Origin of the sequence: Ferruginibacter lapsinanis (genome assembly GCF_020783315.1) — a bacterium.
GTDB classification, from domain to species: domain Bacteria; phylum Bacteroidota; class Bacteroidia; order Chitinophagales; family Chitinophagaceae; genus Ferruginibacter; species Ferruginibacter lapsinanis.
In genome coordinates this window covers 57,672-115,342 of the sequence record NZ_CP086063.1, presented here as the reverse complement: position 1 = coordinate 115,342, position 57,671 = coordinate 57,672, and the positions used below count along the sequence as shown (strand labels likewise).

Annotated in this window: 30 protein-coding genes and 1 tRNA gene (1 of these 31 only partly in view); 15 read left to right on the top strand and 16 right to left on the bottom strand. The window is 39.2% G+C overall.

The window, feature by feature from the left end; all coding sequences use genetic code 11:
• Positions 1 to 29: 29 nt before the first annotated feature.
• The 3 genes from plsX to LK994_RS00355 form a co-directional block, all read right to left on the bottom strand.
• On the bottom strand, positions 30 to 977 hold the full coding sequence (gene plsX, locus LK994_RS00365; RefSeq protein WP_229760890.1) for a phosphate acyltransferase PlsX: 948 nt from the start codon (positions 975 to 977) through the stop codon (positions 30 to 32).
• 136 nt (positions 978 to 1,113) lie between these two features.
• On the bottom strand, positions 1,114 to 1,308 hold the full coding sequence (rpmF, locus tag LK994_RS00360; protein WP_229760889.1) for a 50S ribosomal protein L32: 195 nt from the start codon (positions 1,306 to 1,308) through the stop codon (positions 1,114 to 1,116).
• Between the two features lie 23 nt (positions 1,309 to 1,331).
• Positions 1,332 to 1,889 carry a YceD family protein gene (locus LK994_RS00355; RefSeq protein ID WP_229760888.1) on the bottom strand — a complete coding sequence of 186 codons (558 nt, stop codon included), beginning with the start codon at positions 1,887 to 1,889 and terminating at the stop codon, positions 1,332 to 1,334.
• Positions 1,890 to 2,005: 116 nt separating this feature from the next.
• Between LK994_RS00355 and LK994_RS00350 the strand changes: the two genes are divergently transcribed.
• Positions 2,006 to 3,085 carry a DUF3810 domain-containing protein gene (locus LK994_RS00350; RefSeq protein ID WP_229760887.1) on the top strand — a complete coding sequence of 360 codons (1,080 nt, stop codon included), beginning with the start codon at positions 2,006 to 2,008 and terminating at the stop codon, positions 3,083 to 3,085.
• Between the two features lie 70 nt (positions 3,086 to 3,155).
• Here the strand turns inward: LK994_RS00350 and dcd are convergent, their stop codons facing one another.
• Entirely contained in the window at positions 3,156 to 3,692 is a 537-nt protein-coding gene (dcd, locus tag LK994_RS00345) for a dCTP deaminase (RefSeq protein ID WP_229760886.1), read from the bottom strand.
• Between the two features lie 82 nt (positions 3,693 to 3,774).
• Here dcd and LK994_RS00340 point away from each other — a divergent pair, with 82 nt between their 5' ends.
• Together LK994_RS00340 and LK994_RS00335 are read left to right on the top strand one after the other, a co-directional pair.
• Positions 3,775 to 4,416 (top strand): 4'-phosphopantetheinyl transferase family protein, encoded by a 642-nt coding sequence (locus tag LK994_RS00340; RefSeq protein WP_229760885.1) that lies wholly within the window; start codon positions 3,775 to 3,777, stop codon positions 4,414 to 4,416.
• Between the two features lie 13 nt (positions 4,417 to 4,429).
• Complete coding sequence (locus LK994_RS00335) at positions 4,430 to 5,806, top strand: APC family permease (RefSeq protein WP_229760884.1); 1,377 nt, start codon at positions 4,430 to 4,432, stop codon at positions 5,804 to 5,806.
• Between the two features lie 49 nt (positions 5,807 to 5,855).
• Here LK994_RS00335 and LK994_RS00330 read toward each other — a convergent pair whose 3' ends face one another.
• A complete protein-coding gene (locus LK994_RS00330; RefSeq protein ID WP_229760883.1) occupies positions 5,856 to 7,355 on the bottom strand; it encodes an outer membrane beta-barrel protein in 1,500 nt (499 codons plus the stop codon).
• Positions 7,352 to 7,933 carry an RNA polymerase sigma factor gene (locus tag LK994_RS00325; protein WP_229760882.1) on the bottom strand — a complete coding sequence of 194 codons (582 nt, stop codon included), beginning with the start codon at positions 7,931 to 7,933 and terminating at the stop codon, positions 7,352 to 7,354. The genes LK994_RS00330 and LK994_RS00325 overlap by 4 nt, the downstream gene beginning before the upstream one ends.
• 139 nt (positions 7,934 to 8,072) lie before the next feature.
• On the opposite strand from LK994_RS00325, the gene LK994_RS00320 reads away from it, so the two are divergent.
• From LK994_RS00320 to LK994_RS00300, 5 genes are all read left to right on the top strand, one after another.
• Positions 8,073 to 8,975: a DUF4382 domain-containing protein gene (locus tag LK994_RS00320; RefSeq protein WP_229760881.1), complete on the top strand. Its 903-nt coding sequence runs from the start codon at positions 8,073 to 8,075 to the stop codon at positions 8,973 to 8,975.
• Positions 8,976 to 9,063: 88 nt separating this feature from the next.
• Positions 9,064 to 9,507 carry a thioredoxin family protein gene (locus LK994_RS00315; RefSeq protein ID WP_229760880.1) on the top strand — a complete coding sequence of 148 codons (444 nt, stop codon included), beginning with the start codon at positions 9,064 to 9,066 and terminating at the stop codon, positions 9,505 to 9,507.
• Positions 9,494 to 10,435 (top strand): FAD:protein FMN transferase, encoded by a 942-nt coding sequence (locus LK994_RS00310; RefSeq protein WP_229760879.1) that lies wholly within the window; start codon positions 9,494 to 9,496, stop codon positions 10,433 to 10,435. The genes LK994_RS00315 and LK994_RS00310 overlap by 14 nt, the downstream gene beginning before the upstream one ends.
• A gap of 5 nt (positions 10,436 to 10,440) precedes the next feature.
• Positions 10,441 to 10,656, top strand: a complete 216-nt coding sequence (locus LK994_RS00305; RefSeq protein ID WP_229760878.1) for a DUF4266 domain-containing protein — start codon at positions 10,441 to 10,443, stop codon at positions 10,654 to 10,656.
• A gap of 25 nt (positions 10,657 to 10,681) precedes the next feature.
• Positions 10,682 to 11,896 (top strand): DUF3570 domain-containing protein, encoded by a 1,215-nt coding sequence (locus LK994_RS00300; RefSeq protein ID WP_229760877.1) that lies wholly within the window; start codon positions 10,682 to 10,684, stop codon positions 11,894 to 11,896.
• A 60-nt stretch (positions 11,897 to 11,956) separates the two neighbouring features.
• Here LK994_RS00300 and LK994_RS00295 read toward each other — a convergent pair whose 3' ends face one another.
• On the bottom strand, positions 11,957 to 13,213 hold the full coding sequence (locus LK994_RS00295) for an aminotransferase class I/II-fold pyridoxal phosphate-dependent enzyme (RefSeq protein WP_229760876.1): 1,257 nt from the start codon (positions 13,211 to 13,213) through the stop codon (positions 11,957 to 11,959).
• Between the two features lie 225 nt (positions 13,214 to 13,438).
• On the opposite strand from LK994_RS00295, the gene pafA reads away from it, so the two are divergent.
• The gene (gene pafA / locus LK994_RS00290; protein ID WP_229760875.1) at positions 13,439 to 15,088 is read left to right on the top strand and encodes an alkaline phosphatase PafA; all 1,650 of its coding nucleotides are present in this window, start codon (positions 13,439 to 13,441) and stop codon (positions 15,086 to 15,088) included.
• 167 nt (positions 15,089 to 15,255) lie between these two features.
• Here pafA and LK994_RS00285 read toward each other — a convergent pair whose 3' ends face one another.
• The 4 genes from LK994_RS00285 to LK994_RS00270 all read right to left on the bottom strand — a co-directional run bounded on the left by LK994_RS00285 (position 15,256) and on the right by LK994_RS00270 (position 21,976).
• Entirely contained in the window at positions 15,256 to 16,959 is a 1,704-nt protein-coding gene (locus LK994_RS00285; RefSeq protein ID WP_229760874.1) for a T9SS type A sorting domain-containing protein, read from the bottom strand.
• Positions 16,960 to 17,142: 183 nt separating this feature from the next.
• Positions 17,143 to 17,880 carry a glycosyltransferase family 2 protein gene (locus LK994_RS00280; RefSeq protein ID WP_229760873.1) on the bottom strand — a complete coding sequence of 246 codons (738 nt, stop codon included), beginning with the start codon at positions 17,878 to 17,880 and terminating at the stop codon, positions 17,143 to 17,145.
• A 30-nt stretch (positions 17,881 to 17,910) separates the two neighbouring features.
• On the bottom strand, positions 17,911 to 19,926 hold the full coding sequence (locus LK994_RS00275) for a tetratricopeptide repeat protein (protein WP_229760872.1): 2,016 nt from the start codon (positions 19,924 to 19,926) through the stop codon (positions 17,911 to 17,913).
• A gap of 22 nt (positions 19,927 to 19,948) precedes the next feature.
• Positions 19,949 to 21,976, bottom strand: coding sequence for a tetratricopeptide repeat protein (locus tag LK994_RS00270; protein ID WP_229760871.1), 2,028 nt, complete (start codon positions 21,974 to 21,976; stop codon positions 19,949 to 19,951).
• A gap of 647 nt (positions 21,977 to 22,623) precedes the next feature.
• Between LK994_RS00270 and LK994_RS00265 the strand changes: the two genes are divergently transcribed.
• From LK994_RS00265 to LK994_RS00240, 6 genes are all read left to right on the top strand, one after another.
• On the top strand, positions 22,624 to 32,952 hold the full coding sequence (locus LK994_RS00265) for a fibronectin type III domain-containing protein (protein WP_229760870.1): 10,329 nt from the start codon (positions 22,624 to 22,626) through the stop codon (positions 32,950 to 32,952).
• A gap of 68 nt (positions 32,953 to 33,020) precedes the next feature.
• Complete coding sequence (locus LK994_RS00260) at positions 33,021 to 33,299, top strand: hypothetical protein (RefSeq protein ID WP_229760869.1); 279 nt, start codon at positions 33,021 to 33,023, stop codon at positions 33,297 to 33,299.
• A 358-nt stretch (positions 33,300 to 33,657) separates the two neighbouring features.
• Complete coding sequence (locus LK994_RS00255) at positions 33,658 to 44,334, top strand: beta strand repeat-containing protein (RefSeq protein WP_229760868.1); 10,677 nt, start codon at positions 33,658 to 33,660, stop codon at positions 44,332 to 44,334.
• 131 nt (positions 44,335 to 44,465) lie between these two features.
• Positions 44,466 to 44,681 carry a hypothetical protein gene (locus LK994_RS00250; protein ID WP_229760867.1) on the top strand — a complete coding sequence of 72 codons (216 nt, stop codon included), beginning with the start codon at positions 44,466 to 44,468 and terminating at the stop codon, positions 44,679 to 44,681.
• 75 nt (positions 44,682 to 44,756) lie between these two features.
• Positions 44,757 to 45,329 (top strand): exosortase/archaeosortase family protein, encoded by a 573-nt coding sequence (locus LK994_RS00245; RefSeq protein ID WP_229760866.1) that lies wholly within the window; start codon positions 44,757 to 44,759, stop codon positions 45,327 to 45,329.
• Positions 45,330 to 45,354: 25 nt separating this feature from the next.
• Positions 45,355 to 45,726 carry a hypothetical protein gene (locus tag LK994_RS00240; RefSeq protein ID WP_229760865.1) on the top strand — a complete coding sequence of 124 codons (372 nt, stop codon included), beginning with the start codon at positions 45,355 to 45,357 and terminating at the stop codon, positions 45,724 to 45,726.
• A gap of 21 nt (positions 45,727 to 45,747) precedes the next feature.
• On the opposite strand, the gene LK994_RS00235 is transcribed toward LK994_RS00240, so the two are convergent.
• The 5 genes from LK994_RS00235 to LK994_RS00215 all read right to left on the bottom strand — a co-directional run.
• Positions 45,748 to 45,818, bottom strand: a tRNA-Gln gene (locus LK994_RS00235).
• A gap of 292 nt (positions 45,819 to 46,110) precedes the next feature.
• The gene (locus LK994_RS00230) at positions 46,111 to 49,473 is read right to left on the bottom strand and encodes a T9SS type A sorting domain-containing protein (protein ID WP_229760864.1); all 3,363 of its coding nucleotides are present in this window, start codon (positions 49,471 to 49,473) and stop codon (positions 46,111 to 46,113) included.
• A gap of 299 nt (positions 49,474 to 49,772) precedes the next feature.
• Positions 49,773 to 55,649 (bottom strand): PKD domain-containing protein, encoded by a 5,877-nt coding sequence (locus LK994_RS00225; protein ID WP_229760863.1) that lies wholly within the window; start codon positions 55,647 to 55,649, stop codon positions 49,773 to 49,775.
• Positions 55,650 to 55,907: 258 nt separating this feature from the next.
• Entirely contained in the window at positions 55,908 to 56,807 is a 900-nt protein-coding gene (locus tag LK994_RS00220; RefSeq protein WP_229760862.1) for a PorP/SprF family type IX secretion system membrane protein, read from the bottom strand.
• 52 nt (positions 56,808 to 56,859) lie between these two features.
• On the bottom strand, positions 56,860 to 57,671 hold the 3' portion of the coding sequence (locus tag LK994_RS00215) for a T9SS type B sorting domain-containing protein (RefSeq protein ID WP_229760861.1). The gene runs 4,141 nt beyond the window's last position; only the last 812 of its 4,953 coding nucleotides appear in the window; its start codon lies beyond the right edge, outside the window; the stop codon is at positions 56,860 to 56,862.

The window sequence follows — 57,671 nt, the reverse complement described above, 5'->3', positions numbered from 1 at the left end:
GGAGTTTTTATTATTTTGTATGTAGATAATTAAGTTGTTGTATTAAATACAGCCTTCATCTTTTGCATCAATTCTTTTTCGAGCATACGCTGTGCCGTTATGATCATGTTTTTGAACGCTATTGCATGAGAAACACCATGGCCGATGATCACAGGTTTGTTTACGCCTAATACCGGAACACCTCCATACATTTCAAAATTAAAGCGCTCAAAATGTTCGTCGTGTATACCTCTGCGTTGTATGATATCATAAACACTTTCTGCCATTTTCAATAATACATTACCTGTGAATCCCTCGCAAACCATTATATCAGCTTTGTCTAACAGGATATCTCTTCCTTCTATATTTCCAACAAAATTGATCTGAGTATTTTCTTTTAACAGTGGGAAAGTAGCCTGAGCTAATATATTTCCTTTGCCTTCTTCCTCGCCTATATTCACTAGCCCTACTTTTGGTGTATCGATTCCTAAAATATGTTCAGCAAACAGAGAGCCTAAAATTGCAAATTGAACGAGATTCTCGGGTTTGCAATCAGCATTGATTCCTGCATCTAATAATAAGCCCAGCTTGCCATTTTCTCTCGGCATATATGCTCCGATCGTTGGACGTAGCACTCCTTCAATTGCTTTAATACTGAATAATGCACCCACCATCATGGCGCCGGTATTACCTGCACTGATGAAGGCGTCGATCTTATCAGATGCCAGCAAATGAAAGCCTATTGCAATAGATGATTGTTGTTTTTCTTTTAATGCTTTGGTAGGATGTTCATGCATTTCAATGACCTGGTCTGCATGAATAACGGTAATATTATCGGATGTAATATGGTGTGATTGAAGCAGGTCCTTCACTTTACTTTCATCGCCGATCAAGGTAAGCTGAATAGCTGGATTGCTGTCTGCTAAAAACAATGCAATGCCTTTTACAGCCTCAAGAGGAGCAAAGTCGCCACCCATCATGTCAATGCCTATATTCATTTTGTAAAATTACAGATTAGAGATTGCAAAATACAGATTATCAATCAAAATGTCGGCATATTAAAAATTCCAAACTCCAAGATAGTAGACTATCTCGAAGTTTGGAATTCGTAATGTACAATTACTAATTTATTTATTAGGCTTTAAGTGGAGCTTTTTCAGCTACAACTTGTCCTTTGTAGTATAGCTTGCCTTCGCTAACGTGAGCACGGTGACGTACATGCGTTTCGCCGGTTGTCTTATCTACAGTTAAAGTAGTTTCAGTTGCTTTATAATGCGTCCTTCTCTTTGCGCTGCGTTGTTGCGAATGACGTCGTTTCGGATTTGGCATAACCTGTTATTTTTAATTTTATATTAATTATTGTCTTCTTCTTTGTTCTTGAAATTTTCTAATCCCTTCCAGATGGCGTTGGCATTATTCTCTACTTCTTTCACCTCCATAGCCTTCAATTTTTCCAACACCTCTTTATTGCATTTATCTCCTCCAAACTCTTCTTCGGTGCACATTTTCTGGTTGGGTACACTTAAACTTACAAATTCAAAAATCCAGTCGTTCAAATGCAAATGACTTTCTGTTTTTGAAATGTAAAATACATCCGGGTCTTCTTCCAGTTGATTCATCTCTTCCGGATTATCAACCATCTTTACCAGTATATTAAATTCGTCCCAAAGATCTTTATTGAGGGTGTTTCCGCATCTGTCACAAACAACATCTGCTTTTCCTCCAATTTCAAACTTGAGCATTAAAAAATTGCTCTTCTTATCTAACTGAACTTTGACAACTGCGATGCAATTCTCAAATTCCCTGTTCTCGATTTCCGCAAAGAAATCGTCATTCACTTCGTATGTAAACTCGTGAATACCAGGCTTTAAACCTACAAATGCTATCTCGAATGCCTTTCTTTTTCCCATTACCGCTGGTTTAAAGGACGGCAAAGGTACAAAAAAAGTTTGAGGTTTAGAGTGGAAATGAGAAGTTTTTTATGCAAAATCGGCCAGAATCGTGATTTTGACTATTTTTAAGGTGTATGATCTCAAAAAAACAATGGTTTTCTGTACTCTTTCTGTTGATGGTAGCTATATCCATTCGTTTTTTTTCTGCTAATCCTTTTTGGGCGGAGAAATACTACGCTGCCGGATTTTACCCTGTAATCAGCCGATTTTTGAGAATGGGCTTTGGTTGGCTACCATTCAGTATTGGAGATCTGATATATGGGATTATTGTTATCTGGCTTTTTTATAAGATTGTTTACGGGATAAAATTGCTCTGCAAACGCAGTATTACTTTTCAAAGTTTTAAAAGTGGTATTGTAAAATGGAGTACTGTTTTACTGTTTTTGTACATACTATTCAACTTGATCTGGGGAATTAATTATGATAGAAAAGGAATTGCCTATCAACTTGGATTATCCGTTCAGAAATATACAATTAAAGAATTGCAGGAGATGGATTCGTTGCTGTTGCAAAAAGTGAATGAAAGTAAAAAAGCAATACTGAAAAAGAACATTGCTCAAAAAACAAAGAGAGAAATATTTGATGGAGCTGTAAATGCTTATACTGAAGTAGAAAGGAAGTATTTGTTTCTACACTACACTGCAATATCTGTCAAACCATCCATGTGGGGCTGGGTGGGGGATTATCTTGGGTTTACCGGATATTATAATCCATTTACCGGAGAAGCTCAGATCAACAGAGGAGTGCCGGTTTTTTTGCAACCATATACAACCTGTCATGAAATAGCACACCAACTTGGGTATGCCAAGGAGGACGAAGCCAACTTCGTTGGATACCTGGCTGCTTCTGCATCGAAAGATACAGTGTTTAATTATTCAACTTATCTAGATCTGTTTATGTATGCTAACAGAAGTTTGGCACATGTCGATTCATCTGCAGCAAAGAATTTTTTTCATCAGTTGTTGCCGGAAGTAAAAACTGATATAAAGGAATGGAAAACATTTCTTATCGATCATAAGAACCCGATTGAACCGGGGATCAGATGGATGTATGGAAAGTTTTTAGAAAGTAACAATCAGCCCTCGGGGATGCTTAGTTATGATGAGGTAACGGGATTGTTGATTGCGTATTACAAAAAATATGGGAAGGTTTAAAACGTTCGGAAAGTCTATAGATGGTAAGTGTTACGCTTTAGATCTTAAACGTTTTAAACCTTTCAAGCCTTTAAAACTTATTCTTCCACATCATGCTCTCAACGGGCTTGTTATGCTGCCCGCTGTATTTAGCATTCTTCTTCTGATTGTATTTTACTTCTATCTCACCATCAGCAGGGAAATAGATTAGCTGCCCGATCGGCATTCCTTTATACACTCTCACCGGTTTTTTTACAGAGATCTCCAGTGTCCAATTACCACAAAAACCAACATCACCTTTGCCGGCGGTAGCATGTATATCAATACCTAATCGACCCGTAGAAGATTTGCCTTCTAAAAAAGGTACGTGAGCATGTGTTTCTGTATACTCTTCAGTTACACCCAAATAAAACTCTTGTGGCATTAGTACAAATCCTTCGTCAGGGATTTCAAAATGTTCTATTGTATTATGCGCTTTTGCATCCAGTTCTTTATTGGTATAGGTAGCTAAATGTTTTCCCAAATGCACATCATAACTATTGCTTCCCAGACATTCCCTGTCGTAGGGTACAATTTTAATGGTCCCTTTTTCAATTTCCTCTAAAATACGTGTATCACTTAATATCATTGTAATGATTGGTTTAACAGTTTATTCGTTTATTTGTAAAAGTAAATAATCGTAAATCTTAAATCGTCATTCGGAATTAAAAATGCCTTTGGTTTATCAACAAAATATCAACGAAGCCACAAAAATAGGCATTTGGCATATTGCTGAGGCTGAAGAATACTTTTTACGGGAGGTGCCTGTGCAAAGAGAAATAACTCATCCTCATAAAAGATTACAGCATCTGGCAGGTAGAGTGATACTCAAAGAATTATATCCCGATTTTCCTTATTCTCTGATTAGGATTGCGGATACCAGAAAACCTTTTTTAGAAGATGAAGCGTATCATTTTTCAATTTCTCATTGCGGAGATTATGCGGCAGCAATAGTGAGTAACAAAAACAGGGTAGGGGTAGATATAGAATTGGTTACAAAGAAGACTGAAAAAGTAAAGCATAAGTTTTTAAGTAACACCGAACAGGAGTATTTATCGGCGATATTCAATCATCAACATTCGAAGGAAAATGATCAATCTTTAACTGCTGCATGGAGCATAAAGGAAACATTGTTTAAATGGCAAGGAGTAGGAGAAGTAGATTTTATAAAACATTTACAAATAGGGGATATCACCAGGTTATCAGAAGAAAATTATAAGGCAGCTTGCCTCTTGAAAGTATCATCCGAAATTAAGCTGGATGTTTTTTTTAAATTTTTTAATGACGCAGTTTTATCCTGGTGTGTAAAATAATCAATCATATTTAATGTCGACAGAACAACCAAAATTACAACGCAGTTTATCACTTTTTCAAGGCACGGTGCTAAATATGATAGACATGGTAGGGATCGGTCCTTTTGTGACTTTACCAATTGTGATCGGCTTAATGGGGGGAATGTTTTTGTATGCATGGATAGCGGGGGCAATTCTTTCTCTGGTAGATGCAATGATCTGGAGTGAGTTGGGAGCGGCCTATCCTTTGGCAGGAGGCAGCTATAATTTTTTGAAAGAAGCGTATGGGAAGAATGGGATGGGTAAAATGATGAGCTTTTTATATGTATGGCAAACTGTTATACAAGCTCCGCTGGTGGCGGCTTCTGCGGCGATTGGTTTTTCTCAGTATCTCGGTTATTTGATTCATTTGGATGAGTGGCAGGCCAAAGCGGTATCGGGAGTGGTGATAATTTTTATCACCTTATTATTATACAGAAAGATAGATAGTATTGGTAAGATCGGTGTGCTATTGTGGATGGGTGTATTGCTTACAATTGGCTGGATAATTTTTGGAGGTATAGCCAATGGTAATTTTTTACAACCCTTGCATCAGATCAGCACAGACTTTAGTTGGGGGCAATTGGCATCTTTTGCATTTGGACAAGCATGTGTAAAAACTATCTATAGTTATTTGGGGTATTATAATGTTTGTCATTTAGGAGGGGAGATAAAAGATCCCGGTAAAAATATTCCCCGTAGCATGTTTATTTCTGCGATAGGAATAGGGATATTATACATGGCAATGAATATGAGTGTAAGCAGTGTTATCTCATGGCAGGAAATAAAGCATTGGCAGGATACAGGGCAGAATAATTTTGTAGTGAGTACTTTTATAGAACGATTGTATGGCACGGGTGCAGCAAAATTAGCTACCGTTATGATATTATGGGTGGCATTAGCTTCTTTGTTTGCTGTAATGCTTGGCTATTCACGTGTGCCTTACGCTGCAGCAGTGGATGGCGCATTTTTTAAAGTGTTTGCCAAACTGCATCCTACTAAAAATTTTCCCTATGTTTCTTTATTGGTGTTAGCAGGATTTGCTTTTGTGTTTAGCTTATTGTTTAAGATGAAACATATCATCGATGGTATTTTAGCTATGCGTATTATGATACAGTTCATCGGGCAGGCAGTTGGTATAACGTTATTGCGTAAACGAAACGGAACAACAGGGCTGCCGTATAAAATGCCACTCTATCCTTTGCCGGTTATAATGGCAGTATTGATGTGGTTATTTGTTTTCTATGCAACCGGGCTGACAAGTATTGTTTCTTTTTTACTTGTTTTTGGAAGTGGTTTGGTGGTGTATTTAATTTCTTCTGGTATAAATAACTATTGGCCATTTAATTCTGGAAATAAAACTGAAAAATGAGCACACCCATTGTTATAATAGGCAGATTGTTTTTATGTTGTTAATAATATTAGAATTTAAAACGAACGCCAGTAGTTAGTCCAATTGAATTCGAATAAGATCTAATGCCAATATTTTTATTGATAGGAGTTAGCGCAAAACGAGCTGATGGCGAAAATATGATCCCCCATTTACTTGTCAGATTATAGGTGATACCGATTCCAGCAACTCCCGAAAAATATACATTTCTTAATCCTTCTATTTGATATTGTTTGTGGTGTTCATCTTCATCTCTGTCTTTTAGGGCTGCTTCTAATTTACTTTTAATTAAAAAATTAGCGGATACTCCTGCCAATAAATTAAATTCAAATTTTTTGTAAGGGATACTATATTTGATGGCTAAAGGAACACTAAGGTATTGCAGAGTATGTCTTGATGAAGAGGCATTTATACTATCTCCAACTGCGGGTAAATTTCCTTCCGGAGTTTTAATGAAGGCATAGCCGGAAGAAGACCAATAGCAATATTTGATATTACCATTGTTATCTGCTTTTGCATAAATTTTTTTAGGAGCTCCTCCAATGGTAGTTTTTGAAAAAGTAAAGCCGGTTTGTATGGCCCAATGCTTATTAAAAGTGTAATCAAATAATAAGCCTGTGGTAAAAGCGTTTTGATGGTCTTCATTCTGTTCAATTTCATCCTTGTTTTCCCCATCAAGTTGATTATTATTATCTCCATTTAGCAAGTTATAGGAAGCAAAATCAGGAGAGAAAAATGCAGATAGTGCTAAGCCTGGTTCAGATTTAGTTTTTCTCTTTATTGTGGTTTTTATTCCATTTTCTGTTACTGTTTTCTTTTTTGCTATGATAGCGGTAGTTTTACTGCTGTCAACTTTCATTATCGCAGTAGCAGGAACTTCTGAATTACTATTTTCAATAGCATTATTTTTTTCAGGGACACTGGTAGAGTGATATTCTGTAGTTATTACATCATCGGTTGAGGCATTAGTGATTTTTACAGATATTTTTTTCTCAGTATTTTTTTTATTTTTTTTCTGTTGCTGTCTAAGAGTAGTGGTGCTTAGATTTTTATCATTCACCGGGACAGGGAATTTTTCAAATGTTTTATTTCTGTTCGAATAATTATTATTTGTATGCTTTATTGAAACAATTTTTTTTATTTTATCATCATTGATGTCGATTTCTTTATTTGTTGTTTGATTGTTGTTTCGATTGGTCAGATAGTCCTTGTGAGTGGTATTTTGGTGATCTAAGACGCTATTGTGATCCTCATTAATCGTTTCTCTATCGGGAATAACCTGAGTGAACTGTAAATCTTTATGCGAATTGTTTTTTGGTTTCGTAAATAGATAAATACTAACGCCAGTGAGTAAAAGGAATAATAGAACAGATAATCGTTTAAGCCAGTAATTTTTTTTGCGGTAATTGTCGACATCTTTTTTATTTAGATTGTTTTCAATAGCATTCCAAACCTCATCTGAGGGAGATTCCTGATGTTGATTGATAGCCGATTGAAATAATTTATCTATATCGTGTAGATTTTCTTTCATATAGAATTAATATTTTGTTTTGCTGTAAGCAAGCTATTGTTTACGGCTTTTTGTAAAAGAGTTCTTGCGTCAGACAAATTCGATTTTGAGGTTCCTTCCGCTATGCCTAGTTTCAGGGCTATTTCTCTGTGCTTCATTCCCTCAAAAACGTATAAGTTAAAAACCATTCTATAGGCAGGAGGAAGCTGTTGAATCATTTTTAATAATTCTTTAACACCGAGTTTTGATAGTATATCTTCATCCCCGATATGCTCAACTATGTTGTTGTTTATGTCAATAACTGCATGCAATTGAGGTTTATTTCTGTACCGCTGCAAGGCGCAGTTTACAATTATTTTTCTGATCCATCCTTCAAAAGAACCTTCAGATTTAAACTGATGAATAAATGAAAAAACCTTTGTAAAGCCATCCTGCATTATATCTTCGGCCTCTTCCCTGTTTTTTGAATATCGCAAACAAACGATAAACATCTTGGGTGCATATAAGGCATAGAGCTGACTTTGGCTATACCTGTCACCTCTTATACATCCTTGTATGAGTTTATCGGTTGAATCCACTAAATATTCGTCGTTTGCCACAATAGATGCTGGATTTATCGAAATGGTTGGGTTGTGGTATGTTTATTGTTAAATATTAAACATACCCAACCTTTTTGATTGAGATATACATCTACCTATTACAAGTAATTTTTTTCATCAATCACTAAATTCATTTTATATGAAAAACACAAAAGTAACCATTATTGGTTTTGCCCTATCACTGTTTCTAGTTACATTATTTTTTTCTGCCTGTAAAAAGGAAAATAGCAGCGGTTCAGGTTCTCAGAAATTGTCTTTGTATCTGACCGATGACCCTGCACTTTTTGATTCTGTATTAATTGATATACAAAAAGTAGAGGTAAAGATCGATACAAGTGAAGAGCATCAACATAATGACCATTTTGGCGATATTGATAATGACAATGATGATGATCATCAGGATAGTGATGCTTTTGGGCAGTGGATTGATTTAGCCATGACACCAGGTGTGTATACTGTATCTAACTTAAGAAATGGTATAGATATGTTACTGGCTTCAGGAACTATTACAGGTAAAATCAGAAAGGTGAGGATCACTTTAGGAACAAATAATACTGTTTACGTTGGTGGAGTAGCACATGCATTAACACTTTCTGGCTCGGATAATCTGGTTTATGTAAAGATACATGGCGAAGATGAACAGGGAGAGCATGAAAGCGGCGATGATAACAATGAGCAACATGATTCGCCAATTGGTGTTTGGTTAGATTTTGATCTTGGACGTTCTATTACGTTAATCGGAGGGCAGTATTATCTTAATCCGATAGTAACCCCATTCTGCGATGCAAAATCTGGTAAAGTGGAAGGAAAAGTTCGTCCTGAAGCTGCTCATGCAGTGGTAACAATTTTTAATACCACCGATACTGCTATGGCGATACCTGAACATGATGAAGATGGAGAGTATAAGATCAGAGGTTTAAAGGCGGGTACATATAGTATTCATTTCAAAGGTTTTAACGGATATAGCGATACAACTATCAATAATATCGTAGTTGTAATAAATGACGATACACATGTACCAACTGTAACGTTACATAACTAAGCATTAACAAGTTTTTTTGCCACAGCAAAGTATCTTTAGTTTACTTTGTTGTGGCCTTTTTAATGAAAAATATAAATTCAATAACTCCATGAAAATTTTTGCTACCATGTTGCTTGCGACTATGATGTTTACAGGCACTACTAATTGGCTCACAAATTTTACCGACGCTCAAAAAATAGCCAAAGAAAAAAAACAATTTATTGTATTGAATTTTTCTGGTTCTGATTGGTGTGGGCCTTGTATAAGAATGAAAAGAGAAATTTTCGGCAGTGATGAATTCAATGCTTTTGCAGTTGATAATTTAGTTCTGGTAAATGCAGATTTCCCCAGGAATAAAAAAAATAAATTGGCTAAAGCGCAGGTAAAATTAAATGAAGCTTTGGCAGACAAATATAATCCTGAAGGAAAATTCCCATTCACATTGTTGCTGGATGCGGAGGGTAAAGTTGTAAAAAAATGGGATGGTTTTCCAAATGTAAAACCTGAAGATTTTGTTGCATCAATAAAGGCTGTTATTAATGCAGACAAATAATATTTCTTCCATACATAAGGCGGTTGTTCGTTTGATGGGAAATCGTTTTGAGATCAGCGTTGTGTCTGAAGATGCATTATGGGCTGACGAAAGAATTGAAGAAGCAATCGAAGAGATCATGCGAATTGAAAAGTTATTGACTACTTACAGCGAAGACAGTCAAACCAATCAGATCAATATCAATGCAGGTATTGCTGCTGTTAAAGTTGATAAAGAAGTTTTTGATCTGATACAACGATCGATAAAAATATCTGACATTACACAGGGAGCGTTTGATATTACTTATGGTTCTATTGATAAGTCATTGTGGAACTTCGATAAAAATATGACAAGTTTGCCGGATGCTACTACGGCAAAAAAATTAGTACGACTGATCAATTACAGAAATGTGATCTTAAATGATGTAGATTGTACAGTGTTTCTTAAAGAGAAAGGAATGCGAATTGGTTTTGGCGGTATAGGTAAAGGCTATGCTGCAGAACGAGCAAAGTTTATTTTAAAACAAAGTGGTGTGGAAAGTGGTATCGTAAATGCGGCAGGAGACCTCACTGCATGGGGCAATCAACCCGATGGCAATCCCTGGACAATAGGTATTGCCAATCCCGATGCACCACAACATGCATTTTCTTATCTTGATATTACTAATATGGCAATCGCCACATCGGGTAATTACGAAAAATTTATTCTGATCGACGGTAAAAAATATTCTCATACAATTGACCCAAAAACGGGACTACCTGTTACAGGAATAAAAAGCGTGACCATTATCAGTCCTAATGCTGAAGTGGCCGATGCGATGGCAACACCGGTGATGATAATGGGTATCAAAGTAGGATTGGATATGATCAACCAGATACATGGGTTGGCCTGTATCATTATTGATGATCAGGATAAAATATATACATCTGCAAACATTAATATAAAATAGTGTGTATGAAAATAAATAAAACAGGATTGATTGTGCTATTAGTGGTCGCTGTATCATCTTGTACTTCGGTGAAAGAATACCAAAAGAGCAGGCTGAATGATGCCGAGATGCAATTGGGGACTCGTAAGATACAAAAAACAGAAATGAGTTTTGAAGCCTACAGGGAAGGAGCATCAGGTGCTAACGGTGGTAAGACCGGTGGTGGATGTGGTTGTAACTAACGAATTAAAATTTTAAAATATTTCCATGAAGAAAATTTGCCTGGTAGTTGTGGGATTGTACCTGAATTTACTAAATGTATTTTCACAGTCAGTCAGTAAACCGGATACAGCCGAATATCAAACCAGAAAATTAAAATTAGAAGAAGTAAATCTGATCAGTAGTTACTATCACCAGGATGGTAACAATTCTTCTGTAACCGGTGGGATCGGTACAGAAAAGCTTACAGACTTTGCCAATATCATCGATGTTAAGTTTACTAAATATGATACTAAGAACAGACTACATACTTTTACGGGAGAGTTAGGAGTAGATACCTATTCATCTGCTTCTTCCGATAAGATCGATCTAAAGGCGAATTCTTCTGCATCATCATCTGATATAAGAATCTATCCATCTGTATCCTGGTCGATGGAAAATAAACAAAGAGGAACAACGATCGGATTAAATGCATCATCATCTACAGAGTTTGATTATCAGTCTTTTGGTCTTGGTGCAAGTTTTTCAAAAAAGTCAAAAGATAATAACAGAGAGGTTGGAATAAAAGCGCAGGCTTATTTGGATCAGGTAAAATTAATTTACCCAATAGAACTAAGAACTACCACAAGTGGAGGAGGTAGAGAGCGTGATGATAATGACTATGCATCAACAGCACGAAATTCATTTACAGGATCTCTTACTTATTCGCAGATCGTTAATCAACGATTGCAATTAATGTTTTTATTAGATCTGGCTTATCAACAAGGGTTTTTAGCTCTGCCTTTTCATAGAGTTATCTTGAATGATAATACACATAAGTCAGAATTGTTACCATCTTCCCGATTTAAAATTCCTGTGGGTATCAGAGCAAATTATTTTGCAGGAGATAAAGTGATCATTCGAACCTTCTATCGCTTTTATCATGATGATTGGGGTTTAACAGCTAATACTGCTGATATAGAAACTTCCATTAAAGTAACACCATTCTTTTCTGTAACACCTTTTTATCGGTATTACAATCAGAGTGCGATCAAATATTTTGCTCCATACATGGAGCATACAGCAAATGATGCATTTTACACAAGTAATTATGATCTGTCAAAATTTGACAGTCATTTCTTAGGGGCCGGAATACGATTGGCTCCGCCAAAAGGTGTCTTTGGCATTCAGCATTTTTCAGCATTAGAGATACGGTATGGACATTACAACAGAAGTAACGGACTGAATTCAAACATTGTGAGTTTGAATATAAAATATAAATAAGCATAAAAAAATAAGCCAGCCTCAATATAAGGCTGGCTTATTTTTACAGTATTTTTTCTCTTACATTTTCTCTGCCATATCAGGAATATCCACGGCTTTGTACGCACCTTCGTCTAATTTTTTCTTAGTTTCTTCAAATGCTTTTAAGGTGATATCAATATCTTCATCGCTGTGCGATGCTGTTGGTATTAACCTGTAAATGATATCTCCTTTAGGTATTACAGGATACACTACAATAGAGCAGAATATACCATAATTTTCTCTCAGGTCCATCACCATTTGTGTTGCTTCGGGAACATCACCTTTCATGTAGATCGGTGTAACGGGAGAGTTGGTATCACCAATATCAAAACCTCTTTCTTTTAAACCATTTTGCAAACGATTTACATTGTGCCAAAGTTTTTCTCTTAGTTCAGGCATGGTCTTGATCATCTCCATGCGTTTCAACATCCCTTCTACAACTAACAATGGAACACTCTTTGCAAATATCTGCGAACGTGTATTATAACGTAAGAATTTGATCACAGCTTTTGGTCCGCAAATAAATCCGCCCAGGCTTCCTAAGCTTTTAACCATCGAAGAAAAGTACAGATCAATTCCATCTTGGCACTCTTGAGCTTCGTCAGCACCGGCACCTGTTTTACCCATGTACCCAAATCCGTGAGCATCATCAATTAAGATCCTGAACTCATATTTTTTCTTTAAAGCAACGATCTCTTTTAATATTCCCTGCTCACCATCCATACCAAAAACACCTTCAGTGATCACCAGAATACCACCACCTTGTTTGTTCGCTAATTCAGTTGCTCTTTGTAATTGTTTTTCGCAATCTTCTGCATCATTGTGTTTAAATGCATACCTGTGTCCCATGTGTAATCTTACACCGTCAACAATACATGCATGAGATTCTGCATCATATACGATAACGTCTCTTCTGTTGACCATCGCATCAATACAACTCATTATACCCTGGTACCCAAAATTTAAAAGCATTGTATCTTCTCTGCCTACAAATTCACTGATCACTCTTTCCAACTCTTCATGTTTGGTGGTATTTCCACTCATCATCCTGGCACCCATCGGGTTGCCCATACCATATTTTGCTGCAGCTTCTGCATCTATCTTTCTTATTTCAGGATGGTTTACTAATCCTAAATAGTTATTCAAACTCCACACCAACACATCTTTACCTCTGAATTTCATGTGTGGCCCCAGTTCTCCTTCTAATTTCGGGAAAGCAAAATAACCATGTGCTCTGTCCATATGCTGACCGATCGGGCCACCATCTTTCACTAATTTTTCAAAAATGTCTGCCATGCGTAATTACGATTTTTTATTTACGATTTACGAATATTTGCCTGTACAATATTTAAAGGGGTATTTGATTAGCAGAATGTAATTCTGTAATGCCATAATCCTGTAAATCCTGATTTTGACGATGTGCAAAATTACGGAAATGACATCAAAACACATAACATTGAGTTAACAAGCAGTATTTATCAGCCAACTATATTAATTTTATATTTACTTAAACAACAAAACATGATGCTTCGCAGATATTATCTCTCTGTTTTTTGCCTGATCTTTATTGCCTGTTCTACATTCGGCCAAACTACCAAAATTGCTCCGACAATTGCAAAACCAAAGCTGGTAATTGGTTTGGTAATAGACCAGATGCGCTGGGATTATCTGTATCGCTATAATGAATTATATAGCAACAATGGATTTAAAAGATTGTTACGTGAAGGATTTGCCGCTGAAAATACAATGATTCCCTATGTGCCTACCTATACAGCTGTGGGACATACCTGTATCTATACAGGCAGTATACCTGCTATAACCGGAATTGTTGGGAATAACTGGTATGATAAAAGCCTGGGTAAAAATGTTTATTGTACAGATGACTCAACTGTCAGGGGTGTTGGTAGTGATAACTGGGCAGGTAAAATGAGTCCTGAAAATTTATGGGCAACAACGATCACAGACGAACTTCGATTGAGTAATAATTTTAAAAGCAAAACGATCGGTATTGCGTTGAAGGACAGAGGCGCTATTTTGCCTGCCGGACATAGTGCCAATGCTGCTTATTGGTATGATGATACTCAAGGGAAATGGATATCCAGCACCTACTACATGAAAATATTACCTACATGGGTGGATAGTTTTAATAAACAGGAGTTGGCGGCGAAATACATGAGCAAAGATTGGAATACCTTGTTGCCGATCGATAGATATGATCTCAGCAGTGATGATAATGAGCCTTATGAAGACCGGATAGAAGGGTTGACGTCATCCATATTTCCGCATAAACTTTCTACATTAACAAACACTAAATATCAGGCACTCAAAAGAACACCTTTTGGAAACACATTTACTTTTGATTTTGCTAAAGCTACCATTAACAACGAATTAATGGGTGCTACTCCGGATATCACAGATTTTTTAACTGTAAGTATCTCTTCTACAGATTATATTGGTCATGCGTTTGGTCCAAACTCTGTAGAGATAGAAGATACTTATTTAAGATTGGATAAGGATATTGCGGATTTCTTGTTGTACCTGGATACTAAGATAGGCAAGGGGAATTATTTGTTGTTTTTGTCGGCAGATCATGGCGTAGCGCATGTGCCGGGGTTTTTAGCACAACATCAAATTCCGGGAGGGCAGTTTAATGATGATGATCTGCGAAATGAATTAAACCCGATTTTGGAAAATGCATTTGGGATAAAAAATATCATTGTGAACCTGCAAAACTATCAGGTGTATTTAAATACGAATGAAATTGAAAAGCAAGGAAAGGATATTGAATTGGTAAAGAAAGCTGTTATTAAAGCACTGAAACAAAAAGTATTTTTTCTGGATGCGTTTGAGACAGATAAACTTGCTATTGCTACTTTGCCGCAACCGCAGAAGGAAATGATGATGAATGGATACAATCCCAAACGAAGCGGCGATATCCAATTCACATTAAAGCCCGGCTATTTTGATGGATGGGGAAAAGGAACTACCCATGGTCTTTGGAATCCGTATGATGCTCATATACCTTGTGTATTTTTTGGATGGGGTGTTAAGCCCGGAAAAACTAACAGAGAGACATACATGACAGATATTGCTCCTACCATTGCAGCGATGTTGAAAATTCAAATGCCTAGCGGATGCGTGGGCAAACCAATTGTTGAGGTGATAAAATAATTTGTTGAGCAATTGCTATGCATGATTTTATTTCACAAAGTTCATTTCGCAATCACATTGTTGCACAGAGAATATATTTGTTTTTAAGAGAGAGGCTGTGATCAGAAATATCTCTTAGTGCATCTTTATGAAAAAGACAAACTGCAGCATATTATTTGTAAAAGACCTTATTGCTTTATAAACTTAGCCTCTGTAATTTTTTCATCCGGTTTACTGATGACAATAAAATAAGTTCCTCTGCGTAATGAGGATACATCAACAGTTATTTTATTTTCTCCGGAAACTAAAGAGCCGGCAATATTTTTCACTTCTCTGCCTTCGGCAGAATAAATTTTACAAATAATATTCTCTTGATCTGCTGCGTTGCAAATGATATTAAGTTGATTGATGACCGGGTTAGGGTTGATCTTTGTTATTTCTACAGTTGGTTTACTGATAGTTATTGCTGTAATGGAAGAATAAACAACATTGCCGGTAACAGCTGTTTGTTTTAAACGATAAAAATTAATGCCGTTAGCCGGAATGGAATCAATAAAACTATAGTTATTCGGTTGATTAGTATTGGCCGATTGTATCGAGCCTATTACAGTGAAATGAATACCGTCAACGGCGTGTTCGATGTCAATTTTGTTGTCGTTTATTTCCTGTGCAGTGGTCCAGTTCAGCAACACTTTTTTCTCTTTTTCTATAGCTGTAAAATTGATCAGTGTCAAGGGTACACTGCTCAGATTTCTAAATACCCAAATGGGTGCAGTGTAAATAAAATCGCCATCTTTTTGAATGATCCTTGCGAAGTAATAAAATTTATCGTTTAAAACAGTGCTATGTGTATAGCTGAGTGTGTTTGAAGAAGTGACGGTTCTTAATATTGTAGGCAGAGATCCGCTTCCAGGAATACCATAATAAATATCTATTCTGCTCACGTCATCTCCTGCATCGGCATCTGCTACACTCACCTGTATGTCTGAGTTGGTTGCAGAAGTAATATTACTTCCCATAAAGCTGCCATTAACAGTAAAATTCACCTGTGCATTCCAGTCATCTGTTGCATAAAATCTATTGGCTTTATATGCAGCAGTAATGCTATCTCTTTTTAAATTTTTTGCAAGCACTACTGTTCTGATATGATTCGTTCTTCCGAAGTTGGTATAATGATTATCCTGATCGCAATTAGGGCCCAGGTGATATCCTTTTGCCAATGCATTGAAATAAACAGATTGATAGGAGGAAGGTGCAGGGTCTGAGTAATCCGTTGTTGTTGAAAATGCAGCGCCGCTTCTTACGGCTACACCAACTATGGCACTGTCTGCCGAAGGATTGTAAGTGCCTTCAATTAAATTATTGTAATCAAAATCCTGTGGATGTGCCAAAGTGCAAAATGCTGTAGGATAGGAGTTGATGATCTTCCAGAAATTGCTGTAATCATTTTTAGCACAATAGATGGTGTAGTTATTAGATGGTCCCCAGCTTCCGCTTCCGGATTCCCATCCGATCCAACCGGGTACACCATAGGTAATGATATGACCACCATTATCAATTACTCCCCATTCCATTCCAAACATACAAACAAAACTTCCTTCCTGATTAGCAGTATCTGCCTGGTATGCACCTTTTGTGTAATCTGCTACATGCATTCCCGGATTATTGGTAGAGGAAAAATGGTTGTGTTCAGCTATACCTAAAAAATCCATGTGATAACTTCCTTTGGCATAAGAAAAACTGCTGCCTGGTGTTTTATACCCTGTAGTGGCGCTGTCTTTATTGCCGTCGGAGTAAGCGGTGTGAGCATGTAAATTACCAAAGTAAAAATTATACTGGCAAAATGAAGGTAAGGTCAATGCAATAGCAAGTACTGTTAAAAAGCTTTTCATTAATTTGGAAAGGTGTAATGGTGCTGTTGATCAGCCTTGTTGTCAAGGATGGCAAAAGCAATTTGGTTTAGCAGACAAAGGTAAAGCTCTTATTCAGAAATCAACGAATGTAATGAGGTTGATTAACAAATAATTCAAAAAAATAACCGGTTTGATGAAAATTTGGTAGTAAAATAGCAGGGATTATGAAAATAAAGATGATTTATATATACCCATTTTATGTAATCTAAACAGCAGCGAATTTTTTATGCAACCCAATCCATATTTAAGACTTCTTGAAAAATTGATGGAAGAGGCTTCTTCAAAATATTTTGTAGGGCAGGTGATCTCTCCGATATTAAAGCCATGAAATATTGCCTGTGATAAAAATTGGTTATCAAAAACAAAATCATCAGAATTAGTTTGCCATTTTATTTTTTCCAAAACAGACCTGTTGTATGCCCTGTAACCTGTGTGGTATTCTGATAGTTTGGCTTTCATCAACAGGTTTTGTGTGAGGGTAAGTATACGATTAAAAAAATATTTATAATAAGGCATACCTCCCGATAAAGCTTTACCGCCTAATATTCTAGATCCTAGTACAACATCAAACTCACCTGATTCCAGTAAGTAAGCCATTGCGCTGATCAACTTAGGCGTATACTGATAATCGGGATGCAGCATGACCACAATATCTGCACCGGCATTCAATGCAGCGGTGTAACAGGTTTTTTGATTACCGCCATAGCCCAGATTTTTTTCATGTATGTGCAATTCAATATTGAGCTCTCTTGCGATCTTGCTGGTTTCATCTGTACTGGCATCATCTACCAGCAACACTTTATCTACTATATCAAAAGGAATATCGTTGTATGTATTCAACAGCGTCTTAGCTGCATTGTATGCAGGCATTACCACCACTACTTTTTTATTTCTAATCATAACAATCTATACTTTAATATTTCAGGCAAATTACCGGCAATATTTTTCAGTCAGTTTCAATGTATCAGTATAACCATATGCAGCAGCACTTCTCCAGTCTTTGCATGCGCCTGTAATATCGTTATTTTTTTGTTTCGCAATACCTCTTTCAAAGTATGCCTGCGAAAAATTATTTTTCAATGCAATGGCTTTATCAAAATAGAAAAAAGCAGAGTCTAAATGATTTAATTCTCTGTGTGCATGTCCCAAGTTATTGTAAACGATCGGAGATGGTTTTGCTTTCATTAACTGAAGTGCTGTATAGCAGTCGGTTATAGCTCCCTGGTAATCGCCGTTCAATATTTTTGCATATGACCTGTTGTTATACGGATCGGGGAAATTTGGTTGAAGTTTGATCGCTCTTGAATAACTGCCGATCGCCTGATTATAATCTTTTACTTCTAAAAAAAGATTGCCGAAACTGTTGAAAACCTTGGGGTTGGTAGAATCTAACGACGCTGCCTGAAAAATATCCCTGAAAGCACTTTCATATTTTTTCAATAATCTTTTTTCGATAGAACGAGCCATAAGTGCATCAACAGCATTTGGTTGAAGGCCAAGCGCTAAAGAAAAATCGGCTTCTGCCTCTTCATGTTTTTGCAACCTTGCCATTATTTTTCCACGTTCAAAATACATATTGGCATCTTTGTTATTCAGTTGAATCGCTCTATTGATGTCTTCCAATGCTTTTGTTGTATCTCCTTTAGAAAGATATTCTCCTGCTCTTCCTGATAATCCCGAAGGGTTATCCAATGTAGCTGCTCTGTTTCTCAACGTAAAAGAGTCTTTGTAATCAGCACAATGAATAGCAGCAAGGATCGTAAACACTGCAAGCACCGGAATATATACCCAATTGACAGTTTTTTTAAATGAGACATGATGCATGCCTGTATTGAATGCAAATCCCACAATGATGAACATACCGATCATAGGCAGGTAAGTTCTGTGTTCCAGGTAATTAAAAAATACATCTGCATTTTCTAATCTGTAAATAGTTGGCGGTACGGCAAAAAATAAAAACCACAATAATCCAAGCAAAACAACCCAATGTTTTTTTGCAGAAAAATAAATAGTAACAAATGCCACCAATAAAAGAAATATGCTTCCGATAATAGTGTCCGTATTATTATATAAAGGAAATGTTGAAAGATTATAAGGGAAAAAGAATTTTCCGATGATGGTAGGAATAACCGTATTGTTTTTAAAGAAAGGAATGATCCCCAATACATCACTGGTGGCACCAGAGTTGGCCACCACATTTTTTCTCATCATAAAATAAAAGACAAGCACACTTGCCCACACAATAAAATAGGGCAACAGTTTTAGCGAATGATATTTTATCTTTTTTATTTCATGCGGATGCTGAATATTTAAAAAGTAATGGAACAATAATAACAACGGAAATAAGATCGTTGTTTCTTTGGTGAAAATGATCACCAAAAAGACCAGTGCATGCAATATAAAATAAATGAATTTTCGTTTTACAATGTGTCGGTCGAATGTGATGAACAACAATATTCCCAACAAGCCGATCAGGATATCACCTCTCGACGGAACCCAGCCTACGCCAGATGCAAAGAGAGGATGGGCTGCAAATAACAATGATAATAAAAATGCATTGAGCCGATCGATCTTTAACACCTGCAGAAAAAAGTACAAGGCGATACCTGTAAAAATATGAATCAGTAAATTGGTGATGTGAAACATCCATAATTTTTCTCTGCTCACCTGGGCATCCAGCATAAAAGTAATGTTCTGTACAGGTCGGTAAAAATCCCCCGACTTATTAAAGAACGCATCTACTTTGTATGCAGTATCTATTTTTTTTATGTCTCCAACAATATCAAATTTTTGTAAAATGATCCCGTTATCATCAAAGTTGGTATAATCAAATTTTACCGTTTGGAAATAGATCAATGCTGGTAAAACGATCAGTGCCAGCATATGCCACCATTTATTGGTGGATAAACTTTTTATAACGTTTTCCTTGGTTATTTTAATTTTCATATGTCAGCTTTGTCTCGGGGCTTTATTTGCAATATTTTTTTATAGTATCCTGCGCCATTGTAAAACCAAGTTTTACAGACTCCTGCCAATCATAACAAGCACCATTCATATCTTTCTTTTGCAGCTTGGCCATGCCTCTGTAAAAATGCCCGAAATAAAAGTTATTGGCAAGAGACAACGTAATGTCAAACTGATGAATGGCTGAATCGCTTAATCCCTTTTCATAAAAGATCATTCCTTTATTGTAGTAAGCATTTAAGAAAGCGGGATTTAGTGCAATGGCCTTGTTGCAGTCAACCATAGAGCTATCAAATCGCTGCAATTTATAATTTACAAAGGCCCTGTCGTTAAATGCTTCTGCATAATTACTGTCCAGTTGGATCGATGTAGTAAAATTAGCCAAGGCAGTTTCATACTGTTGTGCTGTTACATACGCTTTTCCTGCGGTATAGAATATCTGCGGATTTTTAGGAGTAAATTGTTTTGCTTTTTCCAGATCGCTTAAAGCACCCCCTACATTTTGTTGTAATATTCTTGCATTTGCTCGGCTAATGTAGGCATCAAAATAGGTAGTATCTAAAACAACCGTAGTAGTAAAATCTGCTTCGGCTGCTTTGTAATCTTTTGTAAACGTTAAATTGATCAAACCACGATTGTAAAATGCCGGAGGGTATTCACTTTGTGAGGTTTGAATGGCATCTTCAAAATCTGCCAAAGCATTGGTCACATCTCTGTCTTTGATATATTCTTCACCTCTTTTGGTCATAGCACCAGGGTTATTTAATGATGCAGCATTGCTGAAGAAACTGATGGAATTTTTAAAATCATCACTATGTATGGTAGCAATTGGTGTAAATACAATGATCAATACGGCCGGTAACCATATAATATTTTGTGTTTTAGATGCAGTTAATTTTTGATTGAAGAGATAAGCTGCAAATATGATGATACCGATAACAGGCAGATACATCCTGTGTTCATAATACTCCAGTAAGAATTTACTGTAATACAATTTAAAGAACATTGGTGGAATGATGAATAAAAGAAACCAGCCGAATCCTACTACAGGCAGCCATTCTTTTGATCGAATCTTTTTTATTATCACTACAGCAATCACTACTAATAATAAACATCCGATCAGGGTAAATGCAGGCTCGAACAGTGGGAGTGTAGATAAATTGAATGGTAGGATCAGCTTGGCAATGATAATAGGGATAGTTGGTAAATTCTGAAAGAACGGAGATATACCAAAAATGAAATCAGGAGGCGTGCCACTCACCACTTTGCTCCTGAATAGTAAAAAGGTAGCCGTAACCGTTACCCATAAAATAATAAAGGGGAGTAATTTTTTTATATCAAATTTTTGTTTTGCTATAAAGAAATAATACACCAGTAAGATCACCGGAAATATCACGGTAGTTTCTTTAGTGAAAGCAGCGATTAAGAAAAATGCAGCGTGCAAAATGAAATAGATACGCTTGTTGGTAGCAAGGTATTTTGCAAAATTGAGTACCAGTAATATTCCAAAAAGACCTATCAACACATCCCCACGGGCAGGTACCCACGAAACCGCTGAAGATACCAGCGGATGCAGGCTAAAAAACAAACTGAACAAAAAGGCGCTGATCTTTTTCAGGTCGAAAAATATCAATAGATAGTATAAAGAAAGTACGGTTAGTAGATGATAAACCAATTCCATTACATGGTATATCCATGGATTGTCTTTTCCTATAAATGCATCCAGCATAAAGGACACCGTTTGTATCGGACGATAATAATCTCCATGTGGTCCGAGGAAGGCATCCGTTTTAAATGCGATGCCAATATTTTTAAAACTGCTTAAAACATCATAATGGTTTTGGATAATTGCCACATCATCCATATTAATGAACTGAAACCCGGCTACTTTAATGAATATAAAAAAGGGGAACAGCAGCAGCACGGTGATCTGCAAAAAAGTTTTATCACCAAAAGCCGTAATAAATCTGTTAGCAAGTGTTGGAGCAGACAATTGAATAGCTGCAACAGGTTTTTCTTTTTTCTTTGCCATGAAGGGAAAAAGTGAATTTTTTTTGAACGTGTAAAATAAATAAAAAAAAGTTCTAACCAGAACAATTTCGTAAATCCTGCTATTTAGCCCCTTTTATATTGCGTAAAATAGGTATTTGAAGCAAAATGGCCATTTTTGATGTATATAATTATTTTTAATGCGTCATGTGTAAAAAATATATAAAATGTATTTTTTTACAACTAAAAATAAAAATTATGCACTTTTTTTATACGTTTTTGATTTTTTAACTTTTTATTCATACTTTCACATATCAACTTCGGGCTTTTGTTTCCTATTTCAGTCTGAATGTTGTACTTACTCCAATATAATATAGAAAAGTTTTAACATTGTTTGTCTCCTTTCAACTAAACACTGAAAGTTTTGTTACTGAATGATAGAAGTATATCATTTGGGTTTTAGTTTTTAATATTTATAAACAACAATAAAAAAACATCTATGTTAATATGTTCCACCCCTTACAGAAACAGACAGGTACTAACTACAGTTTTTCGTGTATACAACACTGTTAGCATAGTACAACAATAAAATATCATTGTTATTAAGTTGATGATTTGATAACAATTAGTTTATACAGAAGCATTTTTTTTGAATTCGTTAGACATAAAAAAATATAAAATAGACTTTATATGATTAGTAATTTACCCGTTTCTTTTATTAAGAAAAACCTTTTGAAATTCAGTTTCCTATTTGTAGTGATTGTCTTGATCAATACTCAGGGTTGGGCTCAGCCATGGACCTATGATTTTGGGACTGCCGCAAGTACTAGTTATACAACTTTAAGTACAAACGTGAATTCTCCCACTTTTCTTTCAAGCCCCACTAGTGGAACGGCAAGAATGAGAAATGCTAATAGTGCTGGAGCCGGAGCTTTTTTGGATAATCCGGGATTGTCCACTCTAGGTACAGGTGATGAACTCAGGATTGTTCCACCGACATCCGGTACAACTTCTTCATCAAAATTTGGTATTATAGATTATACACCAGGAAAAGAAGGGTTTATTAAATTTTCTATCGTACTTGGTGGAGCTGCAACCAGTGGTCAAACTTTTTTTGAATTTGGGGATGGAACTTTTTATGGAGATAATACGACTTTTGGTACAACATCTCTTGGTGTTACATTTGGTGCGATACGATGGACCTGGGGGGCAAGTACAACTATAACTACTAACATTAACTCAGGAAGTGCCATAAACTGGGTTTCTACGGGGATTACAAATCCTACTACAACATTTGTAAAAGGATCTGCTCATAATGTTGAGATATACTTTAATAATACAACAACCGCTTCTAAAACATATGTAAGATCGGGAGTTAGTCAAACTGTTGCACAAAATAAATGGGATCTCTGGGTAGATGGAACATTAATTGGAGATGAATTAGCCAAAGCCGGTATGGCGAATGATTTACCTATTGATTCATGGTTGTTTGAAGCTACGAGCACATCTAATACAGCCGTAACATATTTGGATGATTTCACGTATTCAAATGCATTGCCTCAGCCAACAGCACCCGCTGCTCCAACGATCACAGGTATCACCGGAAGTAATCAGCAATTAAGTGTTGCCTTTACAGCAGGTTCTGATGGAGGTAGCGCCATTACAAGTTATAAATATTCAACTGATGGCGGTTCAACTTTTAGAACCCGTCAAACAGGTACCACCGCAACTCCAATTGTGATCACCACCTTATCATCGGATGGAACTACGCCTTTAACAAATGGTACTACATATAATGTACAAATAAAAGCAGTGAATACAGTAGGAGATGGTACAGCAACAGGTACCACTACAGGTACTCCTTTTACTACACCATCTGCACCTACCATTACAGGGATAACGCCGGGTAGTCAGCAACTGAGTGTTGCCTTTACTGCAGGAGCAACGGGTGGTAGTGCTATTACTTCTTATAAATATTCAACCGATGGCGGTTCTACATTCCTTACCCGTCAAACTGGAACCACGGGAAGTCCAATTTTGATCACGACATTATCAACAGATGGAACAACCCCATTGACAAATGGGATATCGTATAATATTCAGATAAAAGCAGTGAATGCTGCAGGTGATGGTGTTGCAACAACGTCAACATCCGGTACACCTTCAGCTGCTGCAGTGGCACCGGGTGCACCAGCTATTACCAGTATTACGCCGGGTAACCAACAATTGTCTGTTGCCTTCACAGCAGGTGCAGATGGAGGTGATCCGATCACTACATATAAATATTCAACCGATGGCGGTATAACATTCTTAACCCGCCAGGCAGGAACGACAGGAAGTCCGATCGTAATTACAACTTTATCATCTGACGGAACAACACTATTAACAAATGGTGTATCTTATAATATTCAGATAAAAGCGGTGAACGGAGTAGGAGATGGTGCTGCAACAGCTTCAACTGCAGCTACTCCTGCAACAACGCCATCAGCCCCAACCATTACAGGTATTACACCGGGTGTTGGTCAATTGTCTGTTGCCTTTACAGCAGGTGCAGATGGCGGTAGTGCGATCACTTCTTATAAATATTCAACCGATGGCGGTTCAACTTTCTTTACCCGTCAAACCGGAACAACAGCAAGCCCGATTGTAATAACAGGCTTAGCCAATGGTGCTTCATATAATGTACAGATAAAAGCTGTAAATGCAATTGGTGATGGTACTGCAACGGGTACAACCAGTGCATCAACACCAGCCGCACCATCGGCTCCAACCATTACAAGTATAACGCCTAGTAGCCAACAATTATCTGTTGCTTTCACAGCAGGTGCTGATGGTGGTAGTGCGATCACTACTTATCAATATTCAACTGATGGTGGTACAACATTCTTAACCCGTCAAACGGGATCAACTGCAAGTCCGATAGTCATTACAACGCTATCTACTAACGGAACTACAGCATTGACTAATGGTGTATCTTATAATGTACAAATAAGGGCACTGAATGCAGTAGGTAATGGAACAGCAACAGCTTCAACTGCTGCAACACCAAATATTCAACCGATCAATATTTCGAACGGTACTACAGTAAGTGAGGATTTCAATACAATTGGAACTTCAGCTACTGCATCAACGCCTAACGCATGGAAGGTTGATAAGGATGATGCAAATGTCAGAACAGTAGGAACCTATTCTGCTGCCGTTACTGCAACAACGCAGTCTGCAGGTGGAGGATCAACAAACTTCACTTCAAGTGGTATCTACAACTATGGTGCAGGAGCTGATAATACAGGTACTGATAGAAGTCTTGGTGGATTATCTGCAGGTAGTGCAGCTAAGTCAGTAAATATTTACACTCACTTATACAATAATGGTGCTGGCACTATTCCAAGTTTCAATATTTCATACAATGTAGAGAAATATAGAAATGGTTCGAATGCTGCAGGATGTAGTATCCAAATGTATTATTCTACAGATGGAATTTCCTGGACAACTGCCGGGTCAGATTTCTTAACAAGTTTTTCTGCAGATGGTAATCTTAATAGTTATGCTACAGCACCTGGAACTACAGTTGGCGTAGCAAATAAAACATTGTCATTAAATGTAGCACCTACAGGGCATTTATACCTGGCATGGAATTATTCAGTTACTACAGGTACTACAACAAGTAGTGCTCAAGGGTTAGGTATTGATGATATATCAATTGTAGCAGCAAATCCTGCAACAGTACCGGGAGCTCCAACTATTACAAGTATCACTCCGGGTAATGGTCAATTATCTGTGGCATTTACAGCTGGTTCAAACGGAGGTACACCAATAACCAATTACAAATATTCAACCGATGGAGGTAACACTTTTACGGCATTAAGTCCTGCAGCTACCACCAGTCCTTTAACAATTAATGGCTTAACCAATGGAACATCTTATAATGTTCAGATCCGTGCGGTAAATGCAATAGGAGATGGTACTGCATCAGCTACTACTGCTGCTACACCGGCTACCACACCGGATGCGCCAACGATCACCGGCATTACTTCAGGTAATGGTCAGTTATCAGTAGCGTTTTCAGCTCCTGGATTTAATGGTGGTTCAGCTGTTACCAATTATAAATATTCAACTGATGGCGGAAGTACCTTTACAGCTGTAAGCCCGAGAGCTACCAGCAGTCCTATAGTAATTACAGGATTAACCAATGGTACCTCTTATAATGTTCAGATCCGTGCGGTGAATGATCAGGGAGATGGAACAGCTACTGCAAGTACTGCTGCCACACCTTATACAACACCATCTGCTCCAACCATTATTGGTATTACTCCGGGTGATGGTCAGTTAACAGTAGATTATGCTGCAGGCGCTAATGGCGGCTCTGCATTAACCAACTATAAATATTCAATCGATGGAGGAAGTACATTTACTGCGGTAAGTCCTGCTTCAATTACAAGTCCGATAGTAATTACCGGATTAACTAATGAAACATCTTACAGCATTAAAATACTTGCTGTGAATGCAGCAGGAGATGGTGCTGCTTCAGCGGCTTCTTCAGGAACGCCAACTGCAGGTCCGGTATTACCGGGAGCTCCAACTATTACAGGCATCACAGCAGGTAATGGTCAGTTATCAGTAGCGTTTACAGCGGGTACTGATGGAGGTGCAGCGATCAGCAATTATAAATATTCAACTGATGGCGGAAGTACATTTACTGCGGTAAGTCCTGCTTCAACTACCAGTCCGATCGTAATTACCGGCTTAACCAACGGTACACCTTATAATGTTCAGATCCGTGCAGTAAATATTGTGGGAGATGGTACAGCTTCAGCTACTACTGCAGCAACTCCGTCAACTACACCATCTGCACCAACGATCACTGGTATCACTCCGGCTAATGGCCAATTGATAGTAGCGTTCACTGCTGGTGCCACTGGAGGTGCAGCGATCAGCAATTATAAATATTCAACCAATGGAGGTAACACCTTTACAGCATTCAGCCCTGCAGCTACCACCAGTCCTTTAACAATTAATGGATTGAACAATGGTACTGCTTATGATGTAAAGATCCTGGCAGTAAATGTTCAGGGAGATGGTGCTGCATCAAATCAAGTAACGGCAACACCGGCAACTGTACCAACTGCACCAACTATTACCGGTATCACTCCGGGTAATACTCAGTTGATAGTAGCCTTCACCGCACCATCATCTGATGGAGGTTCGCCAATTACGAATTATAAATATTCAACTAACGGCGGAAGTACGTTTACGGCACTAAGTCCTGCTTCAACCACCAGTCCTTTAACTATTAATGGGTTGACCAATGGCACTCCTTATAATGTACAGATCCGTGCGGTAAATGCAATGGGAGATGGAGCGGCAACAGCAACTACTGCTGCAACGCCAGCTACTACTCCTGGGGCACCAACTATAACTACTATTGCACCAAGTAATGGTCAGTTATCGGTATCATTTACAACAGGCACTACCGGTGGTTCAGCTATCACTAATTATAAATATTCAACAGACGGAGGAAGTACGTTCACAGCAGTAAGTCCTGCGGCAACTACCAGCCCGATCATAATTACCGGTCTAACAAATGGTACACCTTATAATGTACAGATAAAAGCAGTAAATGCAATCGGCGATGGCGCTGCATCGAATCAATTAACAGGAACACCGCTTCCGATAATCTATTATCAGGATTTTGGAACTGGTATTGTTGCATCGAAACCATATACGGGAACTCCAGCGATATTTGATGTAAATCTTTCTTCGTCTTCTTGGACTACAAGTTCTTCAGGATTTGGTAGCTTAGGTGGTAGTAATGGAGGTGCATTGTCTTTAAACAATTCAAGTGGTACCCCAACTTTCACACTTACATTCACTATTGCTGCCGGATATAGATTAAATGTTTCACATTTTGATTTCTGGAGAGTGAGATCTAGTACAGGTGCAGCAAACTGGGCTATGACCATAAACGGTACTTCAGTAGGCAGTGGAACTATTCCAACTACTGGAGCTGCGCTTGGTGTTACTCCTGTTAGCAATACAATAGCTGATCTTACAGGAACAGTAACAATTGTATATACGATGTCAGGAGCATCTGGAACAGGATCAGCCCGTTTAGATGACTTCACTTTATATGGTACTGTAGTTAATCCGCCAACTGTAACAACTCCTACAGCAACATCAATAACAGCCACAACAGCTGTATTAGGTGCCAATGTTACCAGTGCAGGTGCAGGTACATTATCTGCAAGAGGTACTGTTTGGGGTACATCGGCTGCGCCAACTACCAATAGTTTAGCAGAAGGTGGTACATCAACCGGAGTGTTCACACATTCACGTTCAGGCTTTACTGCAAATACAGTATATACGTACAGAGGATATGCTACAACTCAATATGGTACAAGTTATTCAGCTGATGCAACTTTCACCACATTGCCTGGTGCACCTACTTCTTCTGCTGCTACAGCAGTTGGTTCAGATCAGTTCACAGCTAATTGGTCTGCTCCGTCTGGTGGTGCAGTTACTTATACGTATACATTGATATATTCAACAACGTCTGATTTCTCTTCAGGTAATGTTTCGATCACTGCTATTCCAAGCGGAACGTTAAGTAAAACAGTAACCGGATTAGCGGCCAATACACAATATTGGTATAAGGTTTTAGCAAATAACGTTACAGGTGATGGGGTTGCGTCTACAACACAAACGCTTACTACCACTGCCAACGTAGCACCAACACTTACTACACCAACAGTATCTGCTATCACCAATAGTTCAGCAACATTAGGAGCAACTATTACAACAAATGGTGGTGCTACAATTCTTGACAGAGGTACAGTTTATGGTACATCAGCAAATCCAACAGGAAATGGATCGTCAGAAGGAGGTACAACAGTAGCTGCCTTTACACATTCAAGAACAGGATTGGCTCCAAATACATTCTATTACTTCAGAGGATATGCAACAAACAGTGTAGGTACATCTTACTCTGCAGATGGCACATTCACCACATTACCGGATGCTCCGATCGTAGGAACGGCCAGCAATATTGCAGGTACATCATTCACTGCTAATTGGTCTGCTCCAACAATTCCGGGTACTGCTAACTATGGTTATGAAGTACAGGTAAGTACAGATGGAACAAACTTTACAAGTCCGTTTACTTTTACAGTATCACAAGTAGCTTCACCTGCTACTACTGTTTCAGCAACAGGGCTTGCGTTTAATACAACTTATTTCTTCCGTGTGAGAGCGGTGAATGTTCAAGGTAATGGTGCCTGGTCAGCAGCAAGTGCTTCAGTGCAAACATTGGCTTTACCAACTGTTACCACAACTACTGCAACTTCTATTACCACAACCACTGCAACGTCAGGTGGTAATGTTACAGCAGAAGGAAGTGCATCGGTTACTGCAAGAGGAGTTGTTTGGAATACCAGCGCAGCACCTACTGTTGCATTGGGTACAAAAACAAGCAACGGAACCGGAGCCGGTTCATTCAGCAGTTCAATCACAGGATTAACAGCTAACACTAAATATTTCTATAGAGCATATGCAACAAGTAGTATTGGTACAGCGTATGGTACTGAAAGCAATTTCACTACCTTACCGAATGCACCAACATCTGCTGCTGCAACTGCAGTAGGTGCAACAGGTTTCACTGCAAACTGGACAGCACCTACAGGTGGAAGCGAAACTTATACCTATACTTTACAGTATTCAACTACATCAGATTTTTCTAGTGGTAATACGTCTATTACAGCTATCAGTGGTGCTGCGACAAGTCAGGTTGTAACCGGACTTAGTTCTACTACTCAATACTGGTACCACGTATTGGCTACCAACACTACAGGAGCAAGTGTTTATTCAAGCACACAAACATTGGTAACCACTGTAGCCGCAGCAACATTGTTAACTGCTAATTTAACCTCTACTACAGGTTGGACAAGTTCAAATACAACCAATGGTTGGACTACAAGTAGTACTTCTATATCCGATACTTATACAGGAGCTTCGGGTGGTAATAATTATGTTTTTAACGGCTCAGGAACTGCCGGAGTGGTTCATACATTAACTTATAATAATAGTCTTTCTACAGTGGGTTACTCAAACATCACTGTATTATGGGGAGGCAGAGGAACGGCGGCATTTAATTCAGATGTTATTTTTGAATACAATAATGGTACCAGTTGGGTTCCGGTAACTTATACGTATACTAAAAATGCAGCTGTTTGGGCTTTGGTAAACGGTGGAGCAAGAATTGCATTAGGGTCAGACGCTGCAGGAATAGCAAATCTTCAGTTACGCTATTCAGCTGCTTCTGCTAATTCAGGAAACTACCGTATTGATGATATCGTTGTTCAGGGATCACCAGTTCCGACTATCACAGCGGGTACTTTAAGCACATCAGCGGTTCCTTCTACATGTCTTGGAACAGCATCAGCTACGGCAAGCTTTAGCTTGTCAGGAGCAAATATGTCTGCAGGTATTACGGTTACTCCACCGGCAGGTTTTGAAGTTTCAACCAGCAGTACATTTGCTACAGGTGGTGGAAATGGAACTGCTATTGTTGTAGGAGCTCCGGGTACTATTGCATCTACCACAGTATATGTTAGATTAGCAGCAAATGCAGCAGCAGGAAACTATAGCGGTAATATTACATGCACCAGTGCAAATGCAACCACAAAAACTGTTGCAATCGCTTCAAGTACAGTATCAGCATTGCCTTCAGCGGCTGTTGCAGGTACTGATAAGATCATCAGTTCTCTTCCTGGCTCTGTAACCCTGACAGCCACTGTGCCAGCTTCTGGTACAGGAACCTGGTCAATTGTTGCAGGAAGTCAAAGCACTAATATTTCACAAATCACAGGCGGTTTAAACAACGCAGGAGCTACATTTACACCAGACGGTGGAGCAGGTACTTACACACTACGTTGGACAGTGTCTACTAGTGGTGGTGCTTGTACTGCTACAACAGATGATGTTGTGATCCATGTTTACACCGGAAATACCATTTCTGGAAATGTAACATTTGCAAACGGTTCGGGTAATATCAGAATCACTTCAAATGTAAACGTTACCGGTTCTTTGGACTTCACCAATACGGTAGATACGTTCATCATAGCCCCAGGTGTAAGATTAACCGCCAGCGGTTCAGGAAGCATTAACTTCCACGACAATGCGGTGTTAATTAAATCAGACGCAACCGGAACAGGTTCTATCGGTCAGATAACGGGAACTTTATCAGGAACAGCAAATGTGACTGCAGAACGTTATATCCGTCAGAATACGTACAGAGGCTGGAGATTACTGGCAGTGCCGGTAACTACTGCAGGTCAAACGATCCGTCAGTCATGGCAGGAAGGAGCGACTACCTACACAGCCGATCCTAACCCGGGCTTTGGTACCCGTATCACAGCCAGCACTGCTAATGCAGTAGCGAACGGTTTTGATGCACAGACATTTGGTAACTCCTTGTTACAATATACAGGATCCAGCTGGAGTGGCTTTACAGGCAGCCTGTTAACCACCAAAGTATCAAGAGGTACAGCGGCGGATGCATGGATGTTATATGTAAGAGGCGACAGAGGCGTTGATACAGCAGGAGTGATCACGGCACCGACACAAACAGTGTTGAGAGTGAAAGGTCCGTTGTACACTGCCCCTTATCCGACAGTAACTATTCCTGCAGGCACCAATGGTCTTGTAGGTAATATCTTACCATCAGAAATAGACTTTACATTACTCAACAGAGGTGGCGGTGCAGACAATGCCTTCTACCTGTGGGATCCACAGTTATACGGTTCATATGGTTTGGGTGGTTATCAAACCTTCAGTGCCAATACACCAATACCTTGGAAACCTGTACCGGGCGGAGGCAGCTATGGCACTACCCCAAGTTCTAAGATACAATCAGGTTTGGGCTTCATGGTACATGCATCAGGTTCAGACGGAACGATCCAGCTGACCGAAGCTTGTAAAACAAGCGGCAGCAATGTAGGTGGCAGCGGCTTCAGACCGGTATCACCAACAGCAGCGATACCATATCTTGAAACCAACCTGTATGCAGCGGCACCTAATAACACGTTCAACTTAGCCGATGGTAATATCGTAGGCTTCGATGATTCTTATTCAAATGATATCGACAACAAAGACAATATTAAAGTACAAGGCTTTGGTGATGGTATCGGTATGGTAAGAGGCACCACGGTATTAAGTGCAGAACAACGCAAACTGATCGTAAGCGGAGATGTTATTCCTTACAGAATGACAAACCTTAAGAAACAGGCGTATAAATTAGAGTTCACGCCAAGTGGTTTGGATAATGGAGCTACAGCGGTGTTAGAAGATAAATACTTAAATACGACAACACCATTCAACCTGTCAGCTACTTCATCCGTAGTGTTCAACGCAGACCCTGCAGTGGCAGCATCGTTCACCGACAGGTTCCGTATCGTGTTCAGCACACCAACACCGGTAACTATTACCAACTTAAATGCACAGCAAAAAAATACTGCAATGCAGATAGATTGGAAAGTAGCGGTAGAAAGCGGTGTTAAAGAATACGCAGTAGAACACTCAACCGACGGCGTTAACTTTACACAGGTAGGAGTAGTAAGTGCTTCAGCCAACAATGGCGGATCAGCTACTTACAGCCTTACTGATGCCAACCCTGTTGCAGGAACTAACTACTACAGGATCAAGACAGTAGATCTGTCAGGAGTAGTTAAATACACAACAGTGGTAAGAGTGGTAATGGGGACAGTTAAATCATCGATCGAATTGTCTTCAACAGTTATCACGAACAACCAGGTTAGCCTGCAGTTGAACAACCAGGATAAAGGTCGCTATGGTATCCGTCTGATCAGCAGTGTTGGTCAGGAACTGATGACAACAAACTTTACGCATAATGGCGGAAATAGCACACAAGTTGTATCTTTGCCGACGGTTGTAAGTAAAGGGCTGTATCAATTAGAGATCACCAGACCAAATGGTGCTAAGCTGATCGAAAGAATAGTAGTGAACTAATAGGGCAACCAGAGAATACAATTAGTTGACTCAAACAAACAAATTAAGAAATAAAAAAAATATCAAAGATGAGTGCACATTTAAAGACATCGTTATCAAAGTTCACGAGCCGGTTATACCCGATGCTGGTGATGCTGATAGTGTTCATGATGCCTGTAGTATTATTTGCTCAGAACCCGGATGATAACCCCGGAGGTAATCCGGACTACCGTCCACCAGCAGTGCCATTGACTCAGTGGATGAGTATTGGCCTGCTTGCAGTAGGTGTCGGTCTGGGTGTATGGGTGATCAAACGCAGGAATGCAAAGAAGGCGATGATGGTTCAGGCAGTGTCAGACAATAGCTAATAAGCTCATCTTACTAAATTTAATGCACCTCTCTTAACCGAGAGGTGCATTTTTTGTTTTGTAAAGGTTGCATTATACGTCAACGTAACTTATTGACAGTGTAAAAAATACATATATATAAATAAGCCTTTTGTAGAATTTAACGCAAACGATTGCGTAAATAAATGCCTGTTTCAACATCAAAATTTTAATGGATTGTTCTAACTTGACGTTCGCAATGTGGCTGAGAAGTACACATTAAACGATTCGATACCTAGAGAATTCCTTGCCAATCCCCTTAGAAAGCCTTATTGAGCTTGTATTTTAACGATTTTAACATTTGTCTAACAGTTGGGCGCAAACGCCAAAAATTGCCATTATGAAAAAAATATTTACGCCTTCGATTGCGAAAATTTCCGTTTCTGAAATCCTACCCAAAATTCAAAAACAAAGTTCTATGTTTAAAAAATCACTATTTACCTTTTGGGTAATATTGGGAAGTTTATTGTTTAGCGATAATCTGGCCTATGGACAATTTACGGCTACCTGGGCATTGACTGCTGATCAAACAGTGGCTAAAGCAGGTGCAGCTGCCGCTAATGTGACTGCTGCAAGTCAGGTAATGAGTAGTACACTTTTTATCCCGGCTTCTAGTCCTTATACAGGTACCAATAACGTAGCTGGAGATGGGCAACGTTGTAGTCCGAAAAATGGTGGTACAGATGGTTCTTGGTTAAATGATGGAGCCGTAGTAGCAGGTCGATATATGGAGTTTGTAGTTAATCCCAATGCAGGATTTTCTATGAATGTAAGTGCGATATCGTTTTTTATAGGTAATAGAGGGTCAACTAATGCCAGGGGTAATGCATATTACTATGTAGGGACTGATAACTCAGGTTTTACAACATCAAGTGGAACAGCGTTAGGTACTGCATTGACATCAGGTTCATCGTCTAATACATATGCGACTCAATATAATTATACATCTCTAAATATTTCGGTTGCGGCTGGTTCAAAAATATTTGTAAGGATATATCCATATAGGGTTTCTTCTTCTGGAACTAGCGCCTACTTTGTAACTAAATCAGTGGTAGTTACAGGAACAACTGCATCTACTTGTACAAACCCTACATTTTCTACACAACCTACCGATAATCAATCAGAGTGTGTAGGAGGTTCTTTAACATTGGGTACTGTAGTGGCAGATCAATCACCAACTTATCAATGGTATTCGAATACAACTAAAACAAATTCAGGCGGAACAACAGTTGGAAGTGGTAATGGTGGTAGTACTGCTACTTTTACTCCTTCTTCTGCAACAGCTGGTACATATTATTATTATTGTGTGGCAACAAATGGCAGTTGTGCAACTGCATCCAGTGCTGTACAGATCACTGTTAACGCAGCAACGGCAATTACTGGCCAACCATCACCAACAGACGCCAATTATGCTGTGGGGGCAACTGCTACCGCATTGACAGTTACTGCAACTGGTACGGGGCTTACCTATCAATGGTATAAAAATGGTCATACCAATTCAAATTCGGGAGGAACAACTGTTGTTGAAGGTGTAGATGGAACAGGAGGACAAACAGCTTCATTCACTCCATCTACTGCAACTGCAGATTATACTTATTTTTACTGTGTAGTTTCAGGCTCTTGTTCTCCAACAAGTGTTACAAGTAATGTTTCAGGTAAAATTGATGTTCAGGTTCCTGCATGTACACCACCAGCATTTTCTACACAACCCACCGATAATCAATCAGAGTGTGTAGGAGGTTCTTTAACATTGGGTACTGTAGTGGCAGATCAATCACCAACCTATCAATGGTATTCAAATACCACTAAAACAAATACAGGAGGAACATCTGTAGGAAGTGCAAATGGAGGTAGTACAGCTACATTTACTCCATCATCTTCAACAGCTGGTACATACTATTATTATTGTGTTGCTACAAGTGGTATATGTACTACGCCGTCTGCTGCTGTACAAATTACAATTAATGGTTTACCGGCAATATCCAGCCAATCAACAGCAGGAGCTAGTTATTCTGTTGGAGGTACTGCATCAGCATTAACAGTGACTGCAACTGGCGCAGGCTTGACCTATCAATGGTATAGCAGTACAGATAATTCAAACAACACCGCAGGAGATGATGTTTCAATAGGAGGAGCTAACAGTAACAGCTATACGCCGTCAACTGCAAGTGCAGGAACAACTTATTACTATTGTGTTGTATCTGGTACATGTACGCCAAGTGTTAAGAGTGCTATCTCGGGTGCTATTGTGGTATCACCATACGCAGTAGGAGATTTTGGTAGTGTAGCTTCAAGTACTTGGGCTACTGCTGCAACCTGGAAAAAATGGGATGGTTCAGGTTGGAATACAACAGCTGCTGCAGCACCAACTGCATCAGATAATGTATGGATAGTGGGAGGGTTTACAGTAACCGTAGGCGCATCAGGAACTTGTAAAGATTTGCATGTTACCAATGGGATTTTAAAAACCGGAACTGCGGTAAACTCTATACAGACAATTACAGTAGCTGGTACAACCATCGAAGTTACAACCGGTGGTACAATAGGTAATGGCTTGGAAGATAACTCTGCAGATGGAATTTCTATTACTTGTTCTAATACAGGAACTACAACTATTACCGGTACAGGAGGAGCAATGGATGTGTCTAAATTAATTCAAAGTGGTAATAATGGAATATTGGTTATTAATCGTGATCTTAAAGTTCGTTATCATGGATCAGGAAATGGTGGTAATGCATCGGCTTTGTATCCAACAGCAGCAAATAATACCCTAACAATAAATGCAGGAAAAACGTTAACAATTGCGAAATGGGCTTCAATCTATTTGAATAGTAATTCTGGCAATTTGGTTAGCCAAAATTATACAATGAATATTAACGGGACACTTACCTTTGAAGCAGGAAGTCCTACAGATGCAAATGATAGAACTTTATTGAAAGGTTACCTGATGTTAAATACTGTGGCAACTTTTACTGCAGCAATTAATGTGGGGACTACAGGTACATTGACAGTTCAGGATTTTTATCCGAATGGATCTAGTAATACAGGTACAGCAGCTGGTACTACAACAATTGCTGTTGCCAGTGGGGGTATACTTAATATTGGTGTAAATGGTGATTTCAGCAGATCGGCTTCACAAACTATTACAGGTGCAGGTACGGTGAATATTCTATCAGGAGCAACGCTTAGAATTGCAAGTCTTAGTGGTATAACTGCTTCTTCTGCGAACGGACCAATACAAACCACCACACGTAATTACAACACCGGTGCAAAATATGTTTATTCAGGTGCGGCAGCTCAGGCCGCAGGCGATGGTTTACCTGCTACAGTTGCCGGATTAACCATAAATAATGCAGCAGGTGTTACTATTGGTAGTGACCTTACTGTGAACGGTGTATTAACTTTCACTACTGGTAACTTAACAACGGGTGCTAATAAAGTGATTATTACTTCTGCAGGAAGTGTATCACGTACAAGTGGGCATGTTGTAGGTAAATTGCAGAAAACAGCTGTTGATGCAACAGCTACTGTATTTGAAATAGGTACTACTGTATATGCGCCTTCAACATTGACTGTTAATGGTGTTTCAGGTGCTGTTGATCTTACAGCAAGTGTAACTGCAGGTAACCCTACAAGTGGTTCAGGAGTTGATCCAACTAAAAAAGTGGATCATTATTGGACTGTTGATAAATCAGGTGCCGGTACTTTTACTTCTTATAGTGCCAAATTCGACTTTACTAATACAACTAATACAGGAACAGTAGCTAATTATAAAGTTAAAAAATATACAGCGTCAAGTTGGGCTGCTACTACAAGTTCAGTAACAGGTACTACCATTACTGCCACTGGTTTAACCAGCTTCAGTGATTTTGAAGTGGGTGAATTGTTACCTTGTACTGCACCAACTATTAACACACATCCGGTAAGTTCTACACAAAGCATTTGTGTGGGCGGGGTGCTTGGTTCATTATTTGTAGAAGCTACAGGAACTTCGATAAGTTATCAATGGTATAAAAATACCACTGCTTCTAATACAGGTGGTACTATCTTAAGTGGAGAAACATTTGATACGTATACTCCTCCAACAGACGTTCCAAGTCAATTATATTATTATTGTGTAATAACCAATGATTGTGGAGGAGGAAGCACCAGTTCTCTTGCAACGAATGTTTCGGGTTTAATAACCGTAACTAATACAGTAGGCGGTACCGCATCCGGAGCTCAATCTGTATGTACAGGTTCTGCACCATCTTCAAATCTTACTGTTAACGGGTACACAGGTTTAGGAACAGTATCAGTAGTTAAGTGGCAGTATTCTTCAGATAATTTTGCAGGAGATGTTCATGATATTAGTAATGCAAGCGCTACCTTAACAGGAGCAACCATCGGGGCTTTAACCAGTTCTACTTATTTCAGGGCAGTAATTACAAGTGATTGTGGAACTGCTAATTCATCAAGTGTACTGGTTACAGTTACTCCATTGTCAGTTGCAGGAACAGTTTCGGCAAATCAAAATATTTGTTCCGGAGCTACACCTACACAATTAAGTATTGGTACAAGTGTTGGAACAATTCAATGGCAGGTATCTACCACTGATGCTAACAGCGGATTCAGTAATATTGGTGGTGCTACAGCTTCTACTTACAGTCCTGCAGCTTTAACACAAACTACTTATTACCGTGCAGTTGTTACCAGTGGTGCTTGTTCATCAGTAAATTCAGATCCTATTACTGTAACTGTTGATCCTAGTCAGCAAATATCTTTAACATCTGGTTCTGCTACTCAAACCGTATGTATCAATACTGCAATTACAGATATCGTTTATACAGGTAATGCTGCAGTATCAGGTGCAGGAGTAACAGGTTTACCTTCAGGTGTAACCGGAACATATAATGCCGGAGTGTTTACCATTTCTGGTACGCCTACACAATCGGGCACATTCAATTATACAGTAACCACTACAGGGACTTGTATACAAGCTACTGCAAATGGTACAATTACTGTAAATGCAGCTCCATCTGCAGGAACTGTTTCATCCAGTCAGGCGATCTGTTCTGGTGCTACACCTGCTCAATTGAGTATCAGCGCAACAGTGGGTACCATTCAATGGCAGGTTTCTACAACAGATGCAAATAGCGGATTCAGTAATATTGGTGGTGCAACAACCACAACTTATACGCCTGGAGCATTAACTCAAACTACTTATTATCGTGTGATCGCTTCTGTAGCAACTTGTACATCTTCTACTTCTAATGCTGTTACTATAACTGTTAATCCATTGCCTTCGAATGCAACAGGAGCATCCAGTAACAGTCGTTGCGGAACAGGAACAGTTGATTTCTCTGTTACTGATCCAGGAGCAGGTTTTGCAGTAGATTGGTTTGCGGCTGCAAGTGGTGGTACATCTTTATTTACCGGAGTAACTTATTCACCAAGTATATCTTCTACAACTACTTATCATGCTGAAATCAGAAATACAACAACTGGTTGTAAATCAGCTGCAAGATTAGCAGTTACAGGTACAGTAAATAATGCACCTAGTATCTCTGTTAATCCAAGTAGTGCGAATGTTTCTTATGATCAAAATCTAACAGCTACTGCTTTAACAGTTACGGCAGCCGGTACAGGTATTTCTTACCAATGGTATAGCAATACAAGTGCTTCTAATTCTGGAGGAACATTAATAGGCGGCGCTACTTCAAGTTCATATACACCATCAACTGCAACAATAGGAATACTTTACTATTATTGTGTTGTTTCAGGAACTTGCTCACCAGCAGCGACAAGTAATGTTTCAGGTGCTATTACAGTAAATCAAGGTCCTTTGGTTTTTGAATTTGTAACAGCTACGGCTACATCTGCTCCAATTGGGTACCAAAAAACGAACGTAGGAACTTATTATAAAGCAACTGGAGCAGGTACTATAACATTTGGCTCAGCATCCTGCGATGGGTATGCAGTATCTGCACCAACAGGAAGCAGTTTATTCGTTTTCAGTCCTGCAATTAATGCTAGTTCTATTGTTGTACGAGGAACTGGATCTGGTGCAAATAGAACCTTCAGTAGTATGACAAGTTCTGCAACTTTAGCTAGCGGATATACAAGTTTTAGTGCATCTGCTACTGGTACTATTGCTAATCCAACCGCCGGTACTTGTGGGGCAATAACGATTACCCCTAGTACAATAATGCAGGCTGGTAAATATTATAGCATTGTTTTCTCAGGTAACTTAAATGTTACTTCAATCTTAGTTTACCCATGTACAGGTCCTACATTTACTACGCAACCTACCGACAATCAGGTAGTTTGTAAAAATGCAACACCTACCTTAGGTACTGTGGTTGCAACAGGTGCAGGGACTACTTATCAATGGTATTCTAATACAACAAAAACTAATACAGGTGGTACAATTATAGGAGGTGCTACGAGTGCTTCTTATTCACCTTCTACTGCAACAGCGGGTACATATTATTTCTATTGTGTGGCAACACCAACAGATGGTTGTACTTCAGCTTCAAATGCAGTTCAATTGACTGTTAATCCTGATCAATCAATATCACGTACTTCTGCTGTGGGTACAGACGCACAAACTGTTTGTGTAAATACGGCTATTACAAATATTGTTTACACTGGTAACAGTGTTGTAACAGGTGCCAGTGCTTCCGGATTACCAACGGGGGTTAGTGGATCATATAGTAGTGGAGTATATACGATCAGTGGTACACCTACTGTTCCGGGTACTTACAATTATACGGTAACATCCACTGGTTCTTGTGGTGCTGCATCTCAGGCTAATGGTTCTATCATCGTATCATCGGCTCCTGCAATTACAGCAGAAAGCTTATCAGGTGCAACTTACACAGCAGGTGCTACTGCTGCTTCATTAAGTGTTACAGCTACTAATGCTACAACCTATCAATGGTATAAAAATACTGTAGCTTCAACAACCGGTGGTACATTTGTTGGAACATCTAATACTTATACTCCACCAACTACTACAGTTGGTACATTGTATTACTACTGTGTGGTAAGCGGAGGTTGTTCACCTGCAGTAATAAGTAACGTATCAGGTGCTATAGTAATTGAAGCGCCACTTGTACCTACTATTGCAATAGACCAAAGTGGCTTTAGTGGTTCATTCGGTAATGTAAATATCAATTCGACTTCTGCCGAACGTTCGTTTGTTGTATCTGGCTCAAGTTTAACTGATGATATTCATGTAACTGCTCCTGCCGGATTTGAAGTTTCTACATCATCAGGCAGTGGTTTTGGTAGTTCAGTAACTTTAACTCAAACCAGTGGTAATGTCGGTAATACAACTATTTATGTGAGATTTGCGCCAACGGTTGCAAATGCTTATTCTGATAATATTGTAGCGTCAAGTACTGATGCAACTAATGTGAATATTGCTGTAAGTGGTACAGGAACTATACCAACCATTACATTGTCATCTTCAGCTACACTTAACTTTAGTGTAACAGGTTGGACAACTTCCATTTCACAGAATATAGCTACTGTAACGGGAGCTAATTTAAATACAAATATTAGTGTATCTGTTTCGGCTCCGTTTGAGATAAGCACAGATAATACAAGCTTTGGAACAAGTAAAACCTTTACGCAAACTGCGGGTAGTGCAAGCGGAACATTGTATGTACGTTATAACCCCACAGCGTTAAATGCAACCGGCTCTGATAATGCTACTATTACTTTTACCAGCACGGGTGCTACTAATAAAACAGTTAGTGTAACTGGTAAAGCAGGTCCAACAATTGCGTTGAGTTCTGCTGCCGCTACTACTACTCAAATAGTAAAAGCAGGTGTTGCAATGACAAATATAACATATGCTGTAACTGGCGGTGTAGCTAGTTCTCCTGTAACCGGATTACCAACAGGTGTTTCTGGCTCATATAGCAATGGAGTACTTACTATTAGTGGAACTCCAGCAGCACAAGTTAGTTACCCTGCTGTATACAGTTATACGGTAACTATCAACGGAGTTTCCGGAGCTTCTCCTGCTTTAGTTACTGCTACAGGAACGATCACAGTAAAAGATCCTAATGCGAAAAGAGTTGCATATATGACAGCTACTGCATCTCCAACCAATCAGCTTTACAACCAGTTGATAAACTATTATGATGTTACGGTATATCAAACTACTACGGCTAGTGGAGGAATTAATAATACTGCTGCCTATACAGATGCTATTGTAGCAACTAATCCTGATCTGATCGTGTTACACGAAAGTGTTCCAAGTGGTACACTTTCTGCTCAAAGATTAGGAACTTATATAGGACAGATACCTATCCTGAATACAAAGGCTCACATGTATGGTAATAGTGGTTGGCCAGCAGGTTCTCCTAATAATGGAACTGCAGGTACTAGTGTCTCTGTAACGGTGAATCCAACATATTTAACTCACCCGGTATTTGCAGGTGCGACTTTCAGTGGCAATAGTGTTACTATGGCCAATGCATCAGCTCCAACGGGTAATATCAGATGGGTGGATAATCCTACTACTACTGGTCAAAAAGTGTTGGCTAACAACTATCTAAATACTGCAAATGCAGTATCTATCATGGAATTGAATACTGCGGGCACTAATAGTTTGAGTAAGTATATGTTGATTGCTTTGTCAGCTGCAAACGAAAACTTAACAACTAATGGTCTATTGGTATTGAGAAATGCCAGCAGCTATTTGATGACCAAATCAATTACTGCTTCAGCAGGTTCAAACGGAAGTATCTCTCCTAGTGGAGAAGCAAATGTTGCTAAAGGAAGCAATCAAACATATACAATTACGCCTGCTGCTAATTACATAGTACAAGATGTATTGGTTGATGGTGTTTCTGTAGGAGCAGTTAGTTCTTACACATTTACTAACCTTTCAAGTAACCATACAATTAGTGCTTCATTTGCATTATGTACTGGCTATACTTTCACCGGAGCTATCGATAACGACTATACTAAACCAGGCAACTGGCAGTGTGGTATTGTTCCTCCTGCAAGCGGAGCAGTAACGATCGCAAACGGTTCAGGTAAGGTTAGATTAACCTCTAACTTAGATGTTACGGGTTCTTTAGATTTCACCAATACGGTAGATACGTTCATCATAGCCCCAGGTGTAAGATTAACCGCCAGCGGTTCAGGAAGCATTAACTTCCACGACAATGCGGTGTTAATTAAATCAGACGCAACCGGAACAGGTTCTATCGGTCAGATAACGGGAACTTTATCAGGAACAGCAAATGTGACTGCAGAACGTTATATCCGTCAGAATACGTACAGAGGCTGGAGATTACTGGCAGTGCCGGTAACTACTGCAGGTCAAACGATCCGTCAGTCATGGCAGGAAGGAGCGACTACCTACACAGCCGATCCTAACCCGGGCTTTGGTACCCGTATCACAGCCAGCACTGCTAATGCAGTAGCGAACGGTTTTGATGCACAGACATTTGGTAACTCCTTGTTACAATATACAGGATCCAGCTGGAGTGGCTTTACAGGCAGCCTGTTAACCACCAAAGTATCAAGAGGTACAGCGGCGGATGCATGGATGTTATATGTAAGAGGCGACAGAGGCGTTGATACAGCAGGAGTGATCACGGCACCGACACAAACAGTGTTGAGAGTGAAAGGTCCGTTGTACACTGCCCCTTATCCGACAGTAACTATTCCTGCAGGCACCAATGGTCTTGTAGGTAATATCTTACCATCAGAAATAGACTTTACATTACTCAACAGAGGTGGCGGTGCAGACAATGCCTTCTACCTGTGGGATCCACAGTTATACGGTTCATATGGTTTGGGTGGTTATCAAACCTTCAGTGCCAATACACCAATACCTTGGAAACCTGTACCGGGCGGAGGCAGCTATGGCACTACCCCAAGTTCTAAGATACAATCAGGTTTGGGCTTCATGGTACATGCATCAGGTTCAGACGGAACGATCCAGCTGACCGAAGCTTGTAAAACAAGCGGCAGCAATGTAGGTGGCAGCGGCTTCAGACCGGTATCACCAACAGCAGCGATACCATATCTTGAAACCAACCTGTATGCAGCGGCACCTAATAACACGTTCAACTTAGCCGATGGTAATATCGTAGGCTTCGATGATTCTTATTCAAATGATATCGACAACAAAGACAATATTAAAGTACAAGGCTTTGGTGATGGTATCGGTATGGTAAGAGGCACCACGGTATTAAGTGCAGAACAACGCAAACTGATCGTAAGCGGAGATGTTATTCCTTACAGAATGACAAACCTTAAGAAACAGGCGTATAAATTAGAGTTCACGCCAAGTGGTTTGGATAATGGAGCTACAGCGGTGTTAGAAGATAAATACTTAAATACGACAACACCATTCAACCTGTCAGCTACTTCATCCGTAGTGTTCAACGCAGACCCTGCAGTGGCAGCATCGTTCACCGACAGGTTCCGTATCGTGTTCAGCACACCAACACCGGTAACTATTACCAACTTAAATGCACAGCAAAAAAATACTGCAATGCAGATAGATTGGAAAGTAGCGGTAGAAAGCGGTGTTAAAGAATACGCAGTAGAACACTCAACCGACGGCGTTAACTTTACACAGGTAGGAGTAGTAAGTGCTTCAGCCAACAATGGCGGATCAGCTACTTACAGCCTTACTGATGCCAACCCTGTTGCAGGAACTAACTACTACAGGATCAAGACAGTAGATCTGTCAGGAGTAGTTAAATACACAACAGTGGTAAGAGTGGTAATGGGGACAGTTAAATCATCGATCGAATTGTCTTCAACAGTTATCACGAACAACCAGGTTAGCCTGCAGTTGAACAACCAGGATAAAGGTCGCTATGGTATCCGTCTGATCAGCAGTGTTGGTCAGGAACTGATGACAACAAACTTTACGCATAATGGCGGAAATAGCACACAAGTTGTATCTTTGCCGACGGTTGTAAGTAAAGGGCTGTATCAATTAGAGATCACCAGACCAAATGGTGCTAAGCTGATCGAAAGAATAGTAGTGAACTAATAGGGCAACCAGAGAATACAATTAGTTGACTCAAACAAACAAATTAAGAAATAAAAAAAATATCAAAGATGAGTGCACATTTAAAGACATCGTTATCAAAGTTCACGAGCCGGTTATACCCGATGCTGGTGATGCTGATAGTGTTCATGATGCCTGTAGTATTATTTGCTCAGAACCCGGATGATAACCCCGGAGGTAATCCGGACTACCGTCCACCAGCAGTGCCATTGACTCAGTGGATGAGTATTGGCTTGCTTGCAGTAGGTGTCGGTCTGGGTGTATGGGTGATCAAACGCAGGAATGCGAAGAAGGCGATGATGGTTCAGGCGGTGTCAGACAATAGCTAATAGGCTCATCTTACTAAATTTAATACACCTCTCTTAACCGAGAGGTGTATTTTTATTTTATCTTTAAAATAAAATATGCCTGAAAATTTTAATTTTTTTGGAGATGATGTTAGCCTGAATAAGGAAATAAAATCTTTTTTTATAAAGGTGGTTGTATTTATAATAGCATGGCAACTGCTATACAATTTAGTGCTACTACCTGCAAATATTCCGGATCATTTTTTAACAAAGATCACAGCTCATGCTACGGTGTTTTCTATCAATGATATTTTGAGGGTTACTCCAACGGTAACAGTAGGAGAGTTCCCTATTCAGGAAAGGGCAATACCAATAATGGAAAATAAAAGAATCATTTTATATATAGCTGATGGTTGTAATGCGCTGGATCTGATGGTTATTTATTTGTCAATTATTTTATTGTTGCCATATTACACATGGCGCAGAAAAATGGCTTTCTCTATTGGCGGGGTTATTGTTATAAATATTGCAAACATTATCAGGTGTACATTACTTTATTGGGTGTATCGTTATCACAATCCGATGTTTGAACTTAACCATAAGTACATCTTCACGATACTTCTTTATTTAGTAATATTTTGTTGCTGGATATTATTTACAAGAAAAGGGTTTAATCGTGAAAAAATTTAGTACTTTTTTTTTATTGATGCTTTTAATGACAGTCACAGTATTTGTACTTGATTGGTTGAAAGCAACTTATTTTTTACACAAGTATCATGCTTTATTTGTAATCATACGAACGGTTTTTTTACCGATAACAGGAATAGTGGTGATGAAGTATTCTGTTACTGGTAAAATGTTTAGAATATTTCTGCTTGTATATCTCTTACTATGGGGAGGGTATTTTCTGTCAAAACTTATCATCTTAGGATTGGGACATTTCCATTTGGCAACCATTAGTCCTGAGGCAGCAATTAATTTTACCAGAGATTATCTGGTATTTACAAAACTACTAACACCATTCCCGTTTATCTTTTTCTGGATGGTAGATAGAATATTCTACCAACAACAAAAAAAGCAATCGTAAAACGATTGCTTTTTTTTGTTGTTGGGTTACCAGGATTCGAACCTAGACAGACAGAATCAAAATCTGTAGTGCTACCGTTACACCATAACCCAATCATTTGCCCAGATTGATTTGGGAGTGCAAATTTACAATAAGATGGTAGAATTCCAAAAATGATTTTAAAGATTTTGTATAATCTTACTGATATTGCCTTTCATAGGTATGAATGGCATGTTTAATAGCGAGAAAAACGCTTTTTAAAGAATATGAGACTATACTTTTGAAGCAATTAGCTTCAATATCCGGCTTTAATATTTTTATTATCATTCTTGTATAAAAAATCCCGACTGCAGAAGCAATCGGGACTTATTGGAGGTATTCAGGGTTTTAAGAACTTAAATCATATTATAGTTTAATGAAGCGAATGGTTTTGATCACCTTTCCATCAATAATACCTGTAAGGTTATATACTCCATTTGGAAGACCAGCACAATCAACTTTTATTAAGCTACTTCCTTCAGCAATTTTCTGAGTTGCAGCTTTAATAAGTTTACCAGTCATATCAGTAATGATCGTATTCATACTGGCAGCTTTAGCAGTTACCAAGCTAAGCGTTGCATCATTTTTGATAATTGAAGGGTACAGACCTGTAATCTCTGTTCCTTTTGCTTTATTCAAAATGGCAATTATTGAAGAATAAGAAATTCTGCCGTCTATATCGATCATCTTCAAACGATAATAATTAGTGCCGGCAAGCGGCTGTGCATCCATAAAATCAAATGGCTGGCTGCAACGGGATTGAGTGGCGGTGATAGAGTTTACCGTAGTGAAATTAGTACCATTAGCCGATCTTTCAATTTGCATTGTAATACTTGTAGATGTACAATTAACTTTCCAGTTAAGTGCGTTACCTGCCGCAGATTTTATTCCATTAATGAACTCTAATTTAATAGGAAGGAGTGCATTGACTTCTGCAATAGCAAAATCACTAAATCCTGTATTTCCTGTTAACTGTGAACTTGTTGGAGTAAGTGTTCCTACAGTTGGATAAGTCCAGCCACCCAGACCGTATTCTCCAATTATGAATGAACTGGTGCTTGCTCCTGCATCTACATCTGATGCTATGAAATTGAAGACAGCGTCATAAGTTGTAAATGTAATTCCTCCATTGGTTAATGTCCAGTATCTGTTCACAGATAAATTACCATCCAGTTGAGAGATAGCAACCAGTGGATGATCTCCCGCTGTTGTACTGGCGGTAATACTACCTCCACCAGTGATACTGGCAAAAGTTAGATCTACTGGAGTATAATTTGTAGCATCACCAATTTCAAAAGTTTTGCTGATAGCACTACCTGTTTTGAAATATTTCCTTTCATTACCATGCACATATTTACCAGCACCTGCTCCCGTTGTAGTCGCCATGCTGTCTAATATTAGTTTATTTGCACCTGTATGGATCAATCCATTGGTAAATGTAAGCGTACCGCCAATTGGTCCAAAATCAGTTAATAAGGTTACACCTGCAGCATTATTTATTGTTACAGAAGTTGTATCAGATAATCCTATTGAAGATATGTTTTGGTTAGATGTACCGTTAAATACAATCAAACCGGTTGTGTTAACAATATTAGAATCTCCAAAAGAACCGCTGGTATGTACAAGATTACCTTTAATATTGATTGTACCAGTACCAGTACCAGTATTACCTGCTGATGCATATAAACGGCCACCGGTTACATTTACATTACCATTTACAGTAAGTGTTTGGTTGGTAGCACCACTTCCGGGAGTACCTAATACATCATATCTACCACCTGAAACAGTTAAGTTACCTGAAATGGTCAATGATCTTCCTGTACCACCTGAACCATGATTTATCTGCCCATTGGTCACTGTCATATTACCTCCAATGGTAGTATTACCATTTAAGTAAGAACCGGCTCCTGTACTGCTCCAGGTTACATTACCACCAATAGTAGCAGGGATTCTGGCAGCACCTTGTAATACAATGATATCTGACCCAGCATTGTAAGTACCTGTAGGGATAAAACCGGCAGAATTTCCAACCGGAGCATTCATTATGTAAGCACCGCCACTGTTAACAGTGATAGTACCGGTCATAGTAACTGTACCTGTAGATTGATTGTCTAAAGCTCCGTTAACTACCAAGGCTTTTGAAGCAGCAACTGTATAAGAAACTCCATTGCTACCTTTTGGTCTCAACGTGTCTCCGGCAGGTATTGTAAGATTTTGCAAAATACTGATTCCCTTATTGGCTGCAACAACAGAACTACTTCCACTTATAGAAGTTCCGGCAGTGTTATTAACGATCAAACTATCAAAAGTGAATGCTGGGATAGTTTGAGCGGATGTACCGTTAAACGAAAAATTATTTCCGGCAACTGCAGAAGAAGTTGATCCGGGATTGAATGTTCCAAAAACACCTACACTACCTACTGGCAAAACACCACCATTTAATAAACCAAGGTTACCAAAGTTAGTAGCGCTGGCTGTTGTTCCTGCTCCATCAAAATTTACTGTACTTGCAGTATTAATTGTTCCGAAAGTAGGGTTAGTGGCAGTTTTAATCGTTAAGATACCAGCTGCTGCAACATCAGTTGTAGCATTCAAGGTTTGTGTGGCAACAAAAGTATTTTCAATAATTAATTTAGAGGCTGTTCCGGTTATGGTCAGAGGGCCTGACATTGTTCCACCTGTATTTAACAAGTGAAATACTTGTCCGTTAGCAGTAAAATTTGCAGCAGGTGTGCCAGAGCCGTTTGTGTTAGTGCCCCAGTTCCCCGGTATTGTAATATCAGTGCCTGCTACATTATAAAAATCTGTAGTTGGAATAGTTGTAGTGAAAGTCAGGTCAGCTCCATAAGCTGTGTCGATTGCATTGATTGCATAGGCTCTTACATGGTACAAAGTACCCGCTGTTAATCCTGTAATTGAACTGACAAATGAACCTGTACCCGAACCATTTACTGTGGTATCGGGTGCATATGCTTTAGGGTTTGCTGATGTACTCCAGCAAACACCTTTTTTTAATACAGCACTTCCTCCGTCAGAAGTAACATCACCACCACTGGTAGCAGTAGTGCTGCCTATTGAAGACGGAGCTGTAGTAGTTACTACAGGAGCTGAAGGACCACCACCTGAAATAAGAATATCGTCAATTCCAACTGATCCTGCAGATACACGTTGGAATTTCACAAGAGCATCATCTGTTGCCGCTACATTAGCAGTAACGCTCAATTGTTGCCAAACACCGGAAGTTAAATTTACTCCCACGCTAAAATAAGATATTGACCATATTCCTGAAACGGTACTACCTGACCCTGCTGTGTTTGAGTAAGAGTTGGATAATTGCCCAACCCCCGTAGTATTGGTACTAGTAGCAATACCTATATTGAACCTTGTAGTAGCTGAAGTAGGCATTACCCAAACTGTGATACTAGCCACACCACCTTTGATGATTGGAGTTACGATATAACTTGAACCCGTGGTTCGAACCTGAACGGCCTTTCCACTTCTTGCTAGTGTGGTTACTGTGCCTGTATTACTGCAAACAGATATAGCACTATATAACCAGCTTGTATTTGCGGCACTGCTACTGGTAGGAATTGCTCCTGCTACGGTTCCTCCAACATCCGTTCCGCCTACTACCCAACCGGCTTCTTCAAAGCTTTCTGATAGTACCTGGGCTTTTATGATTCCGCTCAGGGAGAGACAGCAAAGTATTAATAAATAGATTTTTTTCATAATTGGTTTTTTTGTCGTTAAATTTTAAATTGATATTGATGATTATGTAATTGGTTTATTGTTTGAGATTTAGCAGCGTACGGCTATTTTTTATGAAATGGGCTTGGATTTAATAAGTAAATATTTTGTCTTTGTAAGGTAGACTTTTTTTTAGATTTTCCTTAACAATCAGATTCTTATTTTTTACGCAATCGTTCCCATGCTATAAAAGAGGAGTTGGTTTTATGAAAGTGTTGCTTCTCCAATAAAAAAATCGGCTGCTAATAGAAAGCAGCCGATTTTTGGTATTCCTTCATTTTTTATTTTATGATAGTAACATATCCGACCTTAGGTTCCACCATTCCATTCAATTCGATGATGTAATAATAAGTACCGAACGGTAATGGTTTTCCTTTGTAGGTACCATCCCATCCAAGCGGATTGTATTTTTTGGTTTCATAAACGATCTGTCCATACCTGTTGAACACCTGAACTTTTTGTATCGGGAAAGACGGCAGTTCTTCGATAACCCAGTTATCATTGATACCATCATTATTAGGAGTAAATGTATTAGGCACTCCAAAGTCCTTCAATACTTTTACCGCTACACTGCTGTCAGCTTCACAACCATCCTTAGAGGTTACTGTAAGTGTATAGGTGATATCAGCCGCAGGGGTAGATATCGGCGCTTTAATATTATCAGCATCCAGGTAAGTAGCCGGATCCCACAGGTAGGTTTGTATATTACCGGTGATGGTAGGATTGAGTTTGATCTTATCTCCCAGCATTACCGCTTTGGTAGCATCCATTTTAATGGTAGGGGTAGCGTACACAAATACAGATTGGGAAGCTTTGCTTACACAACCGTTGGTAGCAGTATCGGTATAAGTGATCAGGTGATTGCCTGGTCCTGCAAGGGCAGGGAAGAAGCTACCGGCACTGTCCGTAATTCCTTCACCACTGAAGAAAGCAGTACGTATCGGCAGGTTATTGGCATCTTGCGGCACATCGATCTGTATGGTATCTTTTTCTTCACAGATACCGGGTATTGCATTAAATGTTAAGCTAGGCGAAGCCAATAGCGCAATTGTTCTTGCCGAGTCTTTATAACATCCTGAAGCAGAGTAAGCCCTGATCACCACTTCATAGTTTTGATCAGCAGATAGATCAGGATATTTGTGCGTATAGGTGCCACCGGTAGCCGGTGCATTGTCTACTGTTTTGTTGGTAGCATCAGATACCCCATTCCAGAAGATCTCGATCTTACTAACGGTACCAAATCCGTTTGGCACAGACTGGTCGATAAGTGTAACCGGAGAGCTGCTGCACAGGTTAGCACTGTTGATGATGCTGTCACTTGCGATCGGCGCACTGGTAGCGGTTACATCAACGGCAGCACCTGTAGTGGTACATCCTTTATCTGAGGTAGCCGTAAGCGTTACCTTGTAGATATTGCCTGCAATATAGTTGTGCGGAGTAGAAGCTACCCCTGTTACAGCAGGAGTGCCATCACCAAAATTCCAGCTCCAGTCAGTTACCGATCCGCTGGTAATAGTGCTGGCATCAGTAAATATTGGTTGAATAGTTGGTAAACAGATATCAGTTACTGTAAACAAAGGAACAGGATTAGGATAGACATCAACGGTTAATCTGAATGTATCACTGATACAGCCTTTGCTGTCTCTGATCACCAGGGTGGCCGGATAGCTTCCGCCTGTTGCATAGGTATGTTTAACAGCCGCAGCAGTGGTTTGTTTTAATTTGTTTCCGTCGCCAAAGTTCCAGTTCCATTCAGTAATGGTGGCCCCGGTGGTAGTGGTGGCAGACCCGTCAGTGAATGCCACTTCTTTACCGGCACATCCTACTGCCACCTGGGTAAAGGAAGCTGTAGGTAAACTGTTAACGGTAACGGTCTTGTTAGCTGTATCCGAGATACAACCTACAGCAGAAACGATATAATGACGAATGGTCTTATCACCCGGCACACTCCATGCGGCTACGGTATCTTTTTTAGATAATGTACCAAAGCTGCCTGTTCCGAGGTCCCAATACCAATCTGCTGCAGTGCTGGCTGCTGCCGAACCGGTACTGCTGAATGAAGCATTGCTGTTCAGGCAGGCTTCTGCAGGAGCGGCGGTGAAAGTAGCTTTAGGCTGAGCATAAATGGTATTCAATATTTTAGGGGTAGCGGTATTGTTACAACCGTTCACACTGGTAGTGGTAAGTTTAACCGTATACGGCCCAACCCCGGTATAACTGTGTTGTATAGACGCTAGTCCGAAGCTGGTATCTTTTTTAGTACCGTCGCCAAAATCCCAGCTGTTCACAAACCCTGCTTCTGTACCATCAGCGATGGTAGAGGTGTTGGTGAAAGTAGCAATACCAGCCGGTAAACAGATATTAGCAACAGGCAAAGTAAAGCTTGAAGCCGGCGTAGCACTGATGGTGAATGTTACACTTGCTCTGTTAGCAGAATCCTGGCAACCTTTAGAAGATTCTACCCAAAGTGTGGCAGTGTAAGGTCCTGTGCCGCTGTAAGTATGCGATACAGTAGCATTATTGCCATCATCCCGGGCACCATCTCCAAACACCCAGTGGCGTTTTGTAATGGTACCTACAGCAGCAGTTGATTTATCAGTAAAGGTTACTTTTTTGATACTGCAATCAATGTCTTTATCAAACAGGTTAACCGGTAATGGATTAACCGTGATCGATTTAGAAACAGTATCCGATACACAACCTACTTTAGACACAAGATAGTGTTTGATCGTTTGGGTACCATCGGTGGCCCATGCCGCTACGGTATCTTTTTTAGAAAGCGTACCATAGTTATCCGTACCATCAAAACTCCAGTACCACATATCCGGAGCGCTTCCTGCAGCAGTACCTGTACTGCTGAGTGCCGCTTTAGCGTTCACACAAACTTCTGCCGGAGGAGTAAAGCTTGCTTTAGGTTGTGTAAAGATGGTATTGACTATTTTAGGTGTGGCAGTGCTGGTACAACCGAATTTACTGGTGGTAACCAGTTTAACGGTGTATGGCCCTGCGCCTGTATAGGTATGTTGTATAGATGCCAGTCCGGTGCTGGTAGCAGCAGGAGAGCCGTCACCAAAATCCCATGCATTGGTAAACTCAGCTTCCGTACCATCCGTAATGGTAGAGGTGTTGGCAAAAGTAGCCACGGCATTAGGTAAACAGATATTACCCGGTAAGCTAAAGCTTGAAACCGGCGAAGCAGCGATACTGAAAGTAACGGTTGCTTTGTTAGCAGAATCCTGGCAGCCGTTGGATGTTTCTACCCAAAGGGTAGCAGTGTATGGTCCTGTTCCGGAATATGGGTGTAGTGGCGATACCAGATTATTATCATCCCGTTGTCCATCACCAAAATCCCAGTGTCGTTTTACAATAGTACCTGCAGTAGTGGTTGACTTATCAGTAAAGGTTACTTCTTTTTTGGTACAATCCACGTTTTTATCGAAGAGATTGATTGGTAATGCCAATACTGTTACGCTATCCTTGAATACAACGGTAGAAGGACAACCTCCTGCAGATTTTACACTGAGAGTGACTTCGTATTTGCCGGGAGCGGCCCAGGCATGCTTAGGGTTTTGCAGGGTACTTTTTTTAGTATCGCCAAAATCCCAATCCCAACTATTGATACTTCCGATAGTAATGGTGCTTTTATCGGTGAACTGAAGACTATCTTTCAGGCAAGTGATCAAACCTTTTTGGAAAGCCGGTACAGGAGTGGCTTCAACAACCATAGTATCAGTAAACAATGTGCTCTTACAACCATTTGCAGTTTCTACCTGAAGTGTTACTGCAAATTTTCCTGCAGTATTGTAAGTATGCGATTGAATAGCAGGAGTTGTAAGTGTGTATTCGCCACCTTCACCCATATTCCATATCCACTTGGTGATAGCACCTGCTGCACCACTACTGGTACTGGTAGCAGGATCAACAGTTATGGCGCCGCCTGTACAAAATGTATCTTTTGGAGATACAATAAATTTAGCTTTAACGCCTGCACTAAAATCAATGATGCTGTCCTTCGTGGTGGCGCAACCGTAAGTATTAACTGTTTTTAATTTTACTGTGTAAGGATTTAATGCAGGGTAATCATGCAGGGGAGGAGTTTGTCCATCAAATACAGGAGTGCCATCACCAAAATCCCATGTCCATTTTGTGAATGTACTACCAAATGCAGGAGTTGATAAATTAGTAAATGTAATTTTTTTGTCTCCGCAACTTTGATTACTGAAACTAAAGGCTACGGTATCTTCATTCACTTCTACGGGGAGTGTAACAGGTAAAAAGCCTACCCCACATTCATTTGAAAAAGTGCCGGTGATTTTTACAAAAATTGAATCGGTAGCAACTTTTGAAAACAAATATTTTACTGGTGATTTATAGACAGTATATGTCTGGTCATTTAAAGTATAAGTTCTTACAGGTACAATACTACCTATCAACACTCCATTCGGGGTAACGTTGGGGCTTTTTGATTCCCAGGTAATACCTGTAACCAATGACTGATTATATGGGATGGCCACTTCAAATTCAGCACTGTTTCCTTTACACGTTTTTGGAGATCCTTCAACCTTACCTTCGGGATTATTGGTGGTTATAATCGCAGACAGATCCTTTATAGCTGTACCTGCATTGTAACCATAGCTTTCGCCTTGAGTTACCCCATATACGATGGCATTAAATCCTTCAGAAGACTCCAATGTATGTGTTAGCCCTATGGTACCAACCGCTACATTAGTAAACTGAGCATAATAATAATTTGCATCTTGTGGATGCGGTTTGAATAGGTTGGTGATTGGATTTCCGCCATAAGTAGATAGTCCGTCAAATTTAAAAGTCGCTACCCCTTCTTTTTTGATAATTACATTAATGAAATGATAGTTGGTAGCATTAGTTGCGAATCTGTTTTTTCTTGGAGAGAAAACAGCAATATTGTTTAGTGCCTGTTGTATAGGACTAATGATGATCATTTCTGATTCTGAAGGAGCAATATTGCCATGTTCATTGCATCCTCCGCCAATTGTACTAGGCATAAATTGAGTAACCATTACAGGCTTATCACTTTCAATCATAATAGGCTGATCGGTTCTGTATTCATAATAACCATTTGTTAAACCTGTCATGGGAGTAGTATGTGCCGGATTGTTTAACCAGACTTGCGTTGAGGGGTCAGAAACATTTATTCTGAAAATATTATACTTAGCCGTTGCAGTTGCCGGGCTGGTTAAATATTTTGTCCCCCATGCTGTTTTGGGAAACATTTGCTGTATTAAATTATCAGAAGATGCGGCGGCCGTGCAGGCTGGGTCTGCGGCTAAAGCGACTCTTCCGTTTCCTGCAAACACGGTGATTTTTTTATCGCAATCTCTTGCCTTCACTGTAGTACCTGAAAGGTCTATTCCATTCAATAATGAACCAACCTTGGTTAAAACTCCCATTGCATTGTATACTTGCCCCTTATTTAAGGTGACGGAGAAAGTAGTATTATTAGGCCGTAAAATATTTGCTGCGGGAGTAGGATTACCATTAAATATGGTTTTATTGGATGAATCGATAATACCTCCACCAGGACCGGATTTTACTGTAATATCAACAATAGTATTATCGTCTTTTGCAATGACAAAAAAGAAAGAATTAGGTAATCCTGCATTGGTTAATCCTCCTACAGTAGACACATTGTAAGTAGATCCCCATGTGTTGGTAGGAAATATCATTGTAGCTCCACCCACGTCTGTGCCGTAGCTGTATTGATAGGCAGCTATTGGTTCACTACTTAAACTTTCAATATGTATTGCCCTATTTGTAATGCCTGTAAAATATAATCTACTATCGGGTAGTAACGCCTCATTATATTCATCACTTAAATCTCCTACAGGAAAATTATTTACTTCCACCACGGAACCACCGGTTATGGTTACTTCTTTACAATTACACGGAGCAGGAAACCCAAAAGTAGGAGCAGGGAATTGTAAACTTACTCTTGCCTTGGTTGTTTTTTTTGCAGTAAGAAAAATAGACATATAACTTCTGCTAGTACTGGTGATGTCTTTCATTCTGGTATTAAAACCATAACCGGTCCAGAAATCTGTACCATAGTTGGTTAGTTCCTGTGCAAAAGAATTAAGACTAAATAAAAGGGAAAAAATCAGTAAGATTTTCTTATTCATAAAGTGGGTGTTTATAACAAACAGAAGAGTTGTCTTATTTTGCAAAACGCTGCCTGTATTAAATTAATATTTAGTTCACTGCTGATTAACTGATCGAAAAATATCATTTTTAAAGCACCAATCGTGCCACAAAATATTTAAAAAAAATGCTATCTACCCACCTTATTTGTTCACAGTATAAGCAGGGAAGATAGCGAAATTACAAAGGGCTTATTCTTTTAAAAGAATAAGCCCTTTGTAAAATAGATATAAAAGATATTAAAAGAAATACCTTAATGAAATTTCATGAGCATCGCCACCATCATCGAAAATACTCAATGGAGTGTTGTATACATCATAGGCATAACCAATAGCTAGTTTATGATTTATTTTAACTCCTGCAAAAGCTGCAAAACTTTGTTTGTAATGGTAGTTAAATCCAACCCAGATCAGGTCTTTATGTTCTAATCTAACACCACCTTCAACATCAACAGGAGAGTTAGGCAGGTATCTAACCAATACATTAGGAATAAGCACATTGTCTTCGTCTGTTCTTGCATAATAATCTGCAGTGAAGTTATAATGTCTGTAGTTTCTACCTTGAGTGGTGGTAGTTCCTTTTATGAAATCCAGTTTAGATTGAACGATTTGTTGTACAGAAAAACCAAAATTGAAAGTAGGTGTCTTTAAATAAACCCCGGCAGATGCATCACCTTTTGTTACAGTGCCCGGAGCAGATAACAATGGATCTGTTTCATCAAAATAGTCTGAATTAGCTAATTCAGCTTTATTGATCTTGTATTGCAACACCTGTCCGCCTAATCCAAACATTAAGCGTCTTCCATTTTCAAGATTGATACTGTAAGACAAATTTGCCTGACCACCGGTACGGCTGGTTGGTCCGGTTTTATCATCATACAATACTACAGCTACACCTACTTTTTTCTTAGCAAAATATTTGTCTCCGAAAAGTATGGTAGTTTGAGGTCCGCCATCAATACCGCTCCACATTTTTCTATATGATGCCCCTACTGAGGGAGCATCACTAGCACCTGCAGCGGCAGGGTTATACAAAAAGTTGTGCTGATTGTATTGGCTTATTCTGAATATCTGTTGTGCATTTGTGTTGGTAAAACAAACACTCAAAAGCAGCACAGCAACTATTGATTTGATTTGCATATTATTTATTTTTTTATTGGTCATGATTTTATTAACTGTTAGACTGATTCGTTTATCTGATGATAGTTACGTTACCTGTTTTTGTTTTCGTATGTCCTCTGCTATCGGTTGCTTTAATTACATAGTAGTAAGTTGCATCCGGAACAGCTTTTCCTTTAAACTCACCTGTCCAGTTATTGGTGTAACTATCAGAATGATATACTAAGCCACCCCAACGGTTGTATACATCCACCTGAACTCTTGTATAACATCCCTGATCTCTATATGCAATCCATTTTTCATTCTTGCCATCACCGTTAGGTGTAAACGCTTTCATTGGATCAAGGCAATCTGCAGGAGAAACTACTGACAATACCATTTCATCAAATGCCTGGCAATTGCCTGATGTTGCTGTTAATCTGTAAGTATAATCGCCTAATTCGCTGATCTGTGCCTGAGTGATCAATGATGAAGTAGAACCAGTTAATCCTGTAGTTGGAGTCCATGCAAAAGTAGCTTCAGAGTTACTTGTACCTGTGATGGTGATGGATTCATTTTGTATAACTGTTAAGTCCTCTCCTGCACTTACCACAGGAACAGGAACTACACTAATTGAATTGGTAGCACTGTTTACACAACCCGTAGAATTTGTAACTGTGTAAGTAATTACATTGTTTGATGTAACATTAGCTGCTGCAGGATTGAATTTGTACACACCTTCTGTAGAAGTAACACCTGTTCCGCTATACACGCCTCCTGTTGGTGTAGCCTGATTCAATGTGATTGATTGAGCATTGCTACATAATGGAGCAAACTCTGTGCTAAAGCTTACTACAGGCAATCCAACAACTTGTATATCAATTGCAGCAGGAGTAGAGCAATTAT

Coding starts and splice junctions, on each gene's coding strand:
- LK994_RS00240 (WP_229760865.1), top strand. CDS start 45,355: ATGACAGTCACAGTATTTGTACTTGATTGGTTGAAAGCAACTTATTTT.
- LK994_RS00260 (WP_229760869.1), top strand. CDS start 33,021: ATGAGTGCACATTTAAAGACATCGTTATCAAAGTTCACGAGCCGGTTA.
- LK994_RS00340 (WP_229760885.1), top strand. CDS start 3,775: ATGCCTTTGGTTTATCAACAAAATATCAACGAAGCCACAAAAATAGGC.
- LK994_RS00295 (WP_229760876.1), bottom strand. CDS start 13,213: ATGGCAGACATTTTTGAAAAATTAGTGAAAGATGGTGGCCCGATCGGT.
- LK994_RS00275 (WP_229760872.1), bottom strand. CDS start 19,926: ATGAAAATTAAAATAACCAAGGAAAACGTTATAAAAAGTTTATCCACC.
- dcd (WP_229760886.1), bottom strand. CDS start 3,692: ATGATATTAAGTGATACACGTATTTTAGAGGAAATTGAAAAAGGGACC.
- LK994_RS00335 (WP_229760884.1), top strand. CDS start 4,430: ATGTCGACAGAACAACCAAAATTACAACGCAGTTTATCACTTTTTCAA.
- LK994_RS00230 (WP_229760864.1), bottom strand. CDS start 49,473: ATGAAAAAAATCTATTTATTAATACTTTGCTGTCTCTCCCTGAGCGGA.
- LK994_RS00220 (WP_229760862.1), bottom strand. CDS start 56,807: ATGCAAATCAAATCAATAGTTGCTGTGCTGCTTTTGAGTGTTTGTTTT.
- LK994_RS00310 (WP_229760879.1), top strand. CDS start 9,494: ATGCAGACAAATAATATTTCTTCCATACATAAGGCGGTTGTTCGTTTG.
- LK994_RS00350 (WP_229760887.1), top strand. CDS start 2,006: ATGATCTCAAAAAAACAATGGTTTTCTGTACTCTTTCTGTTGATGGTA.
- LK994_RS00225 (WP_229760863.1), bottom strand. CDS start 55,649: ATGAATAAGAAAATCTTACTGATTTTTTCCCTTTTATTTAGTCTTAAT.
- LK994_RS00270 (WP_229760871.1), bottom strand. CDS start 21,976: ATGGCAAAGAAAAAAGAAAAACCTGTTGCAGCTATTCAATTGTCTGCT.
- LK994_RS00255 (WP_229760868.1), top strand. CDS start 33,658: ATGAAAAAAATATTTACGCCTTCGATTGCGAAAATTTCCGTTTCTGAA.
- LK994_RS00280 (WP_229760873.1), bottom strand. CDS start 17,880: ATGATTAGAAATAAAAAAGTAGTGGTGGTAATGCCTGCATACAATGCA.
- LK994_RS00330 (WP_229760883.1), bottom strand. CDS start 7,355: ATGAAAGAAAATCTACACGATATAGATAAATTATTTCAATCGGCTATC.
- LK994_RS00355 (WP_229760888.1), bottom strand. CDS start 1,889: ATGGGAAAAAGAAAGGCATTCGAGATAGCATTTGTAGGTTTAAAGCCT.
- LK994_RS00250 (WP_229760867.1), top strand. CDS start 44,466: ATGCTGATAGTGTTCATGATGCCTGTAGTATTATTTGCTCAGAACCCG.
- LK994_RS00305 (WP_229760878.1), top strand. CDS start 10,441: ATGAAAATAAATAAAACAGGATTGATTGTGCTATTAGTGGTCGCTGTA.
- pafA (WP_229760875.1), top strand. CDS start 13,439: ATGATGCTTCGCAGATATTATCTCTCTGTTTTTTGCCTGATCTTTATT.
- LK994_RS00285 (WP_229760874.1), bottom strand. CDS start 16,959: ATGAAAAGCTTTTTAACAGTACTTGCTATTGCATTGACCTTACCTTCA.
- LK994_RS00300 (WP_229760877.1), top strand. CDS start 10,682: ATGAAGAAAATTTGCCTGGTAGTTGTGGGATTGTACCTGAATTTACTA.
- LK994_RS00320 (WP_229760881.1), top strand. CDS start 8,073: ATGAAAAACACAAAAGTAACCATTATTGGTTTTGCCCTATCACTGTTT.
- plsX (WP_229760890.1), bottom strand. CDS start 977: ATGAATATAGGCATTGACATGATGGGTGGCGACTTTGCTCCTCTTGAG.
- LK994_RS00315 (WP_229760880.1), top strand. CDS start 9,064: ATGAAAATTTTTGCTACCATGTTGCTTGCGACTATGATGTTTACAGGC.
- LK994_RS00265 (WP_229760870.1), top strand. CDS start 22,624: ATGATTAGTAATTTACCCGTTTCTTTTATTAAGAAAAACCTTTTGAAA.
- rpmF (WP_229760889.1), bottom strand. CDS start 1,308: ATGCCAAATCCGAAACGACGTCATTCGCAACAACGCAGCGCAAAGAGA.
- LK994_RS00245 (WP_229760866.1), top strand. CDS start 44,757: ATGCCTGAAAATTTTAATTTTTTTGGAGATGATGTTAGCCTGAATAAG.